Here is a 56738-nt window from a genome sequence, read left to right on the forward strand (position 1 = left end):
GCGATGGTGCTGTGATCGTGGGTGATGGAATCTTTGCGATTACTGAGGAAGGACTTACCCAAGGTGCAATGATTGCGATAAGGCTGCTCTCGCTCATATTAGTGACGTCTTTGCTCACATTAACGACAAAGCCGATTGTGTTAACGGATGGATTAGAGTACTTGTTACGCCCGTTTGAAAGGGTGAGGCTTCCATCTCATGAGCTAGCTCTCATGATTACGATTGCGATTCGATTTGTCCCGACACTGCTCCAAGAAACAGAGAGGCTACTGAAGGCGCAATTCGCCCGAGGGGTTAGCTATCGTTATGGCCCTTGGAAAAAAAGAATGACAGCTCTTGTAAGCTTACTAGTTCCTTTGTTCGTGCATTCCTTTAAGTGTGCTGAGGATTTAGCGACAGCGATGGAATCACGAGCATACCGTGGTGGAGAAGGACGAACGAAATACCGTGCGTTACAATGGTGTGTACGAGATACGGTAGCGTTAGTCGTTGTGATGATCATTTCAGGCGTTATTGTCTATTTACGATATGTATAAAGGGTGTGAAAGGATGCAGCGTGTAGCATGTCTTGTTTCATATGATGGTACGAACTTCTCCGGTTATCAAGTCCAGCCTCGAAAGCGAACAGTGCAGCTTGAGCTTGAACGTGCTCTGACGAAGCTACATAAAGGACAGGAAATAAAGGTTATATCCTCTGGACGAACAGATGCAGGTGTGCATGCGATTGGACAAGTGATTCATTTTGATACGTCCTTACATATTCCTCTGGAGCGTTGGCCAAACGCCTTCAATGCTTGTTTGCCTAATGATATTCACATTCATGAGGTAAGGTCAGTTGATCCGCAATTTCATGCGCGGTTCGATACAGAGGGAAAGGAATATCGCTATCGTTTGCTGCTTAAGAAACAAGGTGATGTATTCCGTCGTCATTACACACATACGATCGAGCGCGATATAAGTATGGAGAGGATGAAGTGTGCGGCTCAATATTTAGTGGGAAAGCATGATTTTTCTTCCTTTTGTGCAGCCAATACAGATGTCACAGATAAAGTGCGCGAAGTAACGGCAATCGAGCTTTGGAAGGACCGGGACGAGATTATTTTCAGCTTCAAAGGCAATGGCTTCTTGTATAATATGGTGAGAATTATGGTCGGAACGCTGTTAGAGGTTGGCTATGGTAAATTGGAATGTGATGATGTCGCTCAAATATTAGCAGCGCGAGATCGAATGAAAGCAAGCAAAACCGCGCCAGCACAAGGTTTATACCTTTGGAAAGTCGAATATCCGAATCCCGTCTTTCATATATGATAAAAACAACGAATCCTAGTGTAACATTGTATTGACATTGGATATTGAATATTATATGATGGTAGATGGTAATTCCAAAAACCCACTAGCCCCGGGTTCCGGAACGATACTATTGACATGGATATGTAAAGCTTTTTTTAGTTTGTACAGGAAATTGAAAGTGATTGTTTATTAGGAGGGTAAATTATGCGTACAACATATATGGCAAAGCCAAACGAAGTTGAGCGTAAATGGTATGTCGTCGACGCAGAAGGTCAAACACTTGGTCGTCTTGCTTCTGAAGTAGCATCCATTCTTCGCGGTAAGCACAAGCCAACATTCACACCACACGTTGATACAGGTGATCACGTGATCGTGATAAATGCAGAGAAGATTGAACTAACAGGAAATAAATTAAATGACAAGATTTATTACCGTCATTCTCTTCACCCAGGTGGCTTGAAGAAGACAACAGCTGGAGATATGCGAGCGAACAAGCCTGTGCGTATGCTAGAGCTAGCAATCAAAGGCATGCTTCCAAAGAATACACTTGGACGCGCTCAAGGAATGAAGCTACACGTATATGCAGGTAGCGAACACAAACATCAAGCTCAAAAACCAGAAGCATATGAACTTCGTGGTTAATCGATAGGAGGGTATTATTTTGGCACAAGTACAATATTATGGTACAGGTCGTCGTAAGAATTCAGTTGCTCGTGTACGCTTACTGCCAGGCGATGGACGTATCGTGATTAACGGTCGTGAACTAGATGAATACTTTGGTCTTGAAACACTTAAGCTTATTGTTAAGCAACCACTTGTAGAAATTGACGTAGAAGGTCAATATGACGTTCTTGTTAATGTTGACGGTGGAGGTTACACAGGTCAAGCTGGTGCAATCCGTCACGGAGTTGCACGTGCGCTACTTCAAGTAGACCCTGATAACCGTCCGGCTCTTAAATCAGCTGGATTCTTAACTCGTGATGCACGTATGAAAGAGCGTAAAAAATACGGTCTTAAAGCAGCACGTCGTGCACCTCAGTTCTCAAAACGTTAATATCCTTGTTATATCAACGTCAGCCCTCTTTGCTCGTATGGAGCAGGGAGGGCTTTTTCATGCCCGATGTGGAATTGAATACCCCTTGAATACCCCGAGCTAAAATGTCATGTACTTCTGAAACATCTCTGCTGTTTTTTCCTTTGCTTCTTCGGTCACATGAGTGTAGATATCCATCGTCGTTTGAATATCCTTATGACCTAGTCGTACTTGTACATCTTTGATGGAAGCACCAGCTGCAAACAGCAAACTGGCATGAGTATGCCTAAAAGCGTGAACATTTATTTGTGGTAGCTTTGGGTTCTTTTGATAGATCCGATCCAACTTTTCATTCAAGTAAGCCAGTCGACAATAATCTATTTCATTTTTTAACTGATTATAGACTGTAAAGATGGGTTGCTGATCATCAGATTGAAATGAAGAGGCAAGTTCTAACGTCAGATAGCGCTGTATTTGCTTATCACGCCATTTCTTTAAGATCGCTAGGTTTCATCGTCTACGCTAACCACACGTCGAGAGGACTTTGTTTTTGATGTCTGAAGTTGCTTTTTGCCACTAGTGTGAATCAACGTCTTTTTCAAGCTGATCGTCTTATGATGGAAGTCCACGTCCGACCAATGCAGGGCGTATAGTTCCCCCTTACGTGCTCCTGTGAAGGCAAGTAGACGAAACATGGTATAAGACATGTCGTCCTCTTGAATCGTCTCCAGGAAGTTCCTAAGCTCTTCTCGCGTGTAGTAATACTTTTTCTCTTCCAGTTCTGCATGATATTCCATCTCATGTTTAAGTTTCGGTAGCGTAACATAATCCATCGGATTACGCTTAATAATGTCCATTTTCATGGCATATCGGAAGACCTGGTTTGCTTGTACCTTATAATCCTTGAAGGTTTTAAGTTCTTGGGCCCAAACGTTGATAGCTTTTTGACAATGAGAACGTGTTATGCTTTTCATTTTGTAAGGACCGAAGAATGGGAGAATCCTACGGAATTTACTCTCCAGCGCATAAACCGTAGTTGGTTTTACTTCTCTACGATGCTGTTTAAACCATTCCTCAAAAACTTCCTGGAAGGTCATCTGTTCATTTTGGCGGAGACCGAGTTCGTCGACTTCCACTAATAGTTTAGATAGAGCAACCTTTGCTTCCTTTTTTGTTTTGAATCCTCGACGTGTGGTCCGCTTTTTCTTACCAGTAAGAGGGTCCTTGCCGAGATACGCATTAAACATATAAGCGGTGGTACCGTCCTTCTTTGTGTATTTTTTAATGTTTGCCATAATGGTTTCCTTTCCAATACGCTGGCAGGCTATATACAGGAAAAGGGAGTTATTCAAAGATTAATTCAAGTATCTTTCTAACTTTGTTTCGTTTTTCATCAGTTAAAAATTCATTCTTATAATACAAGTCAATCTCCATACTGAGAAGATCATGAAAGTCAAATAATCTTCTTCTTAATTCGTCATCTGTTAATTCTCTAATCGTTTGCTCTTCGGTTTCCATGTTGATTTTCTCGGTACATGGAAGCTCCACATCAATGGTTCTCTTTTTATTTTGGCGGTTGTCATTTTTTAGAGGGTCGTTACCTTCATATCTTAAAGAACCATTCTCAACATCTATATAAGAATCAGAGTAGCCGGCTAATCGCAATAAATAAATATGTGAAATGTCTAATCCAACAGCGAGAGTTCTTATTAATGCAGGTTTAGGCATATCTTTATGGCCGTTCTCGATTTGTGATAAATAAGAATCAGAGTAACCAGTTCGTGCTTTTAAGTCGAGTAAAGTTAATTTTTTCTCTTTCCGAATCTCTTTGAGTTTGGCCCCGAATTCTTTAGCATCCATTGGTAATTCCCCTTTTTAGTTTATGTAACAGTATTATTACATATCAAATTTACTAAGTAAAGTTTTTTCTAACTAAAAATATTGATCTTATTATGAAGTTGATTTATACTTAAGTAAGTAAAGTATTTACTCACTTGATGAAAGGGGGTAGGGAGAAGATTATGGAGGGTCTTATACCATTACAGGTCTCAGACGAGTTTAAAGGTAAATACTATGAATTATTTTATGAACTTAGTAAAGAAGCTTTTGAAGCTGCTAAGAGAGATACTGGAGAAGGAAGATTCATGAACAAAAAGCAATGTTGTGAGTTTATTGGTATTTCATTTGGCCATTTTCAAAAGTTAGAAAAAATGGGATTGCCAGTAATCGAATTAGCAGGTAAGGTACTTGTTGATCGTGAGGATGTAATTAAATTCATGAGTAAATATAAAAAGGAAAATCTTAAATAAGGAAATTTAATCGCTGGCAGGCGAAATAACAGGAGAAAAATTGGGTTTAAAGGGATGGTTTTTGTTTAACTATTGGGTACAGGGCCAACAGTCTTGATTACTCTGACTATGTTTCCTCCTAAAATTTAGTCATCATCGTAATTCTAGTTTATACTAGTTTTGTCACTAATGTAATATTTTTTTAGTGAAAACATCTGTCTTTAGGCTTATTTCACGTAACCCCCCCCCCGATGACTATCGGCTTATTTTGTTATAATTTAGAAAAGAAGAGTGGTATCATTGAATAAATTTGAAAGAGAATTTGAAACCGCATTTGAAAACGAAATGAACAACATTAATAGTCAACTCGAAAAAGAAATTAATTTTGCCCTGATTGTCGATGTTAATTCAGGTAACCTATAAATGTAAATAGATTTAAAATTAAACCGTTATAAGAGGGGAAAAAAGTGGTTAGGATTTGAAATGTTACGAATCAATCCTCTTATAAATTGTGAATGTTTTCACTTAAATTAAAGGGAGCTTTCGTTGAACAAGAGCTATCATTTATAAGTGACCTTTTGCTGCATAGTACAACGATACTGTTCATTAGGACTGGTGAATCTACCATAGGTGCGATTGTGGGAGGTCAAATCTAATTTTTCTTTTGAGATTAAGAAGGTTTGGTCTTTTTACTTGAAATTGTTCCCTTTTTTATTGGTAGCATGCTGATATCAAGTGGTGCAAATAATGTTAATAACATGGCAGGAGCGGTAAAATCAAATATTGAGATACAGCTATGCCAGCAGGTTATAAGCATACACGCTTTTTTTTACAAACCAGAAGAATAACAAGATTACATTATAGTATTACATCACACATAATAATCTTTTATGAATGTGTGGTCCTATTGTTACGTGACAAATGTACACGCAGTTAATTTAGTTATACTTTTTTGTGAAATACGACGTGTTGTTTGTTCGCGTGGTGGAAGATATTTGCTGATAAACCTCTCACACGTATTACGTTTGATGGTGCGCCAACGTTTATTCATCGGCATGCGTTTCATCTAGGAACAGAAGAGATGGAGCGAGTAACCGTTAAGGGAGCTCAGGCGAAAAATTTGCGAGCATTGCTTGATCACCATGCCAAACATATCGATGAATTTCGCTCGTTGTCTTCACGTCTTTAAATATCTTCGGTGTATGTATTTTTTTAGAAACTGTGTTATGATAGTAGTAATTAAACATATACTAAAAACGACCACAGTTGCACCTGTGGTCGCTAGATACCCATTCTCTTGATAGGGGATTGGTGCTATCTAATATCTAAAGAAGAAAAAATAGCCCTCACCCGCTGTGAACAGGGGGGCTATTTTTTTGTGTTCAAAATAGCAACAACAACAGCCATCAGCGCTATGATCATCGTAGAGAAAGAAATCATGAAAAGTTAATGATCAGTGTGTGACTGCATTAATTCCTTGAATTGCTTATTTCGTTGTAAAAGCAATGAAAATTATATTGAATGACTTTTTCACGCTTCCTGACTAGCAAATGGTCTAGGATGGAGCTGTTCCGCAAATGCTTATCCATGAGAGTTTCCGAAGACGTGCCATTTTTTGTACCCTTCTTGTCAATAATCGTTTCGGTTGATCGTTTGCATAGTCATACTGGTAATCAAGACTACGGTTGTTAAAAGCTATGATTTATATATTCCGTAGGGAGTAATAGGAACAAGTAAGAATATACATGTATAACAATATGCTTTATGTTACATGTTACGTAAACATAAGACGAAATCATTATAGTTGTGATGGTTTTGTTGACGGTTTATAAAACTAATTTTGACATTCGCCGGTTTGGAGGTGTCAATACATAGTAATTAATAGGTAATAATATACATTAAGAAGCAGAGGGGCTAGTTATGAAAGGAGTATTGCAAATGATAGTTATCTTAAAGCGTTACGGTGGAGAAATTTTTTGAAGACATGTTGAGTGTGTATGACGAATACAAAACAAAGGGTGATATGATATATTTACTCACTACAGAATGACATGGGATGGTGTAAACCTCATTTAATTCGAAGGGTTTAGTGAAGGTGTAAAAAGGTTCTTATTTCAAAAGGATGCATTTCACGGTTAACGAGACTATTTCTCTGGATCGAGCCTATAGAGATGTTCGTGCATATCTATTAATTCTAGATGTGGATTAAAATGAAAGATGATGGACATTATTGTTTAGATAAAAATCACATTTCCCAATCTTTTCCATAGATGGGTGAACAATTCAATTAGTGGAATTAAATGAAAAAAGCAATTTGTCCAAATCAAAATAAGATAATAATTAGTTGTTACGTATTATGTAATCATCCTATGTAATAATATTCGTATTTTGTTATACATGTTCAGAAATGGTCATAAGATTTCGATTATATATGAGTGTTATGAACAATTTATTTTGCTAAGAAATAGGTTGTGATGATGGCTATTCTAGATGAAATTGTGTTTGATCTTAAAAATGCAATTGAAAAATGAAAATGAGTATTTTCTAGAAATAGTATAGGTGTTAATCTTTTCTTAAGAAGCGATTAAGTTTTAGTAAATGTCATATTCTTAAGTGAGGAAGGAAATGAAAATAAAAATTGCATTTTGATAAAGTCAGAATTGACCAGATGATATACTAGGATTTTTCAATTTTTCTGTTCCTATTCTGTTCCTTTTAAGAGGTCAATTGGTTCCTTTTTTGAATGAATCTTGCATGCATGCACGTATTTTCGGAGATGAAAGCGCTTTTTTATTCACACGAATATACGGTCGATTTTGCATGTATGCACGTATTTTTTCTTCATTTGTTCCTTTTTCATGCGAGATGTTCCTGGTTTGTTCCTGGTTTTCACGGCTAAAAGGAACAGAAAAATGTTTATGGATCAAGGGGTCACAGTTCAATGTTCCTTTGTTCCTTCTTCTTATAATAAATAATAAGAAAAAAATAATATCTTTCCAAAATGCATTACGTATATAAAAGATTTTGCGAAAAAGAAGGAACGAAGGAACAAGCGTTAAAGTTAAACTTATTTTCGGTGTGATAAATGGGTGACAATTCCATTTTTAGACGATGGGTATCATCATAAGTGTGACTACTTTTTCTATCTCTTTTTGCTTTTTTATCTTTAATGTTCGAATGCGTGACGGAGTCGCAGGATTGCTTTCCGGGAATTTCTATATGATTAAATACGTTTAATTTGATTGAAAAGCGGGAATAGATAAGCAATGGGTCATACATCGTTGAAGAACGCCCATTATTTACAAATTGTTTTTTCCCCTTGACCGAATAAATAAAGCAACATATAATACACTAAAGATAAGGTAACGCGTAGTTACCGGTTAGGTGTTTCGCTACCAAAAGCGCGAGCTCTAAAAGTGGGTGTCTCACTACAAAAAACGTGAACTTTAAAAGCAGGTTTTGGCCACCATAACTGCCAAACGAGAAAGTAGTGGATGTTTCATCCGCTACTTTCTTTGTTGTTTATGAAACTATAAAATAGTCGACCTGTGGACAAGTATGCGATAAAATATCCTTAAAATAATTAGGGAGTTAGGATTTATATGAGAAAGAGAAAGTCAGGTGTTGTAAAAAAATTCTTAAAGTCCACTTCGATGGTTATTGGAAGTTGCACTATGATCGTTTCCCAAAGAAAATTCAGAAATGTAAAAGAGACTGTAGAAAAAGCAATGAAGTGCGGTAGTAAAGATATAGGCTTTGCTAAATATGAATGCTTAGGGTATGAAGGTGAACCTAGGCCTATTTTTGTTGGTTTCACTTGTAAAAGCCGCTTTTGTAATAAATGTGGAAAGAAGTACACAGATGATTGGTCAAATAAACAACTGATTTTTGATGTCCCCCACCGTCATATGGTATTTACAATTCCTTAGGAATTGCGAGAAGTCTTCTTCAAAGATCGCAATAGATTAACTGCCTTAAGTAAACAAGTGGCTCAAGTATTTCAATTTTATTTTAAGAGAAAAAGTAAGAAACGTGATTTAAAAGTAGGGGTAATTACTGTTATCCATACATTTGGGCGAGACTTGAAATTTAACCCTCATATTCATGCACTAGTTACAGAAGGAACTTTAGATAATAAAAATGAATGGGTACCAAGTCAAGAGGTGCGGCTAAGTATATTGGAGGATATTTAGCTAGACCGGCAGTTGCAGAGTGCAGAATTGAGTCATATGATGGGCCACGCATGCATTTTTGGTATGAAGATCATAAGAGCAGAAAACGTGTTGATGCCAAATGGCCAGTATATAGATTTATTTTTGGGTTACTTCAACATATACCACCAAAGCATTTTAGAATGGTTGGGCGTTATGGCTTGTATAGTAGAAAAGCATATAAGAAGGCCTCATGTCATATTGAATCTTTATGCTTTTGTGCGGACTCGTCGACTTTCTTTGTTAACAAAACAAGCTAAGAAGAAAAAAACATATCGTCAACGAATGATAGAAGCTTTTGATAAAAATCCATTTATTTGCCCACATTGCCACCGTGAGATGGAGTTGGTAGAAATATGGCATGCAGAATATGGCTTTCTCTATCATGACATGGAAGGTATGGAGTGTGTTAAATATAGGAGGAATGAATATGTCGTCAAACAAAAAACAGGTTGAACAACAGGATGAGTTTTTAAAATGGTTAGAAGAAAATGATCCTTTAGATGTAGAGGAAGAAGTCACTATCAGTTTTATATGTATCAAATGCAAGAAAGAAGATGAGTTACTTGATTTTGTAGTTGATGAATTTCATTATGATTTGGAAGAAGGCGAAGAAGTTGAAGTGGTCTGCCTTTTTTGTGGTGGCACTATGCGACAAGCGAGAAAAGACCCTTGTGAATAAATCTAAACTAGGGTCGGGGTTAATCACGTTAGCGATTTTGTTCTATGTATTTTGACGGTCTTCATGCGGAAAATTATTTTTACATAGATATTCTTTATGCTCTTTTGACCGAAAATGCGAAAGCATTTCGGTCTGGTCTTTCAGACAGGTGTGTGTACAAATGGATAGATGTGTGCGTACATTGATAGCGGAATATATTCGGCTATCAGTTCGGCGCTAGCCGACATACGCACATTGTTCATCTAACTATTTGTGTAACCGAAATGGCATCATGACCAATCATGGTCATGATGGAATGGAGGGTTGCTTTTCATTAAATAGAAAGTGACGAATAGGAGCTTTCGAATGAGCACCCGAAGCGTAGCGTAGGGCAAGACAGGTGATGCAACGCATCGACTGTCGCAGTAAGGGGGACGGTCAGCTATGCTGACTGACAAAGCGCAGCGTGTCATACGTCCCCCTTATGCTCTTTCCCCTACCCGTACCAATATCACGCCGTATCAGCATAAAGATATCGAAACATAGGCGCGTCAAGAGATACGCCACGTCATACCGAGAGTGGGCTAGAATCCGTGACGGATTCACCCTCCGATAAACCGCACCGTTATAGGATTCGCAAAATCCGTCAGGTACAATCAGCCCAAGTTGCTGTATGACGAATCCGTCAGCCAATTTCGGCGCATATACCGCCCAAAAACGCGCCGGTCATCAGGCATGTAACAGGCGTATGAGACGTGTAGACAGGTGGCGAGATGCGCAGGAATGTGGCTCGTCTAACAGACTGGGAGTTGTCAAAAAGATCGGTAGGGGAAGCTGTCAAAAAAGAAGATAGAGACGCGAACCGAACGGGGAGCGAATCGTCTAAAAAAGAATGGCAAGAGAGTCACACATCGTCAAACGGCGTGGGCTGGCCGAGGCGCTTGTATGTCAAAAACGTTTATTTGTACACACAAATGTGTGAGCTAAAAAAGCAAGAAAAAGCACCGTAGGACAGGCGGGACCCACGCGGTTTGTAAGAAGGGTGTTGGGTGTCGATCAAGGGGGAAGGAACGAACGGTTATGCGAGCGTAGCGAGAGAAGGCAAGAAAGACCACTGAGAGACGCGGGACCCGCTTGATCAACATCGGTTCGTTGACAGGGAAAGGCCTTCCAGGAAGCCTTCTAAGGGCGTTCAGGGTGGGCTGTAAGGAGCGGTTATACGAGCGCAAGCGAGAAAAGGCAGGAAACACCACCGACGCAGCAGTCGGGACCCACCCTGAACGGTCTGGCTGCACGTCAGTCTGATTGATTCTTACAAGAAAGAGACGTCTGTTATCAAAAAAAAGACCGTTACTCCGAGGAATAACGGTCAGCTGTGTGTAGAATGCTCTGGTCTTTCAGAGGGAATGACGGTCTGTTGTCTAAAAAAAATAAAGTGTGTATACAGTGTGTTCAAACTTTCACACATCGCACACATAAATATCATACTTTTAACACATAACCCTCACATAATACGCACACGATAAATGATTTGGTGGTGTTTGATAGCTGTGTGTCACAACATGCATATATCTCGCACACTTTTGACACATAATTCGCACATATCATGCACACGATGAATGATTCGATGGTGTTTAATAGCCGTGTGTTAGAACACGCATACATTTCTCATACTTTAACACATTTCTCTCACACGAAACGCATACGAAAGGTTATTGATCGTGTTCACTAACTACGTGCCAAAACACACACAACTCGCACAATTTTATCACATAATTCACACACACTACGCACACGATGAATGATTTGATGGTGTTTATTAGCTGTGTGTTAGAACGATGCATACATCTCGCACACTTTTGACACATTTCTTTCACGCTATTAACATACAATTCGCATACGACATACAGTGAGATCTATTATCGATATAGTATGTGTATCTGTTATCAAAAAAGAAAGAGGCTGGGACAAATCTAGCTAAAAAGTAATCTGAAAAAGGTTCCGATCATCAAAATAAGGTGTTCGGAACCTTTTTAGTTGTATTCTTGGTCATTTATTGTCCCTTTAACTGCTCATGGCGGTGTACTTTCTCAAGTTCACCGCCATGAATGCAAATCCTAATTCATTTTTTACCTTCTCTTTTCCTCTCACTGACATACGAGTGAAACCCAAATTAGCCTTCAAAAATCCGAAGACTGGTTCCACATCAACCTTACGTTTACCGTAGATCTCGCCAGTTTTCTCATTCGAAAGCTTTTGTCTGATGTATTCCTTTTGCTGTTCCCATTTCATTGTATTGTATTTTTCGGTTATGGCCTTCTTTAGCCTTGGTGCATTGGGAACGGAGTGGACAGCCTGAACAATCATCACACTCGTAGATCTTAAATGCTCGTGTAAAACCACTTTTATCTTTCCGAATTCGATAGGTAGCGGAACGTCCATTTTTTTCCGTTTGGGCATGTAAAAGAATCTGTTTCCTCATCATATTCCCAATTCGCGGAGTTAAAGTCATTATTTTTATACCTCTTTTTCTTCTCTTTACGGTACATATTATATGTGATAAGTGGGGTGCACTCCCGATTAATTACATCTTCATAATTCTGTTCACTGCCATATCCTGCATCTGCGACAATGTACTGGGGCAGCTTAAAGAAACTTTTCTCGATCTTATCCAGAAAAGGAATAAGGGTGCGTGTATCTGTTGGATTTGCGAAGACATCAAATGCAAGCGTATATTGTCCTTCTGTCGCAATTTGCACATTATATCCTGCTTTTAGCTGGCCGTTCTTCATGTAATCATCTTTCATTCGCATAAAAGTGGCATCCTGGTCCGTCTTGGAATAACTGTTACGCTCTCCGAATATGGATATGTCGTTTTGGTATTTTTGTTTGCGGGCCAAAAAATCTTTGAACTGTTTGAGGTGCTGTTTCGGTCCTTTGCGTTCCAAACGTAGTTGTTTACGTTCCTCTACTTCTGCACTTTCTTTAATTTTTTTATCAAATTCCTCCACTTTCTCGTCAAGCTTTTGCACAACCTCGTGGAGTTCTTTAGGAGATAGTTCTTCCTGATCTTCCCGTTCTATTACCGGAATAATTTCCTTTTCTAGCAATTCATCATACATTTGATTGGACTTCTCCACCAAAGCTGCACTGTATTTTTCCGTCGCTTTGCGCCAAACAAACGTAAATTTATTGGCGTTCGCTTCGATCTTCGTCCCGTCAATAAAGATAGCTTCTTCCTCTATCAATTTATCTTTTACAAGTTGACAGCGAAACTGGACGAAGCACTGCCGTAATAATTCCTTTACTTCTTCATGAACACGGAAACGATTGATAGTACGATAACTCGGTTTATATCCTTGAGCCAGCCACATCATACGAATACTATCTTTGAGTAATGCCTCAATTTTTCTTCCTGAGAAAACAGATTGTGTGTAAGCACATAAAATCACTTTCATCATCATTCTTGGATGGTAAGCTGGGTTGCCCGTTTCACGCAAAAAACTGGCAAAGGCTTCATCAGGAATCTGTTCCACAAGATCATTTACAGTGTAGGCAATATCATTTTCCTGAAGCTTTACTTCTAAATCTAAAGGCAAAATAACTTGATTCATGTTATAATATTTAAACATAAGGACACCCCCGGTAAGTTATTGTGTGGTTACTTTAATTTTATCAGAAGGTGTCCTTTGTGTATTAAAAAATAGTTGATTGTAGAAAAATAAACGGCAAAGTTTAGTGAGTATAAAAATAAAGAGAGGCACTCGAACCCAAACATTGGGATGAGCGCCTCTCTATTTTTTATTTACTGGGTTTTGTCCCAGCCTCTTGTCGTACATTAATGTTCTAGACTTTTGTCAAAGCATGATTTGCATTCTTCATGTTCTTCATGCTCTTGTTTGTCCATGGTGTTATATTCGTTCATTTTACCACATATATGGCATTCGTACGTATCAATCATGAGATCCACCCCTTTTGGTTTCGTACTATGTGAAACCTTTTCACGTCTTTTATCGGTTGCGCAGCAACTCGGGATGTCTGCGAACGCAACCTCAAATTGACACACCTTTTAGCAATAGCTGTTTCTGCGTACGAACAAGGACACTCGCTTCTAATCCGTCTGGATCTTGCATGATGCAATTGTTGCTAAACGCACGTACAGGGTGATGGCGTCGACAAGAGACAACCTCGACAGACAAAGGGTCCATCTTGCCGTCAGTCACAACCGCCTTGAGAAAGCGGTTTGAGTTGTTGCCAGCAGAAAACAGCGTATCGATGATGACCGTGCCGGAAAATACTTGATCGAAGAAGCTAAGCAGATCAGACAGTGAACTTTTGTAACTCTTGAAGATCACTAGCTTGTAGTACTCGCCACGAATGTCGTCCGCCAGATCATGAACCTCGTATCGCTCCGGTCGGACCGCTGTCGACTCTTGAATCGTCACGACACCATCTGTGACAACAAGTTCAACTTCTTTTGTTGCGTATTCAGTGTGACCACCGGCTACTATTAGTTAACAATCAGATCAGCATTGTTTAAAAATGAAACAAAATACTGAAAGTGGGTGCTGTGATCCTTTAATGTAAGGTCTTTTAACCTTTCAAGTTCTTTTCACTAATGCATCTAACTGTTGCTTCGTTTTTTCTTAAGTTAAAGGAACTCCGTCATAAACGTTCTTTGTGAAATGCTTTTCACTCGCTTACGTTTACTTTGGTACCCTAATTTAAAATCCGCAAATTCTAAATCATGAATTGAACTATAGGGATAAAACTAACTTAATGTATGAAAGACGTTACCTTGGATAGGTTATCCGTTCTTTTATAAAAAAGGCGTAACGATTGAATATTACTACTTGTTACGCCTTTTTCACTTAGTCTTGGTATTAAACAAATGCAACCACTTAATTAATAATTACATTATTTTAAAAAACTACATCTGTATCTAAACGAGCTTTTACGCTTTCTCTTTTTTAATACATGATTTTCTTTCAATGAGCTCCGTATCGATAAAAATCTTCATTTTATCATCTTCTTTATTATCGATTTCTCTAATAAGCTTTTCGACAGCAAGTGCTGCGATTTTGTCTTTTTTTACATGAATTGTAGTCAATTCAGGACTTACAATTTGAGACTCAACGATATTATCGAAACCAATTACAGATAGATCAGCTGGAACGTTTATGTTTAATTCGATAAGTGATTTTATAACACTAATAGCCATATAGTCAGACTCACAAAATATTGCAGTAGGTAAGTTACCTTTTAATTCTAAAATAGATTCTTTAAACTCTTCGTGTACAGAGATATCGGTAGGTGACATTTGGAATGTATGTTCAGGTTTGATAGTTAGGTTATTTTCTAGTATCGCTTTTTGAAAGCCTTTTTTCCTCATATCGAAATTGTACATACTGTAACTAGATTCAACGTAGCCAATTTCTTTATGTCCTAATTTTATTAGGTATTCTCCTGCCTGGTATGCCCCAAAGACATTATTCATAAGGATAAAGTTAATATCTAAAGTTTCGTAGCAAGTATCTAGAACAATTAGATTAGGTTGTGTATCTGCAACTGTCTTGATTTGTTCTTCCGTTAAGTTAGTTCCAAGAAGTATAATACCAGAAGAACGTTGCTGCTTCTCCAGATTTACGATTTCCTGTTCCAGTGAATCAACATTAATGGAGGAAATGATTAACGAATATCCTTTCGATTTCATTGACTGATCTATATTGTTAATTAATTCCATAAAAAAGGACTGGGAATGATATTGTTCTGTAATAATTCCAGTATGAGTGCATGCAACAAAACGGAAAATCTTTGACTTGTTATTGTTCTGTCCCTTTGAAAATGGCTTTAGAGTATACCCGTTCTCCTCTGCAATTCTTAAAATTCTTTCTCTTGTTTCTTGACTAACCCCAGACTTTCCATTTAATGCCAATGAAACTGCAGATTTGGAAACAGAGGCAATCTTCGCAATATCATCTATTTTCATTTATACCAACCGCCTTCATAAATGTTTATTTTAAAAAAGGATCTATGTAATATTAGTTTAGTTATTAAGTTTAGTTGTGTCAATCTAATTGAAAATTAAGATTCACAAAGAGTTTATTTAGAATTTTGTATGAATTAAATAATTTAGTTTAGTAAAATAAGATAAACAAAAACTAAAAGAAAGCACTTACATTTTTATTTTTTGATGTTTTTTTATATAAAAATGTTGACTTTTTTTTATTTAAGGTGTTAAAGTCTTCTTAAGAGGTACTTACTTTTGAAAAAAAGAAAATTAATTTCTGTTTGTTTAGTTTTGGTTTATAAGTTTGTTTAGTATAGGTTAGTAGGGGGAGTGAAATGGATAGGTTAAAATTAGGCTTTGCACCAACGAGGAGATTTGTATTTAGTAAAGAGGACGCGTATAAGCATAAAGAGTTAATCATAGAGAAAATAAAAAGCTTTGGGTTAAATATAGAAATTGTTGATTTAGAAGGAATTAATGAGGAAGGGCTCCTATATGACCGTTCTGATGAGGTGGCGATAGTAAATCGGTTTAGAGAGGGAGGGGTAGACGCTGTTTTTTTTCCGCATTGTAATTTTGGTACAGAAGATCTAGTTGCTAAGATAGCAAAAGCGATTGATAAACCTGTATTGATTTGGGGGCCGAGAGATGAAGCTCCTCTTGAAAATGGAATGCGACTAAGGGACACACAGTGTGGAATATTTGCTACTGGAAAGGTACTTCGTAGGTTTAATGTACCGTTTACTTACATCACGAACAGTGCAGTAGATTCTGAAGTTTTCCAAAGAGGATTTAAAAACTTTATTGGAGCAGCAAATGTTGTAAAGCAATTTAAGCAACTGAGAATTCTCCAAATTTCAACTAGGCCATCTGATTTTTGGTCTGTTATTTGTAACGAAGGGGAGTTGTTAGAGAAGTTTGGAATTCAAATTTATCCGATAACTCTAGACCAAATAAAACAGAAAACGTTGGAAGTTGAGAATGAGAGAAGTGCAGAATTTGAGAAAGCGGTGAATCATATTAAAGAAACACTAGACTGGAGCTCTGTTGATGAAGAGCATGTTTATCGTATTGCAGCACTAAAAGTGGCGATGAAGCAATATGCGAAAGAAACGGGCTGTTCGGCTATTGCGATCCAGTGCTGGTCAACATTACAAGATATTATTGGAATTATGCCGTGTCTGGCCAATGCGATCTTAACTGATGAACAAATCCCAGTAACCTGCGAAACGGATATCCATGGTGCGATAACATCGATTATGGTGCAAGCAGCGACCTTAAATACTGTACCGACGTTCTTCGCAGATATTACCATTCGACATCCGGAAAATCCGAATGGAGAGTTATTATTCCACTGTGGGAATTTTCCTGTTTCGTTGAGTGTAGAAGAAAAACCAAGACTAGAAAAGCATTTCTTGTTTGAAGATCACTCTCCAGGTACACATGAAGGGGAAGTGAAAGGTGGAGAAATGACCATTGCTCGCTTCGATGGGGATCATGGAGAGTACTCTATTTTTCTAGGAAAAGCTAAGGGAATTGAAGGTCCGTATTCTAGGGGATCTTATGTATGGGTTGAAGTAAATGATTGGCCGTTATGGGAAGAGAAATTGGTTAAAGGACCATATATTCATCATTCTACTGGAATTCATGCCAATGTCATTCCTGTGATATATGAGGCATGTCAATATATTCCTGGGTTAACTCCAGATCCTGTGGATCCTGCAGAAGAAGAAATTCGTGCATGGTTACGTGGTAGTGACATTAATTATTAATTCTATGGAGGGACTTATATGACAGAGTTAAACCGTTTAAACCGTAAAGCAGTTGAAATAAGAAAATCTTTGCTTGAAATGATTTATGAAGCAGGCACTGGTCACACGGGATCGTCATTATCGAATACTGATATTTTAGTAGCTTTATATTATGGGGTGATGAAAATAGACCCGAACAACCCGAATTGGGAAGAGCGCGATCGTTATATTCAAAGTAAAGGTCACGCAGTTGAATCCTATTGGGCAGTATTAGCAGATAAAGGGTTCTTTCCTAAGGAGGAGTTGAAAACGTTCTCCAAATATAATTCTAGATTAATAGGGCATCCAAATAATAAGGTTCCAGGTGTCGAAATGAACACAGGGGCATTAGGACATGGTTTATCTGTATCTGTAGGTATGGCATTATCTGCCAAGATGGATAAGAAAACTATTAGAGTTTTCACTTTAATGGGGGATGGAGAATTAGCTGAAGGTTCAGTATGGGAAGCAGCGATGTCAGCGGCGCAGTATAAGCTTGATAACCTAATAGGAATCATCGATAGAAATCGATTACAGATTTCAGGTACTACAGATGATGTAATGAGCAATGAACCACTTGATAAAAAATGGGAAAGTTTTGGATGGCATGTTATTCAGGTAGACGGTAATGATGTAGGAGAATTAGTGAGAGTCTTTAATGAAGCACTACAAATCACTGGCAAGCCTACAATCATTCTGGCTAATACGGTTAAAGGAAAGGGAATTTCAATAGCAGAAAATGTTGAAAGTTGGCACCATCATGTTCCAACGAAGGAAGAGTATAAAATAGCTATGCAAGAACTTTCTGAGCGATTGGAGGAATTAGCGTGAATAACGTAGCACTAAAGAAAAATGCTGAAAAGAATCAAATTGCAAATCGGAAAGTAATCAGTGATACATTATTAGATTTGGCGATGGAAAAGAAGGAAATACTTGTGTTAACTAGTGATTCCAGAGGGTCTGCTTCTATGGTTCCTTTCGGAGAAACACTACCTGAACAGTTAGTAGAAGTAGGGATTGCAGAACAAAACTTAGTCGGGGTATCTGCTGGGTTAGCTGCTTCTGGTAAGAAACCTTTTGTGGCTTCACCCGCTTGCTTTCTAAGCATGCGTAGTATTGAACAAATTAAAGTTGATATTGCTTATTCTGGAACGAATGTGAAATTGATTGGAATTAGTGGTGGTGTTAGTTACGGGGCGCTGGGTATGTCCCATCATTCCCTACAAGATTTAGCTGTTACGAGAGCGATACCTGGTTTACATGTAATGATGCCGGCTGATCGTCATGAAGCAAAGAAAATGATTGAAGCTTTAGTGGATTATCCTACTCCTGTTTATTTGAGGATTGGAAGAAACCCTGTGGAAGACTGTTATGTAAATGAGGATTATCGTTTTGTGATTGGGAAGGCGGTTACGATGCATGAGGGGGACGATCTAACCATTATTGCTATTGGTGAGACGGTGAGAGTTGCTCTTGATACGGCTGGTGTACTTAAAGCAGAGGGCTTTGAATGTAGAGTCCTTAATATGCATACGATTAAACCTTTAGATGAGGAAGCTATTATTAAAGCAGCTAGAGAAACAGGTCGTATCATCACGATTGAAGAACATAGTATTTATGGTGGGCTTGGTTCAGCTGTGGCAGAGGTCGTCTCACAAAACCATCCTGTTCCAGTCCAGGTTATAGGTATTCCTGATGAACCAGCAGTAACGGGGAATACAAAAGAAGTGTTTGAACATTATGGTCTGAGTGCAGAGAATGTTTCAAGCATTGCAAAAAAGATGATAAGTAACTAGGAGGTTGCTGTTATGAATGATAGTTATATTCTAGCTATAGACCAAAGCACCTCTGGGACAAAGGCTCTTCTTGTAAATCGACAGGGTTCAATAATTGCAAAAGAGACAGCAATGCACAAACAAATATATCCTCAATCGGGTTGGGTAGAACATGACCCGATTGAGATATATGAAAATGTAAAGAAAGTAATCAATAAAATAGCTCGGTCCAATCATGAAATTATAGACAAAATGAAGACCCTTACAATAACGAATCAACGGGAGACAGTAGTTGTTTGGGATAAACAAACCGGCAAACCAGTTTACAATGCTATCGTCTGGCAATGTCGTAGAACGACCGCGGTATGTGAACGCTTAAAACAAGAGGGACATGAAGAGACGGTTCGTACGAAAACAGGATTAACAATCGATCCTTATTTCTCTGCATCAAAAGTAAAGTGGATTTTAGATAATGTTTCAGGAATAAGATCGCGTGCACAGAAAGGTGAACTTTTACTTGGGACAATTGATAGTTGGTTAATTTGGAAACTTACACAAGGTAAGGTTCATGCCACAGATGTTACAAATGCGAGTAGAACACTGTTATTTAATATTAGGTCAATGAATTGGGATGAACAGTTACTTGAAATCTTTCAAATTCCGCAGTCAATGCTACCTGAAGTACAATCATCTGATACTTATTTTGGGTTAGTAGAAGATAGTGTTTTAAAAGTACCTCCAGTTTCCATATCAGGAGTAATAGGAGACTCGCAAGCGGCTTTATTTGCTCAGCGCTGTTTTGAAAAAGGGATGGCGAAAGCAACTTTTGGTACTGGAACTTCCGTAATGGTTTTTACAGATCAATTGGAAGATGTGAATGAAGGTTTAGTTACTTCTGTAGCTTGGGGATATTCCGGAAAGATTCATTATGCGTTAGAAGGAATCATCAATACAACAGGTGACATTATCCGTTGGATGAAAGATGATCTTACCTTATTTCATAGTTTTGAAGAAGCGGAGCGATTAGTGGGAAAGCTTGAGAATAATGGAGGAGTTTATTTAGTTCCTGCCTTTGTTGGATTAGGAGCACCTTACTGGAGTCCGAGTACACGAGCTGGAATTATAGGGATGAGTAGAAATACTAGTAAAGCTCACATTGTAAGAGCGGGACTTGAGAGCATTGTTTATCAGGTAAAAGATATTTTACAACTAATATATGAAGAAACAAATGTTGAGGTCAAAGAATTAAGAGTAGATGGTGGTGCAACAACAAATGTGTTTTTAATGCAATATCTTGCTGATGTACTTGGAATTAAAGTGATTGTTTCATCTGTTTCGGAGTTATCTGCTTTAGGGTCAGTCTATCTTGGGGGGTTAGGTACGGGTATATGGAATTCCGGGGGGGAAATCAGCAAACTCAATAGAGAAAAGCGGGTCTTTAAGCCGAAAATGAGTCAAAAAACTAGAGAAAAATACTATTCGGAATGGAAAAATGCTATTCAATCGTTATTAATATGAATCATTATTTTCTTGATTAAAATCTTATATTTAGATAATCTATCGGCTATAAATGATTTCGTATTAATTTTGTAAGCGCATTATTTCGATCTAGGTTTAAGTAAAAACCTACGTGTAATGATAGGGAATTTTTCTATTTGGCTAATAATGATTCTTTAAAATCTAATCCATTATCTAAAAATGCTTTCATTTATTTAAGGAATAATTGTTTGATATAAATTTAGAATATTCACAGAGATTATTCCGTTTTAGAACGAAGTATCACATTACTCTAGTATAAAAATAAGATTGGAGGACTGAAACATGAGTTACGAAAAACTTGCCAAGCAAATTGTTCAAGAGGTTGGAGGGAAAGGAAATATTCATAGTGTAATCCACTGTGTTACACGGTTAAGGTTCAAGCTTAAAGATGAATCTCTTGCGAATACAGAGGTTATAAAGGGCTTAGATGGGATCATGACTGTTATACAAAAAGGTGGGCAATACCAGGTAGTTATTGGTGATCATGTTCCGATTGTTTTTGCGGAAGTAACAAAATTAATTGGAAAAGATGTTTCTGAGGAAAGTGAATCTACTGATACATCTTCTGAAGAGAGAGGTAGTTTATTTAGTAAGTTTGTCTCACTCTTGTCAGGTATATTTATGCCTATAATGGGAGTATTGGCTGCCGCAGGTATCTTAAAAGGGTTTTTAGTTGCTTTAACTGTCCTTGGGTGGATGTCTGAAGATATGGGTGTTTATACAATTCTATTTACTGCTTCAGATGCTCTCTTTTACTTTTTACCGATTTTACTAGGTTTTACGGTAGGTAAGACATTTAACACAAATCCATTTATCACAGCTACTGTTGGGGCTTCCCTTGTTTATCCTACGATGATAGATATATATAATGCAGGTGAATCTTTAACTTTTCTTCAAATACCGGTTGTGCTAATGAATTATACGCAGTCTGTTATTCCAATTATTCTTGCTGGATTTTTAGTAGCAAAATTTGAGAAAGTACTTCTTAAGGTTATTCCGAAAGCGTTGCAATTAATTTTTGTACCTTTATTTATTATAGTGACGATTGTTCCTATATCATTTATTGTAATTGGACCACTGTCTGTAAATGCAAGTCAATTATTAGCTGATGGGGCTATGGCTTTGTATAGTTTAAGTCCGGTAATTACAGGTCTGTTGCTTGCTGGAATTTGGCAAGTTGCAGTTATGTTTGGTCTTCACTGGGCGTTTATTCCGATTATGATCAATAATGTCTTTACTATCGGTTTCGACCCAATTAATGGCTTATTATACTGTACAGTTTTTGCACAAACAGGCGCAGCTTTAGCCATTGTTTTCAGAGCAAAAGAAGCCAAACTAAAGTCCTTGTCAACAACAGCGACAATTTCAGGATTTCTAGGGATTACTGAGCCGGCTATCTATGGTGTAAACTTGCCACTTAAACGTCCATTTCTTTTCGGGTGTATAGGTGGAGGATTGGGTGGCGCAACGGCAGGTTTTTTCAGTGCAAGTATGTTTGGAGGCTTTGCATCTGGAGGTATCTTTGGTATACCGATGTTTATTAACCCTGAAGGTCTTTCATTACAATTTTATGGATTTACCTTATCGTTACTTGTGGCTTTAGTTACTGCATTTGTTTTAACATATTTGTTTGGTTATAGTAGAGAGCTTGCGGTAAAGCAAATCGAAAAAAAGAGCACATAAAATCCTTTTTAATAAGCAGAATTTCATAGAACTTTAACTATAAAGTGTAAATAGAAAGAGGGGATAGTTTAAAAAACTATCTTCTCTTGCTATTAAATAGGAGGGAGATTTCATTTTGATAAAATTAAGAATTTCAGATAATAAAAAGCATTTCGAAACAGACAAAGGGAAAAAATTCTTTTATTTAGCTGATACAGTATGGAGTACTTTTACCAACGCTACGTTAGAAGAATGGAATGATTATCTTGACTATAGAAAAGAGCAAGGCTTTAATGTTTTACAAATAAATATACTTCAACAATGGGACGCTAGTGAGACGGATTTGAATTTCAAGCCGTTTGAATATAAGGAAGATGGTAGTTTCAACTTCTATAATCGAAATAATGCTTACTTTGAACGAGCGGAAGAAATGGTTTCTATGGCAGTTGAAAAGGGGTTTGTACCTGCGCTAGTCCTATTATGGTGTAATTATGTCCCAGATACTTGGGGCTCAGAAATTAATAATATAAATAATATGCCAATAGAGTTAGTGGAGAATTACGTAAAATATGTGGACGATAAATTTTCGAAATATAATCCGATTTATTTAGTTAGTGGGGATACGGATTTCCCGACACAAAGAGCAATAAAGTATTACTCCTTAGCTATGCGGACGATCAAACAATTAAGTCCTCACTGCTTAACTACCTTACATATTAGAGGTAGACTAATGGAATTACCTGATGAGTTAATGAATAGCAATGATTTGGATTTTTATATGTTTCAATCAGGGCATAATATACAATTTCAGAGTATGTCGTATGAGCTTGCAGAAGAATTTAGTAATAAACCAATAAGAAGACCTGCGCTGAATTCAGAGCCGTGTTACGAACAAATGGGTTATAGTAGGAATCGATACGGTCGCTTTAGTCGATTTGATGTTAGAAAATCAGCTTGGCAAAGTTTATTATCAGGTGCTGAAGCAGGCATTACCTATGGAGCACACGGTATATGGAGTTGGCATAAGAAGGGAAAAGGGTTTGGATTAGTAGGAGAGGCATTTGATAGACCTTATGAATGGAGAGATGCAGTTAAGTTTGAAGGTGCTTGGGATTATGCATTTATGAGAAAAGTATTTCAATTATTTAAGATCAATAACTTGCAGCCTTTAGATATCTTGTTAAAAAATACGGAAGAAATTAGAGTTGCTAGTAGCGATGATGAAATGAAAATCTTGATATATGTGCCAGTTAACACAACTGTTAAACTAAATATGCTTCTTGAAGACTATGATTTTACAATTATAGATTTAGAACAAAGACGCTTTGGTGAAACGAGCGTAACCTTTGAAGATAATAAAACGGTGTTTGATATGCACAGTTTTAAATCTGACGTATTAATTATTGGTGAAAAAGCACTCTAGGATACTTGGAGTTGCCTAATTGAGAGAGTAATGATTGTTTCTTGATTTTGAAGCTATTGTTCATTAAAGAACAAAAGGGAGGTACGAAAAATGCTAGATAAATTATTTAAAAAGAAACAAAAAATAGAGCAGGAAGAATTTTTTTCTCCTCTTGCTGGAGAATTAATATCACTCGATCAGGTTTCAGATACTGTCTTCTCAGAAAAAATGATGGGGGATGGTGTTGCTATTATACCTGCAGAAGGTGTGCTTGTATCTCCTGTTGAAGGAGAAGTGATTCAAGTTTTTCATACAAAGCACGCTATTGGAATTAGATCTCTTACCGGTTTAGAAATCCTTTTCCACGTCGGGTTAGAAACAGTAGAACTCAATGGGGAGGGGTTTAATATTTTAGTTGAAGAAGGACAAATTGTTAATGTTGGAGATTCTTTATTACATTTTGATATTCCGTTTTTAAAAAGTAAAAACAAGGAAATTGTTACACCAATAATCATTACTAATTCTTCTCAAAAGGTAGAGGAGATTGTACAGGTTGAAAAACAAAAAGTTTCAAGATGCGATAGACTATTTGTTTGTAAGTTGAAATAATTCAGGAGGTAATATTAAATGAATCAAACAAATAATAGATTTCCAGAAATGTTTATGTGGGGCGGTGCCACTGCTGCTAATCAATTAGAAGGTGCTTATCTAGAAGGTGGAAAAGGTCTCAATTTAGCAGATGTTCTACCTGGTGGAAGTAGCCGTATAAAATTGTTAAATAAACCAGGGTTTAACTTTGAAATTGACCAATTAAAATATGTCTATCCTAACCATGATGGCATTGATTTTTATCATAGATATAAAGAAGATATTGCCTTATTATCAGAAATGGGATTTAAAGTCTTCCGTTTAAGCATAGCATGGTCACGAATTTTTCCGAATGGTGATGAGTTGGAACCCAACGAAGAAGGATTAGCATTTTATGAACGAGTTTTTGATGAACTTTTAAAATATGATATTGAACCAATAGTAACAATTGCTCACTATGAAACACCACTTCATCTTATCAAAGAGTATGGTGGATGGAGAAATAGAAAATTGGTTTATTTTTTTGAAAGGTATGCAACTGTACTTTTCAATCGTTACAAAGATAAAGTAAAATATTGGTTAACATTTAATGAAATCAATAGTGCAACTCACATGCCTCTTTTAGGACTGGGATTTTCACCGGATAGTGAAGAAACTCGGTTACAAGATAGCTTCCAAGGACTCCACCATCAATTTGTAGCTAGTGCTAAAGCAGTAAAATTAGGGCATGAAATTATCCCAAATGCTCAAATTGGTTGTATGCTTCTTTATGCAACTACTTATTCGTATGATTCAAATCCGGAAAATGTAATGCACGCACTAGAAGAAGCTCGTATTTTTAATAATTTCTGTGGCGATGTTCAAGTTAGAGGTAAATATCCTTCATTTATTAAACGCTACTTTAAGGAAAATAATATTAGCATCGAAATGGAAGATGGGGATTTAGAGTTAATAAAGGAAGGAACAGTAGACTTTATTTCATTAAGTTATTACATGTCTAGAACGGAAAAAAAATCTAAGACACTTGAAGAAGCTGGGGAAGGTAATCTCATTGGAGGAGTTAAAAACCCGTTTTTAAAATCAAGTGACTGGGGTTGGGAGATCGACCCGATTGGACTTAGGATTGCTCTAAATGAACTTTATGATCGCTATCAAGTACCACTATTCGTTGTTGAAAATGGTTTAGGTGCATATGACAAGGTAGAAGATGACGGGACCATTAATGATGATTATCGCATTGACTATTTACGCGAGCATATTAAAGCGATGGGGGAAGCTATTAAAGATGGGGTAGATCTTATAGGATATACTTCTTGGGGGTGTATTGATTTAGTAAGTGCATCAACCGGTCAAATGTCTAAGCGTTATGGATTTATTTATGTCGACAAGAATGATGACGGTAGTGGAACGTTGGAGCGTAGTAAGAAAAAATCATTCAATTGGTACAAAGATGTTATTGAAAGTAATGGAAATGTAATTTAAATATATTTGAGGGTTGATAAATTATTGCTCCATCGAGTATCAGTTTAGGATGGGGCATACGGGAATGGGCGATACCCTTGATTTTTACAAAGAAATTAAGATTACGCCAATGCCGTACGGTCAATCATTATCGGTGCTTGCACTTGCGGAGTATTTGAGAGAGTTTATATAGGACGAAACACCATCCATTTCATTACTAATGTAGCTTTGATTGGATGGTGTTTTGTTTTAAACATTTATTTATCAATTAAATGGTGATTTTCACGATAAAACTTTGGAGTAACTCCGATAAACTTCTTAAAAACTTTTGTGAAATAACTTTGATCTGTATAATTTAGTAAAGAGCATATGTCTGAAATAGGGGTATTGCTATAAGCGAGTAGTTTTTTAGCTTCTTCTATTTTTATTTGCTGTATATACTCACTAATAGTGATGCCCACTTCCTTTTTAAATAAAACAGATAAGTATTTAGGGCTTAATTCAACTCTCTTAGCGATTTGCTCATGTGTCAAGTCTTCATAAATATATTTAAAAATATAATCTTTACAGATCGTTATTGTTCTCGAATGACGGTCATTCTTTACTTGTTTCACTTTCCTTGCAAACGTATAAAGTACATCTCTCGCAAGCATTCTGATATCATCTAAACGATTTAATTCCTCTAACTGTTGGATGAAGCTGTCGTGTAACGAAAAAGCAACCTCTTCATGTAAACCTCCATCAATTGACGCTCTAGAAACTAACGTAATCATTGTAATAATATGATTCTTGTTAGAACGGAGATAGCTTGATTTAGAAAGAACACTAGCTTCTTCTTCCTCTTTTGTATATGGGAACTCTTTTAAGTCTTCCACTCTTCCTTCTCTAATAATGGATAGAATATTTTTCTCGAATAGTCGATCATGATGAAAATTGTTTGCTTGTAGATTATGTGAAACAGTTAAATTGACGCTTTGGATAGATTTACTGTCTTGTGGGAGGCTAGAGTCTTCAAACGAAACCGATGAAGAAGAAACGAGTATATTATTAAACAATTTAAAGGCTATTATGCTTATATTGACGAGCTTATCTGGTTTAATAATCGGTAATGATTGATAATACTGCAAAACACTTCCTCGATAGAAGAACGCTCGAAAGTCATTAATTATACCAGATATTCGGTCTTCTGAGAATGGATAGGATAAGCTTGGACCAATAATGACGGTTCCATAAAATGTTGTCTTTTTTACAATACTTAGTAATATAAATTTTTCTGAAAACGCAGATTTTCTAATAACAGGAGTGTTGAATTGAACTTCAGGTTTGAAGTTCAATGGATTAAATAGTTTTTCTTTTTGATTTTCATATAAGGGATTTAAAATTTGACCGCTATAGTTTTCATAAGTAACTTCGCCATTTGTATTTATGAAAAGAACTGGCATTTCAAATGCCTCTGCTATGATCGTACATTTCTCTTTAATTTGATCGATGGAATTCTTCATTTTAGGTACTCCCTTGTAAAAGTAATAATGGAATTTTTAATCGTAGATGTTTATTTTATTTACTATTAATATTCAGAAAATGATAAAAAGTCGACTTACTTCAGTATAATAATCTTTAAAATTTAACCTTATAGTACCAGAAAAAGAACTCAATTACCATAAGAGAAAAAAGGATGGTGTTACTTTAAAATTAATGGACATGTGCGCTAGCTTTTTTGCTTGTTCTTATTTTTTGAAGATAATTTACGTGGAGGTGTTGATTACAAATGAAACATAAAAATCTAGTTATTAGTGGGTTTCATCCAGATCCTAGTGTATGCAAAGTTGGAGAAGAGTATTATTTGGTGACTAGTTCTTTTGAGTATTTTCCAGGTGTACCAATCTATCATAGCGTCAACTTAGTGAATTGGAAGCAAATAGGTTATGTATTAACACAGGAAAGTCAATTACCTCTAACTAGAATACATTCATACACAACTTCACAAGGCATTTATGCACCTACCATTCGTTATCATAACGCTAGATTTTATGTAATTACAACGAACGTAACTGTAGGCAAAACATTTTATGTATGGGCTGAGGATCCTAATGGGCCTTGGTCGGAGCCAGTAGTTATTGAGAATTTGAGAGGGTTTGATCCATCTTTATTTTTTGATGATGATGGGAAGGTGTATTTAACGTATGCTCATTTTCCTGGCTTCGGTAATGATGGAATCTTCCAAGCAGAATTGGACATAGATACAGGGAGGTTATTAAATGAGCCAGTTTTGATTTGGCATGGTACTGGAGGTCATTCTCCTGAAGGTCCTCATTTATATAAAATAAATGGCTGGTATTACTTACTCATTGCAGAAGGAGGTACAGAATATGGTCATATGGTTACGGTTGCTAGAAGTAGAAAACCTTTCGGAGAATATGAGAGTTGCCCTAATAATCCAATAGTTTCTAATAGAAGTAGCGATAAACCGATACAAGGCACTGGTCATGCTGATTTAGTACAAGATCATAATGGGGAATGGTGGTCGGTTATGCTGGGATTTAGACCTGTAAAGACTTCCAAACTTCATCATCTAGGCCGTGAGACGAACCTTGCACCGGTTGCATGGGATGAGGATGGTTGGCCTAGTATAGGTTTAAATGGGCAAGTAGACGTTGAATATGATGCAAGGTCTCTTAAAGTAGTAAACAAAGAGAAAGGTGAGGACAGAGAAGACTTTAGTAATCATAACCTTTCTCTAGAATGGAATTTTTATCGAAATCCACTAGCTGAGTCATGGTCGTTAACAGAGAAGCCAGACAGACCATTCTGCTTCTCCATGATGCAGTACCGCCGCCGAGGCAACATGTCTACCGCTAGACAGTAAGTGACTCACACGGTTCGTGTACTCATTTAAATATCGATAATAGCGAAACTGCGGATTTTTTCCTCTAGCATACATATGAGGAGTGTATGTTCTTCCAAAAACCAGTGAAGGAATTAATGAGGAATCAGATCGACTGCGATATTCTTCCTTGTGATGCAATCATAGCAGGTGTTGAGGTTGAACACGGAAAACTTATGTCTCATAATGAGACATTTGATTGCTTAATCATTCCTTATAGTGAAGCGCTACCTATGGATGCCTTAAAAAGCTTTGTGGATCTTGCAAAACAAGATTTACTGATTTACTTTATCGATGGTCTTCCAAAATGTTCGAGCGAGGGCGAGCGAATTGATGATATTGTTATGTTTTTAGACGATAGAGAAAATGTTAAAGTCATTGGACTCGATGTTCTTGCTCAAACAATGAAAGCAGCTGGTTACTATGACATAAGAGTAAGAGGTGAGGCCCCTCATTTGCGTTGCTATCATTCGAAGCAAAAAGAAGTAGACGTGTATATGTTTTTTAATGAACATCCCATTGAAAGTATTGATACAGAAGTAGAGTTACCAGTTCATGGAACTATTTTATTCTATGATGCCTATGAGAATATTGTGTGGGATGCACAACAAATAGAGAAGGAATCCATTTCATTAGTATCTCTAAAGTTAGTACCATTTGAAACAATCTTTATAGTGGTGGATAACAGTTCAGAGTTACAAGAGTTAGAGTTGAGCTCTACTGTGAAACAATTACAAACGTCGTTAACGATAGAAGGGTCTTGGTCGCTTTCAACAGCAACTTCGATGCAATACCCTACTTTTACAACTAGGGGTGAATTAAAGTCTTTACTAGATTTAAGTCGTGTAGAAGGATTACAATCGTTCTCTGGAACAATGCGTTATAAAAAAGAAATTAATTGGGTACATGAAGATGCACGTATTTGGATAGATCTAGGAGATGTTTTTGAAATAGCGGAAGTCTTTGTTAATGGGGAATCTGTAGGTGTACGTCTTCAAGCTCCATACCAATTTGAAATGAGCAATTATCTCAGAGAAGGTATCAATACTATCCAGGTAGAAGTGACAAACACTCTAGTGAAAGAAAACAATGATATGCTTTCTCGTATTGGTCATCATGAGCCAAGCGGATTAATTGGACCAGTTCGTATATTGAAGGAAAAATAATAAAGTAGATAAAACAGGGATTACATTTGTAATTCTTGTTTTATTTTGCTTTTAAAGAGTTATTTATTTCTCTGTTAAAAAGGAGTCGTATTATTATAAGAAAAATACTTAAATACCATAACGGTAAATATTAAGGTGGTATCATCTTTTGTGTAAGCGCTTTGAATATTGTTGGGGATTTTTAGTTGTAATAAAAACAATAGGAGGTTAAAAATGAGAAAACTGATAAATATAAATGAATCCTGGCAGTTTTCTAAGGAAGAAATGGCCGAAAGGAAGGACATTTCTTATCACGATCAAGACTGGGTTACATTGTCTTTGCCACACACGTGGAATGCGATTGATGGAGCAAATGGTAATGATTTCTATAGAGGGGCATGTTGGTATCGAAAAGTGCTTTCATTACCTATTGAAGAACAAAATAACCGTATTTATATTGAATTTCAAGGAGCGAATAGTGTTACAGACGTATATTTGAATGGTCAACATCTCGGTCAACATCGTGGCGGTTATTCTACATTTCGATTTGATTTAACAGAGCATTTTGCTTTTGGTAAAGCAAATGTATTAGCTGTTAAAGTAGATAATTCACACTTTGATAATGTGTATCCATTAAGAGCTGATTTTACCTTCTTTGGAGGAATATATCGAGATGTCAATTTACTTGTTGTGAATCCCATTCATGTAGATCTGTTAGATTATGGTTCGCAAGGTGTGTATATAGTACAAGAAAAAGTAAATAAGGAGCAAGCTGATTTACATTTACATGTACGAATTACTAATGAATTACAAGTAGAAAGTAAAGTTAGGTTATGTGTAGATCTATTTGATCAAAATGGCGACCATGTTTGCTATCGTGCAGCGGATGTAAAGGTTGATAGTAGAGAAATGAAACGAGTAGATGTAGGCCTGACGATTTATAATCCGAAGTTATGGAATGGACTGAAAGGAGCACACATGTATGAAGCGCGTGTGTCTTTACAGCAATACAACGATACATTAGACGAGGTCATTGTACCATTTGGTGTTCGTTATTTTAAAGTAGACCCAAATGAAGGCTTATTCTTAAACGGAAAAAAAGTTCGGTTAAATGGTGTTGCACGTCATCAAGATCGTAAAGATATGGGTTGGGCCATCACGCACGAAGAACATGATGAAGATATGGAATTGATAAAGGAAGTAGGTGCAACATCTATACGTTTAGCTCATTATCAACATGATCAATATTTCTATGATTTGTGCGATCGTGAAGGGATGGTTGTATGGGCAGAAATACCATTTATTACTGAGATGTCTGAAACAGAATTAACAGGAGAAAACGCTAAATTACAACTGGTGGAATTAATTCGTCAGAACTTCAATCACCCTTCAATCTTGTTTTGGGGCCTGCAAAATGAAATTCAAATAGGCAGTAAACATGAACAAGAGGTTCGAAAAGTAGTTCGTGAATTAAATGAAATAGCGAAGAAAGAAGATCCAACGCGTTTAACTACGATGGCTAATGTCTTTATGATCGATGATGAGGACGAATATAACTACATGACAGATATTATAGGTTATAACAAGTACTATGGTTGGTACAATGGAAAGGTTGAGGATTTTGCACCTTGGTTGGATAACTTTCATGAAACGAATCCTCATATAAGTCTTTGCGTTTCTGAATATGGTGCTGAAGGAATTATTGAATACCATAGTGAAGAACCAAAGGTTAAAGATTATACAGAAGAATATCATGCACTTTATCATGAAAAAGTCTGGAGGATCTTTGAAGAGAGACCTTACTTATGGGCGACATATGTATGGAATATGTTTGATTTTGGTGCGAATATTCGTGATGAAGGTGGTGTAAAGGGTAGAAATAACAAGGGGCTTGTTACGTATGATCGAAAAGTGAAAAAGGATGCCTTTTATATGTATAAAGCTCATTGGTCTGATGAAGCTTCTTTACACATTGCAGGAAAGCGATACATTGAAAGGATAAATGACGTAATAGATATTAAAATATACACGAACTGTGAGAAAGTCACTTTGTACGTGAATAGTCAAAAAGTTGAAACTGTAGTAGGTGATAAAAAAATTGTAGTATTTCAAGATATAAAATTGGAGGAAGGCACTAATCACATCGTGGTTAAGGGAGTTTCAGAAGGTGAAAAGTTTGAAGATCAAGCATGGTTTGAAAAAGTGTTAGAGCCAAATCGAAGCTATGAAGCCCCAGTCGATGATACAAATGAAAGGGTTGCTAATTGGTTCGACATACCGGAATATGATGACGATGAATTAATTGAAGAAGTTGAGATACCAGAAGGGGTTTATTCCACAGGAGATACATTACAAGAACTGATGGAAAATGAAGAAACAAAGGCAATTGTTGTTAAGACATTAGGAGATATTACGAAAGTTCCAATGTACGGTATGATGAAAGGATTTAAAGTAGATATACTCGCATCAATGGCAGATGAAAATGAAGAGCAAGATAGTCAGTCATTATTTAGTGAACAGAGATTAAAGCGATTAAATCGGGATTTAATTAAGATTAAAAAGTAAATTAGCTTTGTATAAAGTAAGGCAACCATTGCTTTTAAATAAGGATTTCTTCTATCGCGGATAGAAGAAATCACTTTACTAATAGTGTATTCATTCATATAAATATTTCATGTTAAAGATCAATTATTTGCAACATTTCAATAGATGAAAAAATAATCATTCATGTTAATATTGTAAGCGTTTTCTTCCTTGTAACATCATTTAGTAGGTTATAAAAATTAATCAAGGGGTGATAGGAATGAATAAGAAAGAAGCAAGAAGGATAGCGAAAGAGGGAATAGCATTAGAATTAGCAGAAAGAGAAAAGAAATATAACCGAGCTAAACTATGGCAACTAATCTGCTTTCCTGCAGGTGGCTTCTCACAGGGCGTCTTTATGGGGTTGATGATGCTCGTTTCCTACTATGCAGCTGGTATTGTAGGTTTAGGGACAGTAGTTGCTTCATTCGTTATAACAGGAACGCGGGTATTTGATAGCATTACTGATCCACTGGTAGGATTGGTTCTTGATAAGACAAAAGGGAAGTATGGTAAAGTAAGGCCGTTTTTACTTGCTGGATTTGTACTTATGTCTATATCAACGTTACTAATGTTTTTTACAGCTCATCTTGCTCCTGAAGGGATAAAACTTGTTTACTTTATTGTTTTGTACTTAATCTATATTGTTGGCTATACATGTACAGGAGTTGCCAATCTTTCAGGGCAAGCAGTTCTTACAAATGATCCTCAACAGCGTCCCATTTTAGGTGGCTTTCAAACGACTTATACAACTATTTATTTTGCTTTCTTTGGGTGTATCTATCGCTTTATTTAGTACCAAAACATCAAGGCTTTAACAATGCTTCTTTGTTCCATGAATTTGTTATTACAACAGTTTTACTTGCAGGTATACTTGTTACACTTGGTATTATCGCTGTTTGATCGAAGGACCGTGCTGAGAATTTTGGTACTGGTGAAGGAAACCGAACGAAGTTTAAGGATATGTGGAAGGTTTTGAAAGGTAATCGTCCGTTACAATTATTTGTTTTAGCAGCAGCATCAGATAAACTTGCTTTGCAAACGCAATCTAATCAGATTATTCCCGTATTGTTATATGCGATTATTATTGGTAATTATGCTATGCATGGTCAAATGGCAATGCCTAGTCTAGTAATTAATTTGATTATAATATTTTTTGGTATTAGATATGCAATGAAGTTTGGTACGAGAAAAGGATATATATCTGCAGTGTGGGGATGTATTATTACGTATTCGTTATTGTTTTTCCTACTATGGTTAGGAGATCCATCACAGATCGGTTTTGATAATTTAGGGTTTATGACCATTGCTTTTGTTATCTTAATATTAGCAGGGCCAGCCTTTATATTACTTTCTTCTGGATTAACATTCCCAATGATCCCATATATTGTAGATTATGAAACAAATAGAACAGGGCGTTTTGTGCCAGGAGTGATATCAGCTACCTATACATTTATTGATAAGTTGGTTTCTTCATTGTCACAAACAATTGTTGGTTTAGTTTTAGCTGCTATTGGGTTCAGGGTAGCATTCCCTGATGTGGATACACCTTATTCAGACAGTCTATTTTGGGCGGCGATGTTCTTAAATATTGGGATTGTAATTATTGGTTGGGTTATTTCATTACTTGTCATGAAGTTCTATCCATTAACGAAAGACAAGATGGTAGAGATTCAAGCAGAATTAACAAAAAAACGTGAGGGTAATAAAGTAAGTTAATGATGATTTCGGTGGAAATGGCTTACTACTTTTCTATGAAGCCCATTATTATTTTGAAGGCGTATGGAAATAACGATTTATAAACCATTAAGGGAGTTACTAAGGGAAATGAATATTACGGGAAAGTTGTTTATAGGATTTATTTCTATACTTATCTCATTATCCATCGTTACAGGCGTAACATTTTCAGCTTTTTCATATTTTAATCAATTTATATCGACTAACGATGATACAATCGAAAAAGTAGAGCTGCTAAACAGCATGGAAAAAGAGATGTATAGAGGATATTTGAGATTTACACATTATTTAAATGATCGTGCAATCGGATCGATAGAATATACACAAAATCAAAATGATTTATTTTTTGATCACACAGAAGCATTGTTATCTATTGATGGTAATAGTAAGGGGATAGAAAAATTAATTGGGTTAACCGAACAATTGCAAAACCAAGTTCAAGAAATCATAAATAGTAAAGAATTAGAAGGTATGGATTCCTATACTACTTTGTTGAATCAAAATGAGATTGTATTGAGTCAAATCTCGGAAGTGTATGATGAAGTACGTATGAATTATCAAAATGAAATAAAAGATGCTAACGGTGCATTATTATACATGAGTCAATTTAGTAATAAAGTTATCTTAACCATCAGTATAGTAGCTATTATTTTAGGTTTAACAATAGCAATATATCTTAGCAAAATGATTTCTAGACCGTTAAAGATCATGGCAACTTTCTCTAATCAAATTAGTCAAGGAAACCTGTCAGTAGATAAAGTAAAAGTGAAAAGTCAAGACGAAGTAGGACAATTAGCTCATGCTTTTAATAAAATGGTAGAAAATACGAGGAATTTAATAACTAATGTTCGAAGTAATTCTGAACAAGTTGCTGCTTCTTCAGAAGAATTAATGGTAAGTTCAACTGAAACTAGTACATCTGCTAATCAAATAGTAAATGCAATTCAAGAAGTTGCTAGTGGTTCAGAAAATCAGGTGAAAGCAATTGAAGAAAGCACAGATGCAATAAATGATTTAGAAAAAGGGGTAAAAAAAGTTACTAATACTATTTATTGTATAAAAGATTCTACTTCTCATACAACTAAGCAAGCGAATGATGGACATCGATTATTATCTAAAGTTATTTTACAAATGGACTCAATTTATCACTCAACTAATAATACGATCGAACTGGTCAATGTATTAGATGATAATTCTAAAAGAATCAGTTATATTATGGATTCTATAGCTGATATTTCTGATAAAACAAGTCTATTGGCTTTAAATGCTACCATTGAATCCTCTAGGGCTGGGGAGCACGGTAAGGGGTTTGCTGTTGTGGCAAATGAAATTAGGAAATTAGCAGAGCAATCTAGAAGTTCTGCAAATGATATTTCAAAATTAGTGACAAGTATTCAGAAAGATATCGCAATGGTAGTAGAAATAACTAATAATAGTTCAGAACAAGTTAAAGAAGGGTATCATTTAGTTGAGCATACAGAGAGAAGTTTTACAAATATTTTGAATGCTGTGACTCAAGTTGCTCAGGAAACGGAAGTTCTTTTTTTACTGTCTGATACGATGTCTACAAATATGGAAGTCGTTAATTTATCAATGAAGGAGGTAGCGTCGATTTCTAATAAAACAATGACGAGTACAGAAGAAATAGCAGCTTCATCTGAGGAACAATTAGCTATTACGAATGAAGTCGATTCTTTAGCGACAGATTTAGCAAGTATTGCTAATGAATTGAAAGAACAAATAAATAGGTTTAGAACTTAAAGTTTAAATGAACGTTTGTTAAGTGAATCTTCTCACTAGGTTTGTAAATTAGATCAATGAAGAAGGCGCTGTTCAAAAGGTATCAGTCGGAAAGGGAATGGGCGATACCCTTGATTTTTACAAAGAAATTAAGATTACGCCAATGCAGTACGGTCAATCGTTACCGGTGCTTGCGCTTGAGGAGTATTTGTGAGAGTTTGAATAGAGTGATTTAAAGGCTCATAGAGAGTGAGCCTTTTTCTATACTTGATTTTCCACTGATTCTAGAAGGCTTATTTCAATAAATTTCAGTTCAAGTGGGTCAAATATAGTATAGTAAAGTATGCTTATAATGAAAGAATAGTCGATATGAGGTTGTGAAAACGTACAATTCAACGATTTCTGGAAAACGCTTGTGTTTCAAGAAATAGACGTCTGAACTCCTATTGCAGATAGAGGATCTTATCATTTAAAAGATGTATCACAAACCGTACTGTAATGGATATGTATTAAAAAACCATTCTCTCGCGGACATACATTTAATAAAATGACTCACTTATTGATGAAATAGAAACCTTGATACACTAGGTTATATGCCTTTATGTAAGCCAATCCACTGATACTGACATGCTGGAAAAAAATCGTTCTCTCACGGACACGAATCTCACTCAAATCATCCATATCTCTAATAACGAAAATTATAAATGTCCTGAACCGACATTACTAATAATCGGTAGGGAATTATAGTATCTATGTGTTTCCGAATGGGGAAACGTTCGTTCATTTGAAAATGAATAATTTTACAGAATTAATTTGAAGGAGTGTCTACAAAGGTGATAAAAACAAATAAATGGTTACAACAATTCTTATAAAAAATTGAGCAGAAATCTGAACAACAAAAAAACAAAAAGGTTTCCTGTATGTAGCCTGCCAGCGTATTTACTTTGATTATTTGTTTGAATACCCCTTGAATACCCTTTACGATAAATCTCTTAAAATCCCACGAAACACTAAAAGGGAAAAACGTTGATTTAAAGAGGTTTATATAATTTCACATAATGGTATTTCCGCCCGTCTCTGAAAGAGCGTAAGAAATACGGTCTTAAAGCAGCACGTCGTGCACCTCAGTTCTCAAAACGTTAATATCCTTGTTATATCAACGTTCAGCCCTCTTTGCTCTTATGGAGCAGGGAGGGTTTTTTCGTTGTTTAGGGAAAAACGACCCACTTTTGCCTCACTTTTAGGACCATTGAGTTTTTTCCATCATAAAGGTAAGGAAGTTTTGAGATGTTCGTTCTAGTAACGGTAGGATCATAGGTATTTATTGATATTCAAGATATATACCTTTTTATGGAATAAAGAAAAAAGTAGTTTATGCGCTGGCGGGCGTATAAGGAGGAAGTTTAAGGGATTATATAATTAAATCAAGATTTTAAAGGATAAGATAAGCTACGTAAAGAGTTGTTACTTAATGAACAGTTCTCTATATCTCCTACTTTATAATTCGCGAACTTGATACAGCATTCAGGAATCTTGTTTTAAGTAAGTATGACACAGAATGCATTGAAAGAATTGAGTGAAGTATACGGAATTGAATATCTCCGGCTGGTGGAACTATTTTCTATTTTGTGGTACCATTAGCGATAAATTTGTTATTAAACTACTTTTGAGGAAGTGGGAAACACAATGGGAAAGTTTGTTGTTTTATTTGGTGCGATCATTATGCTTATATCGGTGATAATAGGTCTTTTTTGGGATATAGGTTACAGTGAAGGAAGTTACCTATATTTATTTCATCTGACTTTTTCATTAGTCTATTTAATCTATGCCATTTATTGCATTGTGAAAGATAAGAAGGCCAATAAGAATTCAGGTGGTGATTTCGAATAGTAAATCTGCTATTTTGGTAGTGTATTTGATAACTTAATATTGAGCCACTTTTAAGGGGGCGATCACATAAAAAATGAGCCACACCATTTCCAATTTTACTAACCTCTCTTATGATTGAAAGTGACCAAACGATCAATTAGAAGAGAGGGAAAAAGGATGATTGAAGGCTCAATTCTATCGTATCAAATTTTTATATGAGAAAGAAGGAATGTCTCAAAGGCAAATCGCAAAAAAACTTGGTAATACAAGGAATACAGTCAGTAAGTATTTTAAAACAGATGAAGCACCGACCATGATAAAACGGCAGAATACCTCCATCGTGCTTCTTATTTGAATCGATGTTTCGGTTTCTGAGTGTTGTTAATTTTGCTTAGGTCGTGTACTTTTGGAGAAATTGTGGTAAGATGGTACTAACAAAGCATATACTAAAAAGTGACCACAGTTCCCGCTGTGGCCACTAGATATCCATTCTCTTAATAGGGGATTCGTGTTATCTGTTCTATGAAGAAAAAATAGCCCTCGCCCATGCGAACAGGGGGGCTATTTTTTTACGTTCAAAATAGCAATAACAACGGCAATCAGCGCTATCATCATAGTCGAGAAAGAAATCATGAGTGTTAGAGCCTGAAATGTCGTCATGGCCTCACCCCCTTTCGGGGACAACACCAACCACCCTATCCGTTTTTTAAAAACGCTAAATCGAATGAATATCTATCATCTATTATACCATAAATATCCACAGTACACCTTTGTTTTCATAAAGAAAACCCTGTAATATCAAGGTGTTTTACGGTTTTTATATCGATGTTCTGGGCGGTTAATGTGTGGGAACCAAGTATTTGGATAACTACCTTTATTGGTGCAATTTCCTTCAACAAAGAAAAAAGTGCACCGTGAAGCGTTACACTAAGAGGGCACCAAAAAAGTTAAAAATCAAACCTTTTCAGTGGCCAAGTAAACCAAATGCTTTTAAGTGCTTGCTAAAAATCCAATTTAATTACGGTCCAATACTTACATAAAGTGAATTAACAGCTACTCCTAGAAAGAAGCGTTTGTACTCGTATTGATCTCCTTTAAACTCCTCTCTTTTCATAGAATGATTACCCTTTTTTCTGATTCTCAAGCCCTGATCAAAATGACCTGTTTCACACGAATATAAGAAAGAGTGTTAAATAGTTCCTTCTCCTACGTTACACTAGAATTTGTCAAAAGAAACGTAAAGAATAGAGTTTGATAACCTCGTAAGGAGGATGGAGCACGATGAGACGTCTTTGTTTAGCTATGTGTATGGTAGTGAGTGTGATGAGTTTAGGAGGTTGTTTATCGATGTTTGGTGAAATTTCAGAAGAAGAACATGCAGAACGTACGTTGATGAGCGTCAATGAATATACAGGAGAAGAATACAGACTTCGCGGTGGTCAAGCAACGAATGACTTAGCACAGGAATTGTTCCCCGACATCGAGGAAGCGGTACAAGCCTTTTTTCGAGAGGAATACAAAACCGATGTGATCGTTCACAACGCAGTAGGCGCATCAGGAGGGGCGACGGTGTTTGTTGAATCGGTTGGCGAACCCCATTTTCATACGTTTGCGATTATCCCGATTGATACAGAAAACAAACGAGTTCGTGCAGAGGACGTTTGGACAGAGGAAGGGCAAGTCGAGCAAAGCCTTTTCGGTGGGCTGTTGGCGATGATCATGGAGGATGAATTTAAAGCATTAGAAGAATATTTAGTCGGATTAACGAAGGAATATCCGGTAGTAGGATTTCGACAAGAGGCGGTAAATAATGTCATAGCATCGGGTTATACGACCCCATACTTTTTTATTCAACCTTTGTCGATGGATGAATTAGAAGGAATCAACCAGTTGTATCTCGATAATCCAGATATCAGGAAAGAAGAATTGAGAGAGCATTTTGATGTGGAGAGTTATGAAGCGAATGATTTATCGATTACCGTTGAATTGTTTATGAGTGAACCAAAGATGGACCCGGATGAGGAGATTTTTAATATGGTTGTCCACGATTTAGAAACAATGGAAGGAATCCCACGTGGGGCCTATGCTTTTCTATTGCGAGATAATAATGTAATTAAACGAACTGGTACGGGGAATGATCGGAATTATCTTAGACGCAATACTCCAAATAAAATTATTCGAGATTAAAGTTTAGAGGTGAAGAAGTTGACCAAAGTGACAAAGGATCGAACAACAGATGCTGAACTAGTTCAAATGGGTGGATTGCATGCCTATTTGGAATATAGGGAGAACTCACGTTTTACAATTGAAGAAAAAGAATTCGAAGTCATCCACACCGAATACGACCACCCCACCGGCCTCGATGCCCTAACCGTTCAAAACCTCGAAACCGGCGAATACACCGTCGTATTCGTCGGCACGGACGTCGAAAGCAAGTACGGCATGCAGGATGTGAAGACGAATGTGCAGCTTTTGACGGGGCCAACGCCTGCACAGCTTGAGGCGGGAGTGGCGTATGTGGAGTCGGTTCAGGAAGAGCTAGGGATTGAAGTCGAATCGCTTGCGGGGAATTCGCTTGGTGGCGGTTTGGCGAATGCGGCGGCTGTTGCCTTTCCTCATATGCGGGCTGTGACGTTGAATCCGGCGCCTCTTCCGGCAGGGTTGCTTGATCCTGATACAGAGTATGAGAATATGACCAATTATTTGACGGAGAATGATATTCTGACGACGGCGCTTCGAGCGGGGAGGATTGCTCATCAAGTTCCTGGAAAGCATGTTGAGATTTATCAAGGGGTTCCGGGCTTAGCACAGCTTGTCCCGAATCATACAGGGTATATAAAGGACGGCAATCGCCATGTGCCAACGTTAACGATTGGCGAGTACGGACAGCCAGGGTACGGTCATATTTATATGGATGCTGATCGACACATTGTGACGAGCATCTGGACGGGGCAGCCATTATATGGGCAACGCTCGGAGCGAATTCAGATTGATTACGAACAGTTGTCTCTATTAGGTGAAGGACTAGAGCCTGCTGTGATTGACCGGTTGACGTTAGCTCAAACGTATCTGACTCATGCAATGGATATTGTTGAGCATCAGAGAACGCAAAAGCATAGGCGGGTGAATGAATTGCGTGAGGCCTTTCTCGACATGTTTGAGCAGCTTGCGGATCGTCAATTGCTTTTCAATATCCATTTACCTCACAATGAATTAAAAAAGATCATTCAGCGTTTACATACCTTACTTGATCAAGCAGAAGCACAATGTGCGTCCCTTGATATCCTTTTAAATTCCCCACCGATGGAGTTAGTCGAATCCCTTTTTAACACGAGCGTTGATGTGGCTAGTTTGTTCGCTCCTGTTCGAAATTACTTATATGAATTAGAAGAGAAAGTCGACGAATTGTCTTCTTATGTCAATGAACTGATCATGGACAAAGTAGAGGACTTATTAAAAGGAGGCCAGAAGGTCTTTTTGGATGTGGTTGTCGATGAGTTAGCGGCTCACCACGAATTGGTCGGTCGGAATCAGGAGCAAGTCTTAACGCAAGTGAAGGAGTTTCGAAGTCAAGTATCGCAAACGGCTTCAGAATTTGAATATGTCGACCATCAAATAACAGACGCGGTTCGCCAGGGGGGACAGTAGGGCTATCGGGTCCTGTTCAGAGCACGAACATCGTGACATTGGAGGAGTCGCCTTACATGCTTTATTTTATGAAGTTCAAAGAATTGCATCGTAATATGGCAATTGAAGGGTTTAGGTTGAGTACATATCCAATTGTTGTCACGCTAGTTGGGGCGATTGACGTCGTTTTAGGAAGCATCAAGTTAGGAGCAGAGGCGATTCAGCTTGCGATTAGAGAAGATTCTCGGTTAGGGAGAAAAGTTCAATTAGCTGATACCGCTTTACGAACCTTTTTCAATTATAGGAGCCAGGTTATTGCTGCAGTGAACCGGGCGAGAGAGCAGCTAGATGATTTCATCGATACGGTGCAAGGGCTTCGAAATGGGCTATCTATGTTACAGGACAATTACCCAACACTCGTCAATAAGCTACGTCCCTATGTGGATTCGGCGTTATTCCGTCAAGAAGATTACCAGAATGTCTATTTCTATAACCATGCCGCACGGTCGCTCATACGAGAGTCAGAGATGGTCTTTGACGATGTGTACTATCATTTCCAAACGAATCGAGCGAAGTCGATTAGGATGCTGAGAGAGGTATCAAATAATGTCGTTGGAAATCTACAAGTGCTGGATGAACAAGTGAAACGTTGTTCAACAGGCTAAAACTAACAATCTAACAATGATGAAGGTGAATGTGAGATGGGTCAACGTTCATCTTTTTTTGTCGTTGGTGTGCTACTGATCTATAAGGAATGCGACAAAATCGGGTCATTAGAGATCGACGAGCGCTTATTTCCCTTTCCACGTTACCTCTTTGCTAGGAGCTAGTAACTAACGGTTTGGTTTTGATAACAGTTAATCCTTATCAAAGGATAATTCCTGGCCATTGATGTAAAAGGGCTTGTTCGTATCAATGCCAGCTAACTCTAATCTGTATTTTATGCAGTGCGACAGGAATATATGGGGCTTGCTCGTTTGCGTAACGGATGAGACTGCCGAATGCATTCACTGCTTGATCTAAAGTCTGATATGAATCAGTGCCACCTAAGTTATTTATCGCACTTTGAAACGAATGCTCTATTTCTCTTAGACCGCTAAATCTTCTTACGACAATTTAGAAAGTTCAGGGACTACATCGGGGTTTTGTACATGAAGCATCTTTCGAATTATTCTATTCTTTTCTTCGATATAAGTATGTCCAAGGGAGGTCTTAGAAGTTGATAGAATAGTCTTTATCCCAACGGTTAAGAATTTATCAATACCCGTATCGGTCTTTAAAGTAATTTTTGATCCAGGCGTTAGAATTAAGGCATTATCCGTCTGAGGGTTGTTTGTTATTTGCTTTTGTAATTCAACTTCGGTTAAAAAAGGTAGATTTTATAAGCGTTGTTATTGTTATGACTTCCTTAATTAATTCTTCCTGAGAAATTTCAAAACCCGTGTTGATCCAATTGGTTAACAGACCATAAAAGCCATATGCGGTGTAGCGTTTAAATGCAGCAAAAGCTGGTGTCGTGAACGTGACTCGTTCCCTTGCTTTAGAATTTGCAGAACGTAATATTCGTATCAATGCATGATGTCCAGGATTTATTGAAACACCCATTTTAGGTGATACAGATAGAGAATTCCTAACAAATGCAACACCAATGAAACGTCTAGGTAAACCAGAAGAAATGGCAAAAGCGGTATTATTCATGGCCAGCGATGACACTACTTTCATGACTGATCATTCCCTAGTCGTTGATGGTGGATACACGGCACAATAATAGTAGAATGTGAATGTAACCAAATGGGTAGCTTTCTCCTAAGTTGTGATGAAATCGATAAAGTTGGGCAGTTTAATGTTAACGAGGTGTCCTGCAATGTTGTTCACTTAATAAGAAGAAGAGAAGGTGACTGTCATGGAAAGGTTTGAAGGAAAAGTTGTACTAATTACTGGAGCAGGATCTGGCCTAGGTCGTGCTGTTGCATTACAGGTAGCAAAAGAAGGAGCGAAGCTATCTTTAGTTGATTTAAATGAAAAAGGATTAGAAGAAACAAAAAGCGAGGTTCAAAAAGTAGCTCCAAATGCCGACGTGTTTTTAGTAACGGCTAATGTCGCTAACGAAGATGACGTTAGAAATTATGTGGATAAAACAGTAGAAGCATTTGGAACAATTGATGGTTTCTTTAATAATGCTGGAATTGAAGGGAAACAAAACGTGACTGAAGATTTCGGTTCTGAGGAGTTTCGTAAAGTTGTGGATGTCAACCTAAATGGTGTATTTTATGGTATGACATATGTTCTTAAAGTGATGAAAGAAAAAGGTAGCGGCCATATCGTAAATACGGCTTCTGTTGGTGGTATTCGTGGAGTTGGTAACCAATCAGGCTATGCGGCTAGTAAGCATGGAGTCGTTGGTTTAACACGTAATTCAGCAATTGAGTACGGTCAATTTGGTATTACGATTAATGCGATTGCACCAGGAGCCATTATGACACCAATGGTTGAAGGATCATTAAAACAAATTGGTGGTGAAGATGGATGGGAAGAAGTAGGGAAAGCGTTTGTTGAGCCTAACCCAATGAAACGTTTTGGCAAACCAGAGGAAGTAGGCTACCTTACTGCCTTCCTTCTATCTGATCAAGCAGGATTTGTCAATGCAGCGGTTGTGCCAATTGATGGTGGACAATCTTATAAGTATTAAGATATGGCTGCCCCTTTTATTTGCAATTCGGTTATCCAAAAAGGTATATCAAAACAATATCGATTACTAAAAGAAGCAAGGGGAGGGTCTCTTGCTTCTTTTACTGCATAATCAGACTTATAAAATTCGAGGAAGGAAATGTGGGGAAAGAATAGAGGGTATTGGCAAACTCAAAGAAGAGCCACGGCTTCGCGCGTTACACGTTTTTCTGAAAGAACTCCAATTTCAGAAAAACTGAAAGCCTCTGTAACGGCTTCACACGTTGCTTACAGAAAAGATGCTGTCGTGTTTTTCTTACATAATCAGAATTTATAAGCGTTTAGAGTTGCAGAAGCGGGGGGCGTAGGTCGCGTGCTCTTCGGTTCCTCATCCCGCTATTTCGGTTTTTTGGTCTCATTTAGCTTTAATAGCGGAATGAGGATTCCCTTTGTTCTTTGTGAGATCCTTTTTTCTCTCTGATGGAATGCGATAAACAGCTATTGACTTTTTATATAATAAACAGAAGTTACTGGGGATTAGACTCTCTAATCAGTAGAGTTCAATAAGTTGTATGTGTTACGAGAACCTGATGAGGGTTAATCAATTTCAGGACATTCCTGCTGTTGAATTCGACGTATTATTTTAAGTGGAATAATGGTATAATAATTTCAGCGAAAGGAGTTAATATGATGCCAAATATTAAACCTGTTTCAGATTTAAGAAATTATAATGAAGTTTTAAAGGACATCGCGGTAGGTGAGCCGGTTTTTTTAACGAAAAATGGACGAGGTAAATATGCGATTATTGATATTGAAGAATATGAGAAGAACCTAGCTACGATTAAACTGCTTTCAAAGCTTATGGAAGCTGAAAAAGCAATAAAAACTGGAGATGAATGGCTAACTGAAGAACAAGTTAAGAATGATCTTGGAGTTTAATCTTTATGTATAAGTTGAGAATAAACCCTGTTGCTAAACAAGACTTGTATGATATTAAGGAATATATGATTAAAGAATTTGATAATCCGACGGCTGCTGTAAATATAGTTTCAACTATCATTGAGAGTTACAAAAAACTAAAAGTTTATCCAATGTTAGGTCTAGAGTTATCATCAAAAATTCATATTGAAACAGATTACCGGTTTTTAGTCAGTGGTAACTACATTGTTTTTTATAAATTTGATGATGTTTATGTTTCGATCTATCGAATTTTAGATTCGAGAAGAGATTATGTAAAGTTATTATTTAACGAAGAAATGAATTCAAATAAGGAATAGTGAAACCTTTAAAATCGTTGAGAAATATGTGGATGAACGAACGTTATTCGTAAAACAAAGCAAGATACAGTAGAAGGCATTGGAAAAGGCTATATCACCTTTCCAATGCCTTCAATGTAAGAATGACACATATGTCTACATCCCTCGATACTCAAACCAATCAAAATCAGCGACATTTTCACTTGCTGCTCCTTGGCTGCTCGCATACATACCGATATACGCTCCGACAAATCCTCCTGCAACATCAGTACTGAGGATGCGGCCATCGACATATTCCTTCAGTGTCTGCCATTGCTCGAACTTTGTAGCATAATAAAAATGATAATCCTGTTCGATAGCCTCTACTTTTAAATAGAGCTTTTCGCTTTCTGGTAGCTTCGCTTGTGCGACAACCTCCTCAGCTCCTGCCTCGCGTTTGATGAGCTGAAGCCTTCTATCTCCGTTGATGGAAGAGAGCTCGACTCGATATTGATAGTTGTGATTTTGCAAGAGGACGATTCCTGCTACCTCCTGTTCGTGGTGCGGCTCAAACTCTAACGCACAGCGAGCGGCGAAGGATAGGTGCTCTTGGCGTCTCCCGATAAAGCTTGGGTTGACCTCTTCATTAATCATTTCAGGCTTTAGCTTTAAGCGTAGGTAGCCGGGTCGCTCAGCTAATGACCAGAAGTCACCGCGAGGCGTACGGATGAAGTTCCAGCGTTGATCTAATTCGGCTGCTTCAAAATGGTCACAAGCAGGTGCTGTTGGCCAGCGGTGTTCACGGAGTGAGGGGCGTTTTGTCTCGATTTCGATGATTCCTTTTCCTGGATTGACGAGTGGCCAATCCTCCTCCCATGTGAACGGAACGAGAAACGTTTCTCGTCCGAGGTTGCGGTAATAGCCCCCATAAGGCCTTGAAGCGAGGGCAACCATCCATCCTTCACCGTCCTGAGTTTCGACGATATCGGCATGACCGACATTGACGATAGGATAGTCTCTTCCTAAATGACGATGTGTCAATATTGGATTGAGCTTGCAGTTTTCATAAGGACCGGTAAGAGACTTGCTTCGGGCGACCGTGACGGAGTGAGTGTGGCCAGTGCCACCCTCTGCGATCAGTAAGTAATAATAGCCATTTCGCTTATAAAGGTGGGGTGATTCTTGCGCGTGGATTTGCTTAAGAGCGCCATCCCATAAGCTATAGCGTTCCCCCACTAAAGTCCCTTTCTCTAAGTCAACCTCCTGTAGCCAAATTTCCATATGCTTTGGATAGTGTTGACCAGAAGGTGGCTTGCGGTTTGCTGTACAGTAGCATGTGCCATCCTCATCAAAGAAAAACGATGAATCAATTCCTGGTGCGCCTTCTAGCCAAATCGGATCGGACCAGTCTCCTTCTGCGTCTTCGGTTGTCACGTAGAAGTTGCGACGAGCCCCTGTTTGACTTTCAACGAACGTTGTAATCATATAGAACGTTCCTTCGTGATAACGAATCGTTGGTGCATAGATTCCTTTTGAATAAGGTGTGCCATCAAGGTTTAATTGTGAAGGCCGATCGAGCACGTGGCCGATTTGTCGCCAATTCACGAGATCCTTACTATGAAAGATCGGTACACCGGGGAAGTATTCAAAGGTAGAGGTGACAAGGTAATAATCATCATTGACACGACAAATCGATGGGTCTGGGTAGAAGCCAGGGATAATTGGATTTTGAAACGTTTTCATGATTTTCCTCCCTTTCATTCCTTTGTTTCTATTAGTTTAGTATAATAAAAGCAAAAAATGTTTGTGTTTCTTGCTTAATTATGGCTCATTTTTAGTGATGTTTGCTCAATTTTGAGAGGGTGGCGAAAATGAAAGATGAACAAAAATATTATATTGAAGGCTCTCATTTTTCGATTCAATATATGTACCAAACGGGGTATTCCAGAATGACACGTCCTCATTCTCATTCCTCATATGAGCTATTTTATATTTATCATGGGAGCAAATACTTTTTTATTAACGATACGGTATACTTAGGGCAAAAAGGAGATTTAATCTTCATTCAGCCGAATGATATTCATCGGACAAGCAGTTCAAATGATCTGGAATGTGAGCGGATGCTAATGAACGTTTCAGATGAATTTATAGAGCTGGAATTAAGCCGATTCCAAGCTTCGTTTGCCCAGTTTTCTCGTTCCTTGTTTCGGTTTCAAGTAGACGAGCAACCGCTGATTGAAGAGGTGATCGAGAAGATGTACCGAGAAAGCCGCGAGCGACGAATCGGTTATGAGGCATGTGTTCGTTCCGCATTGACCGAGCTATTTGTTCAAATGAAACGAGTAGAAGTCGAAGAAATCAACCGACACATCCATTCTGATCACCCTTTACAACAAAAGGTAACTGAGGTTGCTAGCTATATAAGGAAGCATTATGATCAGGCACTTACGTTAGATGAAGTAGCTAAAGCCGTTTATATTAGTCCGGCCTATTTAAGTCGTAGCTTTAAACGGTTAACCGGCTTTACGTTCAAGGACTATGTACAAGCTGTGCGTATACGCGAGGCGAAGCGTCTATTGCGAGAAACGTCAACGCCAATAGGGCGAATTGCTGAGCTTGTTGGCTTTTCTTATACGGCTAATTTTAATGTGACGTTTAAGAAAGTAACGGGAGTCAGACCGTTATCCTATCGCAAGCAAAAGCGAAAATAAGTGAGGAGGGGAATACGTGTATAAGGTGTTTATCGTTGAAGATGATCAATCATTACAGTCTCTTATGAAGGAAGCGCTTGAACAGCATGGATATGAGGCTTTTTTGCAAACAGATTTTAAAACCGTTACGGAGGACTTTATTCAAATACAACCAGACCTCGTTTTGTTAGATATTCATTTGCCTTATTATGATGGCTATTTTTTATGTCATAGTCTTCGAAAGCATTCGAATGTGCCAATTATCATGATTTCAGCCAAAAGTGCTGAGGTTGATCAGGTTATGGCGATTGAATATGGAGCTGACGATTATATCACAAAGCCTTTTACGTTTGACATATTGTTATCAAAGGTGAAAGCAACGATTCGGCGAGTATACGGTGAGTATGCAAAACGGGATACAAGTGTGTTCTCGATCGTTGACTTGTCTATCGATAGTCAAAAGCTGACGATGAGCTTTAAGCAGCAAGGAGTAGAGCTAAGTAAAAATGAGTATAAGCTTATGAAGAAATTCATGGAGAACAACGGAACGTTCTTACCAAGAGAGCAATTAATTGAAGAAGTTTGGGATAACGTATTTCATTCCGTAGAAAACACCCTTAAGATTAATATCGACCACTTTTTCAAATAGGTCATCAGGGTATTCAGCTAACTTCGTAACAGACCCTTCTATTCCAGCGTTATTGAAAAACATATCAATCGTTCCGAAGGCTTTTACTGTTTCATCGACATATTGTTTTACTTCATCCCGTGAGCCTACATCTGCTTGAACGAAGATGGCTTCTGCTCCGAGCTCTTGAATAAGAGATACGGTTTCTTCTCCGCCTTCTTTTGAAATATCAACAACTGTTAGGGGTGCCGTTTAATAGTATTTCCTTTCCAATTAAAGATGAGAACGGCAAGGTGATTGCAGCAGTTAATGCTGCTGTAAGCACGAAAAACCAAGATGTATTTAATGAAATTATTTTAAGTATGGATAAGGTGGCTGATTCGTTACTAGGAAAAGTACAACACATTGCTGCACATTCTGAAGAGCTATCAGCAACGACTGAACAAATTAATGAAAATACAAAGAGTACAGTAGAGCATTCATCGAAAATTACGGAAGTGGCTGGTACGATTAAAGGGATTAGTGATCAAACCAATTTACTCGGTTTAAATGCAGCAATCGAGGCTGCTCGGGTAGGTAAAGAAGGTGCTGGTTTTGGCGTAGTTGCAAATGAAGTGAGAAAATTAGCGATTGACTCAAAGAACGCAACTTTAAGCATAGAGGATACATTAACAGCTATTAAGTCTTCGATTGAACAGATGCAGGAGGATTTTCATGAAATTGCGACAAGCTCTCAAGAAGAAGCGAAGCTCGTAACCGAATTTATGGCGGAAATTGAGAACTTAACGGAGACATCAAAGAAACTAAAGACATATATGGAGTTAAACGTCCTATAACAAGGATGAAAATGTATCTAAAGTAAGAGAAAACCTTTGATTTTTATACTTATAATTGGTACAATTGAAACATAAAATAAATAATTGTTCACGATAATAGCAAACTTATTGAAAAATAAGGACGCAAAGCCGCGGGCCTAAAGTAGGATTATACTAAGGTAGCCGGGTTGCCGAAGGGACTGATATGAGAGTGGATATCTATGTTCTTGGGTATCCGCTTTTTTTATGTGAATAATACATGTCCTAATGATAAATGTTTGTTGTATCTAAGATAGAACGGCATTAGGTAGTCCGACCGTGGTAAAAAACAGAAGGCCAAAATAGGAAGGGGAACGAACATGTATAAAGTTGAACCGAATTTGAAGAGGTTATTGAATTTAACTGATTGGTCTATTGAACAGCTCATTACCCGTTATAACGACTTATTGGCAGACTTGAAATTTGCTCGAAATGCGTTTGAATTTGAGAAAACATCTGATATTAAGACAGAGATGGTATACATAAAAGAAGAAATGAATAATCGGAAAAAGGCTCAAATGGAGGAAGAAGCAAAGAAGCATCGAGAAGAGCTGGAGCTACTGATTTATAATAAGAAGTGAATAACAATGATGAAGAAAATGTTCCTAAAAGGTGAAACGACTTTTGGGAGCTTATTTTTTTTGGATAGACCTAGAGCTTTTATTATGTAATTAAACCCAAAACCGACAACGATTGCTCAGCATGTGTCATGGATCAACTCCTCATACTAAGGAAAACAAAACAAGAGGAGAGGATTTTGTGACAACGGTTGTAACAACATTAGCGGATAAACGAAGGGAAAAACAGTGGAAATTCGAGCGGAGTGTATTAAAGAGCTTATCATTAAAGGAGCTGAAAAAGGATGTACAGCTTCATTTTGAGTCTGTTTTTCCTGCTTATGTGCTTTCCCATCCATTTTTAGTTGATCCTTGTATGGATATGGCGATTGATGCTTACTTGTTAGGAGCGGACTACGCGAAATTTGGTTATTATGGCGAGAGTGAAATGGATGTCAAAAAGCGTTGTGATGAGGAGTTAACGGAGATTACCCATATGGTGTTCTATATGATGCAAGGTTGGCTGACTGATACAGAATATGTGTTGGATTCGCTAAAGGTAGCCACCGATGCCTTTGTTCATAATTGGTGGATCAAAGGCTTTCGTGAAGGAGAGAAGCGCTATCGGATGAGGTTGCATTAGATAAGAGGGTAGAAGTATGTAATGAAGGAGGGAGTGAGTAAGTGCTGTATATGGTTCCTCATTCCTTTTATTTTTCCTTTACTTCACTTATTTATGTCGTTACGGTTCCTGATTCCTCTATTTCAGCTTTTATTGCTCTTTTGGCCTTATATAGCTCAAATAGAGGAATGGGGATTCCTTTTTTCTTCTCAGGGAGCGGGGTTTGCCCGATTTAGAGGAATGAGGATTCCCTTTGTTCTTTGCGCGCTCTCCTATTGTCTCTCAATGGAAAGTGGAGACGATAGGAGGAGGCGGGGCCGTGCGTATACGGTTCGTTGCTGTTGTCTTCGCACGACGGAATTAAGATAAGACTGCTGAGCAGCTTTTCTTAAAAATCACTTCATATTCTTTTACTTGTCCTAATATACATAAGTAGACGGGGACGAGGGGGGAATACGGTGACGATAAGAAAATGGTTAAAAGGTGTCATGTTTGCCATCGGTGTTGTGTGTTTATTAAGTGTGATTCAATATCAATTTGTTAGTAACGATTCATGGGGAACGTGGAACCTCCCTTTGTCTGGGAAGGTTATTATTATAGATCCAGGACATGGAGGGATTGATGGTGGAGCGGTTTCGAAGGCCGGAGTGTTAGAGAAGGATGTGACATTGGCCATTAGTGAGCAATTACGTGACTACTTACAAGAAGCTGGAGCCCTTGTTTTGATGACGCGTGAAGAAGATCGAGATCTTGCTGATGCTGATACGCAGAAGATCCGCCATCGCAAAATACAAGATTTAAAAAGACGTGTAGAAGTGATTAATGAATCAGATGCAGATTTATTCGTTAGTATTCATTTAAATGCGATCCCTTCACCTAAATGGAGCGGAGCACAAGTCTTTTATAATCGCGCGATTCCTGAAAATGAACCTATGGCTAAGTTTGTCCAAGATGAGCTTCGGGTTAATTTGGAAAATACGACTCGACAAGCTAAGCCAATCCATAACGTATATGTTATTAAAGAAGCAACCATTCCAGGTGTATTAATTGAAGCGGGTTTTCTTTCTAACCCATTTGAATCGGAACAGCTGAATACGGAGGAATACCAACAGAAAATTGCAGCGTCTATCTATCAAGGGTTATTACGTATGTATACGAATGAGAAGCCCCCGTTGTGATTTTATGGTCACTTCAATATTGCGAACCGTAAAGAATGAAGCCCTTTTCCTGCTTGTGCTATACTGTATATATTATTAAAAAAGGGATGGTGTCATACTTGGCTTTTACGGAATTAGAGATTAAAGGTTGGCTTAAAGGAGTAATAGATCGTGATTTAAATAAAAGTATTGTCGACACGAATGGGATTCGTGAAATTAAAATAAACGGTGACCACGTTAGCTTAAAGGTAGCTCTTGCTAAAACAGGGACAGCTGAACAAATGGACATTCAACAAGAAATTGTCCAATTGTTAAAAGGTGAGGGCGTGGATTCAGTAGGTCTTCGATTTGAGGAATTGAAGGAAGAAGAAATTCAAGCGCTTGGGGGACTTCCACAACCCGGTGAAGCAAAGAGCTTATTAGATGAAGGCAACAACACAACATTTATTGCTGTGACGAGTGGTAAAGGTGGTGTTGGTAAATCAACGGTATCGGTGAACCTAGCTGTATCGCTTGCCCGTCTCGGAAAAAAAGTAGGGATTATTGATGCTGATATTTATGGCTTTAGCGTTCCTGATATGATGGGGATTGAAGAGCGTCCACAGGTGATCAATGAGCGAATTCATCCTGTTGATCGATTTGGTGTTAAGGTGATTTCAATGGGCTTTTTTGTAGAAGGGAATGCTCCTGTCATTTGGCGTGGGCCTATGCTTGGCAAAATGCTTAATCAGTTTTTCTCCGAGGTCGAATGGGGGGAGCTCGATTATCTAATCCTTGATTTACCTCCTGGTACAGGTGATGTGGCACTTGATATTCATACGATGCTCCCGCATTCAAAAGAGATCATTGTTTCAACACCGCACGCAACAGCAGCGTTTGTTGCTGCAAGGGCAGGTGCTATGGCTATCAAAACCCACCATGAAATCCTCGGGGTCGTAGAAAATATGGCCTATTTTGAAAGTAAGTTAACAGGGGAGAAGGAATATGTATTTGGACAAGGTGGCGGCGATCGACTAGTCGAGGAGTTGAAAACCGACATGCTAGGGCGTATTCCGTTAGGGCAGCCGGACCTAAGAGAGGATGTCTTTGCTCCTTCGGTGTATGAGGAGACTCATCCAATCGGAGAGATTTATATGGATATTTCGAAAAAAGTGATCGAGAAAACGTTATAGAGGGTGTTTAAAAAAAGGTGGATTGTCCTCTTGTTGAATGAAGCAATTGTAGTCGCTATATCTTATAAAAGTCTTGTGGTGAGTGCTTTTCTCGCAACAAGACGCGTAGCGAACAGAGTCATTTCCCCTCGGAACGCCAATAAAAAGACTAAAGGGAATCCTCTTGCCGCTAAATGATTGAAACAGTGGTGAGAAGAAAGTAAGGTAACCCTCATTCCACTATTCGACTAAAACGAGTCCAAAATGAGTCTAAATAGTCGAAATAGCGGAATGAGGAACCGCCTGTAGCAAGTGATCTTATCCAAAAGACCTTGTAACGTATGAAGCCATTAAGCAAAGACCGCAGCAGAGGCCAATGAAAAAGGGCAAATCGACTTTTCAGTACCTTTGTTTAGGCAAACGGCTCACTCGTTGCTCGCATGATAGGAGAAACCCATTCAACAGACAACGGTTTCGCACATTGCTTAGAGGACACTAAAAAAGTTAAAAATCAAACTTTTTCAGTGCTCTCCCATTGCGTGGTTTTCCTTAAAGCATTAACTAGATTGTTCTTGTTGTCCCTCTTGTCCCTGCTCGTCCTGCTTTTCAACAAGCTTATCGAGCTGTTCCTCTGCTATTCCCATTAATATTTCATTAATCCTTGCTACGAAATAGGGACTTTCAAAAGCATCTGAAATAATGGTCATCACTTGTTGTCTATATTCTTTTGATTTCATTAATTCGAGTAATGCTTGCTCCATTTCAGGGTCTTGAAGGACATCAATTAGCATGGATTGATACTCGGGGTCCTTCATTAATACCTTAATCATTTCTTCATTTTCTGTTTGCATCGTTTCTGAATAGATTTTGGCAAATTCAGGGTCTTTCACTGCCTCAGTCCAAAATGTTCTTCCTTCTTCAGACGTCAGTGTTTGTTGGATCGTGTCTCGAACAAATGTATCTTCTAACACAAGCTCTTTTCGAACTTCCTCATCGGCTAGAAGCTCTTGGATGGCCTGTTTCCCTTCATCAGTTTTAAGCATATCGACCATCATTTTTTTCATGCTTTCGTAATCAGGAGGTTGGTTGCCGTTCTCAGCTGCTGCACAGCTAGTAAGAAACGTGAAAAGGAGACATATTAATAAGATGAAGGTACGAAACGTCATAGCTGTCTAGCTCCTTTCTGTCATTTTGTCATTAATTTGAGATATTTTCACTGAAATTATTCATGAACGCGTGAGAACAGCTAGCATTTTATGAATGAGGTTTGATACAATCATGACAGCATAACTGAATTTGGAGGATTAGCTAGTGAATAGTCGTAAAGTCGTCTTTCTTTTTTTTACTACATTGCTTATTGGAAGTGTTAGTGGTGCCATTGTTGGTTTAATTTTAGATTATGACATGTATGTAGAAGGCTCTTTCTTGAATCTAGTCTTTGGGGTTGTTTGGCTTTTAGGAATAAGTGCAGCCTTTACGTTGATTAGCCAGATGGGTTTTTTCGCTTACTTGACGGTCCACCGTTTCGGACTTGGTTTGTTTAAGTCACATAAACTATGGAATGCCGTTCAGCTTATTTTAGTTGCGTTTGTTATTTTTGACCTTATTTACTTTAGGTATATTGCATTTGTTGAAGAGGGACAAACGATATTTGGGTACATGGTGATGCCGATTTTATTATTAGCATATGGGTTAGTAGTCGCTTACTTAAAGGCGAGGGATACGCATGAAGGAGCATTTGTGCCTGCGTTGTTCTTTATGGTAGTCGTGACAACGATTGAATGGGTGCCTGCACTCACTGTAAATGATCCTAAGTGGCTCTGGTTATACTTAACTCCTCTTCTTTTTGCTAATACGTATCAATTGTTGATTTTACACAGGCTTACGAAACAGCCAGTTAAATAACAGGATAAGGGGTGCTTCTAGGGCTAATAATAACCATTGGAAGCACCCTTTTGTAACGTCTTTAGCACGATGGAATTTATAAGTGGTCCCCCTATTCTAGACTTTCCGATGGACTGCAGACGGTTGGACTGAGACGGGGTGCATTAGTCCACGTGCTGTATACAGTTCTTTATTTCTCTGATTTGGCTTTCTCTTTCTTTTCGAACTCCTTCTGAAAATGGCTCCGTTCGTTACGCGCCTTTGTGCTCAGAAAACCACTGATCATAAGATTTTTAAAAGATGTAGCGGCTATGTTCATTGCTTCATTCAACAAGGGAAAGCCAGTCCTTCTTGAACAACCTTCCTTAATGTATTTCTTCTGTTTGAGTTTCTGTGTTAGCCATTAATTCCTCTACAGTTTTAAAAGAAAATCCTGCATCTTGCAATTGATCAATAATGATTGGTAATGCCTGATGGGTTTGTTTAACAGAATCAGAAGCATGAAATAAAATCACATCTCCAGGCTCCGTGTTTGGCACTACAGATTGGATAATAGCTTCTACCCCAGGATTTTGATAGTCATTTGAATTGACGCTCCAATGAATGGTGCTATAACCAGCTCGATCTGATATGGATAGTACCTCTTTATTGAAGCTCCCATTTGGTGGTCGTAGCAACGTAGGCCTCTCGCCCGTTAATTCTTCTAGTACTTGTGTGCTTTTATTTAAATCATTCCTTACTTTGTCCTGCTCCCATGTAACATAGTCTTTGTAACGATAGCCGTGACTTCCGATGCTGTGTCCACGCTTGTGGATCTCTTCAATTAACTCAGGGTATCGTTCAGCCCAAGATGCAGAGACGAAGAAGTTGGCCTGTTCAATCCCCTTTTCATCTAAAATTTCAAGAATAGGGAGTAACTGCTCCTCTCCCCAGCTAATGTTAAACGTAAGGGCGATTTGCTTCTTATCAATCTCGGCTTTGTAAAAAGCTTGTGGCCCATCCGTTGTTGAAAAAACACTGATTTGATTTCGTTCGACAAACACTAAACTCGCGGTGAAAAAGGCTACAAGTATGATTAGCATTAGTTGCTTTATTTTTTTTGCGCTTACGATCCAATAGAAATTCAATGGTTTAGTCCTCCTCGTCGTTGTTCGTTACCATCAATCTATTTCAAAACTGGACAAGATATGAATAAAAATCATCAGAAACGAAAAGAATTTAAGGAGGTTATTTTTTAAATGGATAAGGAAGCATGAAATTTGCAGAAATAGTTTTTGGAAAAAATAACGAGAGAAGGGAAAGTATCTATGCCGTCGGTACACGTTTCGTTCCAGGCAAGTTTAAATGATTGTATCGACTGCGCATGATGTTTCCAAGATAGATGCTCATAGAGTTGTATTCAAAAATAATAAAGTGATGATTTATTTCCAATAGTCGAGGTGGTCGCGTGTTAGGGTTCATGTTTAATGAGCAGGAAGTACAAGAAGTGGAGTATATGTTAAGAAGGGAAATGGAGGAAATCTTATTAGATTTATCTGATCCTCGTATTGATGACGTCGTGAAGGTAGCGATGGAAGAGAAATATCAGGTTATATTCAATATGTATAAACGTTTTGTTCCTGCAAATGAAACGTTAAAGTATCTATTGAAAAGAAACCGAAGAAATATGCAATAATTTTTGAAAAATATATTGACTCGATGATGCAAACATGTTAAATTATTAATCCACCCGGTAGCAGTCATATTGTTTATGAAATTTAATTTGACAACGATGATTCACCGTGGTATATTATTTTAGTCGCTTAAGAGCGATGTCAAGCAAGCTCTTTGAAAACTGAACAAAAGCCAAGCGAAAAAGAGACAATTGTTGCGTGAGCAACAAGGAATCTCGTCAATGTTTTATGAAATATATGAGCTAATTCAACTCAACTTTTATGGAGAGTTTGATCCTGGCTCAGGACGAACGCTGGCGGCGTGCCTAATACATGCAAGTCGAGC

General features: G+C 37.7%; 57 protein-coding genes, 1 rRNA gene, 5 pseudogenes and 1 riboswitch (1 of these 64 running past the window's edge). Of the genes and pseudogenes, 48 read left to right on the plus strand and 15 right to left on the minus strand.

Features of this window, described 5'->3' with window-relative positions; all coding sequences use genetic code 11:
- From MW695_RS18590 to rpsI (MW695_RS18605), 4 genes are all read left to right on the plus strand, one after another.
- Window positions 1-536, plus strand: partial view of an energy-coupling factor transporter transmembrane component T family protein gene (locus tag MW695_RS18590; RefSeq protein WP_306421237.1) — the 3' portion only. It extends 268 nt beyond the left edge of the window; only the last 536 of its 804 coding nucleotides appear in the window; its start codon lies beyond the left edge, outside the window; its stop codon occupies window positions 534-536.
- Window positions 537-549: 13 nt separating this feature from the next.
- Complete coding sequence (truA, locus tag MW695_RS18595) at window positions 550-1308, plus strand: tRNA pseudouridine(38-40) synthase TruA (protein WP_247106996.1); 759 nt, start codon at window positions 550-552, stop codon at window positions 1306-1308.
- Between the two features lie 186 nt (window positions 1309-1494).
- Window positions 1495-1932 carry a 50S ribosomal protein L13 gene (gene rplM / locus MW695_RS18600; protein WP_035345293.1) on the plus strand — a complete coding sequence of 146 codons (438 nt, stop codon included), beginning with the start codon at window positions 1495-1497 and terminating at the stop codon, window positions 1930-1932.
- A 19-nt stretch (window positions 1933-1951) separates the two neighbouring features.
- Window positions 1952-2344, plus strand: a complete 393-nt coding sequence (gene rpsI / locus MW695_RS18605) for a 30S ribosomal protein S9 (RefSeq protein WP_247106998.1) — start codon at window positions 1952-1954, stop codon at window positions 2342-2344.
- A 99-nt stretch (window positions 2345-2443) separates the two neighbouring features.
- Here the strand turns inward: rpsI (MW695_RS18605) and MW695_RS18610 are convergent, their stop codons facing one another.
- From MW695_RS18610 to MW695_RS18620, 3 genes are all read right to left on the minus strand, one after another.
- Window positions 2444-2680 carry a tyrosine-type recombinase/integrase gene (locus tag MW695_RS18610; protein WP_247107000.1) on the minus strand — a complete coding sequence of 79 codons (237 nt, stop codon included), beginning with the start codon at window positions 2678-2680 and terminating at the stop codon, window positions 2444-2446.
- Between the two features lie 146 nt (window positions 2681-2826).
- Entirely contained in the window at window positions 2827-3618 is a 792-nt protein-coding gene (locus MW695_RS18615; RefSeq protein WP_247107002.1) for a tyrosine-type recombinase/integrase, read from the minus strand.
- 49 nt (window positions 3619-3667) lie between these two features.
- The gene (locus MW695_RS18620) at window positions 3668-4183 is read right to left on the minus strand and encodes a helix-turn-helix domain-containing protein (protein WP_247107004.1); all 516 of its coding nucleotides are present in this window, start codon (window positions 4181-4183) and stop codon (window positions 3668-3670) included.
- A gap of 161 nt (window positions 4184-4344) precedes the next feature.
- Here MW695_RS18620 and MW695_RS18625 point away from each other — a divergent pair, with 161 nt between their 5' ends.
- The 3 genes from MW695_RS18625 (at window position 4345) to MW695_RS18630 (ending at window position 5800) form a co-directional block, all read left to right on the plus strand.
- A complete protein-coding gene (locus MW695_RS18625; RefSeq protein ID WP_247107006.1) occupies window positions 4345-4632 on the plus strand; it encodes a hypothetical protein in 288 nt (95 codons plus the stop codon).
- 279 nt (window positions 4633-4911) lie between these two features.
- Window positions 4912-5034 carry a hypothetical protein gene (locus MW695_RS22760; RefSeq protein WP_260505928.1) on the plus strand — a complete coding sequence of 41 codons (123 nt, stop codon included), beginning with the start codon at window positions 4912-4914 and terminating at the stop codon, window positions 5032-5034.
- A gap of 550 nt (window positions 5035-5584) precedes the next feature.
- Entirely contained in the window at window positions 5585-5800 is a 216-nt protein-coding gene (locus MW695_RS18630; RefSeq protein ID WP_247107007.1) for a hypothetical protein, read from the plus strand.
- A gap of 179 nt (window positions 5801-5979) precedes the next feature.
- On the opposite strand, the gene MW695_RS23240 is transcribed toward MW695_RS18630, so the two are convergent.
- Window positions 5980-6051, minus strand: coding sequence for a putative holin-like toxin (locus MW695_RS23240; RefSeq protein ID WP_483299873.1), 72 nt, complete (start codon window positions 6049-6051; stop codon window positions 5980-5982).
- Between the two features lie 2162 nt (window positions 6052-8213).
- Between MW695_RS23240 and MW695_RS18635 the strand changes: the two genes are divergently transcribed.
- The 6 genes from MW695_RS18635 (at window position 8214) to MW695_RS18655 (ending at window position 10493) form a co-directional block, all read left to right on the plus strand.
- A complete protein-coding gene (locus MW695_RS18635; protein ID WP_247107008.1) occupies window positions 8214-8540 on the plus strand; it encodes a transposase zinc-binding domain-containing protein in 327 nt (108 codons plus the stop codon).
- A 3-nt stretch (window positions 8541-8543) separates the two neighbouring features.
- Entirely contained in the window at window positions 8544-8804 is a 261-nt protein-coding gene (locus tag MW695_RS18640; RefSeq protein ID WP_247107009.1) for a transposase, read from the plus strand.
- Complete coding sequence (locus MW695_RS23100; RefSeq protein WP_368859684.1) at window positions 8756-9082, plus strand: transposase; 327 nt, start codon at window positions 8756-8758, stop codon at window positions 9080-9082. The genes MW695_RS18640 and MW695_RS23100 overlap by 49 nt, the downstream gene beginning before the upstream one ends.
- On the plus strand, window positions 9063-9278 hold the full coding sequence (locus MW695_RS23105) for a hypothetical protein (protein WP_368859685.1): 216 nt from the start codon (window positions 9063-9065) through the stop codon (window positions 9276-9278). Before MW695_RS23100 ends, MW695_RS23105 begins: the two co-directional genes overlap by 20 nt.
- Complete coding sequence (locus MW695_RS18650) at window positions 9253-9504, plus strand: hypothetical protein (protein WP_247107011.1); 252 nt, start codon at window positions 9253-9255, stop codon at window positions 9502-9504. The genes MW695_RS23105 and MW695_RS18650 overlap by 26 nt, the downstream gene beginning before the upstream one ends.
- Window positions 9505-10256: 752 nt before the next feature.
- Window positions 10257-10493, plus strand: a complete 237-nt coding sequence (locus tag MW695_RS18655) for a hypothetical protein (protein WP_247107012.1) — start codon at window positions 10257-10259, stop codon at window positions 10491-10493.
- A gap of 1054 nt (window positions 10494-11547) precedes the next feature.
- Here MW695_RS18655 and MW695_RS18660 read toward each other — a convergent pair.
- The 3 genes and pseudogenes from MW695_RS18660 to MW695_RS18670 form a co-directional block, all read right to left on the minus strand.
- Window positions 11548-13115, minus strand: a pseudogene (locus MW695_RS18660) (IS1182 family transposase).
- 420 nt (window positions 13116-13535) lie between these two features.
- On the minus strand, window positions 13536-13928 hold the full coding sequence (locus tag MW695_RS18665; protein WP_247107013.1) for a type II toxin-antitoxin system RnlB family antitoxin: 393 nt from the start codon (window positions 13926-13928) through the stop codon (window positions 13536-13538).
- Window positions 13929-14437: 509 nt separating this feature from the next.
- The gene (locus MW695_RS18670) at window positions 14438-15472 is read right to left on the minus strand and encodes a LacI family DNA-binding transcriptional regulator (protein ID WP_247107014.1); all 1035 of its coding nucleotides are present in this window, start codon (window positions 15470-15472) and stop codon (window positions 14438-14440) included.
- A 356-nt stretch (window positions 15473-15828) separates the two neighbouring features.
- Here MW695_RS18670 and MW695_RS18675 point away from each other — a divergent pair, with 356 nt between their 5' ends.
- From MW695_RS18675 to MW695_RS18710, 8 genes are all read left to right on the plus strand, one after another.
- Entirely contained in the window at window positions 15829-17265 is a 1437-nt protein-coding gene (locus MW695_RS18675) for an L-fucose/L-arabinose isomerase family protein (RefSeq protein ID WP_247107016.1), read from the plus strand.
- 18 nt (window positions 17266-17283) lie between these two features.
- Window positions 17284-18114, plus strand: a complete 831-nt coding sequence (locus MW695_RS18680; RefSeq protein ID WP_247107017.1) for a transketolase — start codon at window positions 17284-17286, stop codon at window positions 18112-18114.
- Complete coding sequence (locus MW695_RS18685; protein ID WP_308446104.1) at window positions 18111-19079, plus strand: transketolase family protein; 969 nt, start codon at window positions 18111-18113, stop codon at window positions 19077-19079. The genes MW695_RS18680 and MW695_RS18685 overlap by 4 nt, the downstream gene beginning before the upstream one ends.
- 12 nt (window positions 19080-19091) lie before the next feature.
- Complete coding sequence (glpK, locus tag MW695_RS18690; protein WP_247107018.1) at window positions 19092-20576, plus strand: glycerol kinase GlpK; 1485 nt, start codon at window positions 19092-19094, stop codon at window positions 20574-20576.
- A 303-nt stretch (window positions 20577-20879) separates the two neighbouring features.
- Entirely contained in the window at window positions 20880-22280 is a 1401-nt protein-coding gene (locus tag MW695_RS18695) for a PTS transporter subunit EIIC (protein ID WP_247107019.1), read from the plus strand.
- Between the two features lie 115 nt (window positions 22281-22395).
- Window positions 22396-23682 carry a glycoside hydrolase family 140 protein gene (locus tag MW695_RS18700; protein ID WP_247107020.1) on the plus strand — a complete coding sequence of 429 codons (1287 nt, stop codon included), beginning with the start codon at window positions 22396-22398 and terminating at the stop codon, window positions 23680-23682.
- A 90-nt stretch (window positions 23683-23772) separates the two neighbouring features.
- Window positions 23773-24270 carry a PTS sugar transporter subunit IIA gene (locus MW695_RS18705; RefSeq protein ID WP_247107021.1) on the plus strand — a complete coding sequence of 166 codons (498 nt, stop codon included), beginning with the start codon at window positions 23773-23775 and terminating at the stop codon, window positions 24268-24270.
- 18 nt (window positions 24271-24288) lie between these two features.
- Entirely contained in the window at window positions 24289-25731 is a 1443-nt protein-coding gene (locus MW695_RS18710; RefSeq protein ID WP_247107022.1) for a glycoside hydrolase family 1 protein, read from the plus strand.
- Between the two features lie 236 nt (window positions 25732-25967).
- Here MW695_RS18710 and MW695_RS18715 read toward each other — a convergent pair whose 3' ends face one another.
- Window positions 25968-27212, minus strand: coding sequence for a helix-turn-helix domain-containing protein (locus MW695_RS18715; RefSeq protein WP_247107023.1), 1245 nt, complete (start codon window positions 27210-27212; stop codon window positions 25968-25970).
- A gap of 266 nt (window positions 27213-27478) precedes the next feature.
- On the opposite strand from MW695_RS18715, the gene MW695_RS18720 reads away from it, so the two are divergent.
- The 9 genes and pseudogenes from MW695_RS18720 (at window position 27479) to MW695_RS18760 (ending at window position 38023) form a co-directional block, all read left to right on the plus strand.
- Window positions 27479-28576, plus strand: coding sequence for a glycoside hydrolase family 43 protein (locus MW695_RS18720; protein WP_247107024.1), 1098 nt, complete (start codon window positions 27479-27481; stop codon window positions 28574-28576).
- 86 nt (window positions 28577-28662) lie between these two features.
- The gene (locus MW695_RS18725; protein WP_247107056.1) at window positions 28663-29760 is read left to right on the plus strand and encodes a glycosylhydrolase-like jelly roll fold domain-containing protein; all 1098 of its coding nucleotides are present in this window, start codon (window positions 28663-28665) and stop codon (window positions 29758-29760) included.
- A 213-nt stretch (window positions 29761-29973) separates the two neighbouring features.
- The gene (locus tag MW695_RS18730) at window positions 29974-32304 is read left to right on the plus strand and encodes a glycoside hydrolase family 2 protein (RefSeq protein ID WP_247107025.1); all 2331 of its coding nucleotides are present in this window, start codon (window positions 29974-29976) and stop codon (window positions 32302-32304) included.
- 238 nt (window positions 32305-32542) lie between these two features.
- On the plus strand, window positions 32543-33118 hold the full coding sequence (locus tag MW695_RS18735) for an MFS transporter (RefSeq protein WP_247107026.1): 576 nt from the start codon (window positions 32543-32545) through the stop codon (window positions 33116-33118).
- A 146-nt stretch (window positions 33119-33264) separates the two neighbouring features.
- Window positions 33265-34041 (plus strand): annotated as a pseudogene (locus tag MW695_RS18740) (MFS transporter); the annotation flags it as partial.
- A gap of 63 nt (window positions 34042-34104) precedes the next feature.
- Complete coding sequence (locus MW695_RS18745) at window positions 34105-35820, plus strand: methyl-accepting chemotaxis protein (RefSeq protein ID WP_247107028.1); 1716 nt, start codon at window positions 34105-34107, stop codon at window positions 35818-35820.
- A 1050-nt stretch (window positions 35821-36870) separates the two neighbouring features.
- Window positions 36871-36942: pseudogene (gene rpsI / locus MW695_RS18750) on the plus strand (30S ribosomal protein S9); the annotation flags it as partial.
- A gap of 543 nt (window positions 36943-37485) precedes the next feature.
- Complete coding sequence (locus MW695_RS18755; RefSeq protein WP_247107029.1) at window positions 37486-37689, plus strand: hypothetical protein; 204 nt, start codon at window positions 37486-37488, stop codon at window positions 37687-37689.
- Between the two features lie 160 nt (window positions 37690-37849).
- A complete protein-coding gene (locus MW695_RS18760) occupies window positions 37850-38023 on the plus strand; it encodes a helix-turn-helix domain-containing protein (protein ID WP_260505930.1) in 174 nt (57 codons plus the stop codon).
- A gap of 206 nt (window positions 38024-38229) precedes the next feature.
- On the opposite strand, the gene MW695_RS18765 is transcribed toward MW695_RS18760, so the two are convergent.
- Window positions 38230-38328, minus strand: coding sequence for a putative holin-like toxin (locus MW695_RS18765; RefSeq protein ID WP_247107031.1), 99 nt, complete (start codon window positions 38326-38328; stop codon window positions 38230-38232).
- 358 nt (window positions 38329-38686) lie between these two features.
- Window positions 38687-38812 carry a hypothetical protein gene (locus MW695_RS22765; RefSeq protein ID WP_260505931.1) on the minus strand — a complete coding sequence of 42 codons (126 nt, stop codon included), beginning with the start codon at window positions 38810-38812 and terminating at the stop codon, window positions 38687-38689.
- Window positions 38813-38949: 137 nt separating this feature from the next.
- Between MW695_RS22765 and MW695_RS18770 the strand changes: the two genes are divergently transcribed.
- From MW695_RS18770 to MW695_RS18780, 3 genes are read left to right on the plus strand one after another with little or no spacing between them, the layout of a single operon-like run.
- Window positions 38950-39855, plus strand: a complete 906-nt coding sequence (locus tag MW695_RS18770) for a DUF1672 family protein (protein ID WP_247107032.1) — start codon at window positions 38950-38952, stop codon at window positions 39853-39855.
- A gap of 27 nt (window positions 39856-39882) precedes the next feature.
- Window positions 39883-41316 (plus strand): SA1320 family protein, encoded by a 1434-nt coding sequence (locus MW695_RS18775; RefSeq protein ID WP_483299874.1) that lies wholly within the window; start codon window positions 39883-39885, stop codon window positions 41314-41316.
- 56 nt (window positions 41317-41372) lie between these two features.
- A complete protein-coding gene (locus MW695_RS18780) occupies window positions 41373-41960 on the plus strand; it encodes a hypothetical protein (protein WP_247107034.1) in 588 nt (195 codons plus the stop codon).
- A 688-nt stretch (window positions 41961-42648) separates the two neighbouring features.
- On the opposite strand, the pseudogene MW695_RS18785 reads toward MW695_RS18780, so the two are convergent.
- Window positions 42649-42792 (minus strand): annotated as a pseudogene (locus tag MW695_RS18785) (TetR-like C-terminal domain-containing protein); the annotation flags it as partial.
- Here MW695_RS18785 and MW695_RS18790 point away from each other — a divergent pair.
- The 4 genes and pseudogenes from MW695_RS18790 to MW695_RS18805 form a co-directional block, all read left to right on the plus strand.
- Window positions 42791-43063, plus strand: a pseudogene (locus tag MW695_RS18790) (SDR family NAD(P)-dependent oxidoreductase); the annotation flags it as partial. The pseudogenes MW695_RS18785 and MW695_RS18790 sit on opposite strands and share 2 nt — an antisense overlap.
- A 135-nt stretch (window positions 43064-43198) precedes the next feature.
- Window positions 43199-43984: an SDR family oxidoreductase gene (locus MW695_RS18795; protein WP_247107035.1), complete on the plus strand. Its 786-nt coding sequence runs from the start codon at window positions 43199-43201 to the stop codon at window positions 43982-43984.
- A gap of 668 nt (window positions 43985-44652) precedes the next feature.
- Window positions 44653-44901, plus strand: coding sequence for a type II toxin-antitoxin system prevent-host-death family antitoxin (locus MW695_RS18800; RefSeq protein ID WP_035347531.1), 249 nt, complete (start codon window positions 44653-44655; stop codon window positions 44899-44901).
- 5 nt (window positions 44902-44906) lie between these two features.
- Window positions 44907-45239, plus strand: coding sequence for a type II toxin-antitoxin system RelE/ParE family toxin (locus MW695_RS18805; RefSeq protein ID WP_035347529.1), 333 nt, complete (start codon window positions 44907-44909; stop codon window positions 45237-45239).
- 135 nt (window positions 45240-45374) lie between these two features.
- On the opposite strand, the gene MW695_RS18810 is transcribed toward MW695_RS18805, so the two are convergent.
- The gene (locus MW695_RS18810) at window positions 45375-46940 is read right to left on the minus strand and encodes a glycoside hydrolase family 43 protein (RefSeq protein ID WP_247107052.1); all 1566 of its coding nucleotides are present in this window, start codon (window positions 46938-46940) and stop codon (window positions 45375-45377) included.
- A 128-nt stretch (window positions 46941-47068) separates the two neighbouring features.
- Between MW695_RS18810 and MW695_RS18815 the strand changes: the two genes are divergently transcribed.
- On the plus strand, window positions 47069-47908 hold the full coding sequence (locus tag MW695_RS18815; RefSeq protein WP_247107036.1) for an AraC family transcriptional regulator: 840 nt from the start codon (window positions 47069-47071) through the stop codon (window positions 47906-47908).
- Between the two features lie 16 nt (window positions 47909-47924).
- The gene (locus MW695_RS22985; protein ID WP_247107037.1) at window positions 47925-48536 is read left to right on the plus strand and encodes a response regulator transcription factor; all 612 of its coding nucleotides are present in this window, start codon (window positions 47925-47927) and stop codon (window positions 48534-48536) included.
- Here the strand turns inward: MW695_RS22985 and MW695_RS18825 are convergent.
- A complete protein-coding gene (locus MW695_RS18825) occupies window positions 48456-48743 on the minus strand; it encodes an SDR family NAD(P)-dependent oxidoreductase (protein ID WP_308446105.1) in 288 nt (95 codons plus the stop codon). The two genes, MW695_RS22985 and MW695_RS18825, sit on opposite strands and share 81 nt — an antisense overlap.
- On the opposite strand from MW695_RS18825, the gene MW695_RS18830 reads away from it, so the two are divergent.
- From MW695_RS18830 to MW695_RS18855, 6 genes are all read left to right on the plus strand, one after another.
- Window positions 48737-49351, plus strand: a complete 615-nt coding sequence (locus MW695_RS18830; protein WP_274169714.1) for a methyl-accepting chemotaxis protein — start codon at window positions 48737-48739, stop codon at window positions 49349-49351. The genes MW695_RS18825 and MW695_RS18830 overlap by 7 nt on opposite strands.
- A gap of 88 nt (window positions 49352-49439) precedes the next feature.
- Window positions 49440-49526, plus strand: a riboswitch (cyclic di-GMP riboswitch).
- Window positions 49527-49689: 163 nt separating this feature from the next.
- On the plus strand, window positions 49690-49950 hold the full coding sequence (locus MW695_RS18835) for a hypothetical protein (protein WP_247107038.1): 261 nt from the start codon (window positions 49690-49692) through the stop codon (window positions 49948-49950).
- 178 nt (window positions 49951-50128) lie between these two features.
- Window positions 50129-50569 (plus strand): YbaK family protein, encoded by a 441-nt coding sequence (locus MW695_RS18840; protein WP_247107039.1) that lies wholly within the window; start codon window positions 50129-50131, stop codon window positions 50567-50569.
- Between the two features lie 41 nt (window positions 50570-50610).
- Window positions 50611-50784: a hypothetical protein gene (locus MW695_RS18845; RefSeq protein WP_247107040.1), complete on the plus strand. Its 174-nt coding sequence runs from the start codon at window positions 50611-50613 to the stop codon at window positions 50782-50784.
- Between the two features lie 228 nt (window positions 50785-51012).
- Entirely contained in the window at window positions 51013-51726 is a 714-nt protein-coding gene (gene cwlD, locus MW695_RS18850; protein ID WP_247107054.1) for an N-acetylmuramoyl-L-alanine amidase CwlD, read from the plus strand.
- A 98-nt stretch (window positions 51727-51824) separates the two neighbouring features.
- Complete coding sequence (locus MW695_RS18855; protein WP_252120818.1) at window positions 51825-52877, plus strand: Mrp/NBP35 family ATP-binding protein; 1053 nt, start codon at window positions 51825-51827, stop codon at window positions 52875-52877.
- A 536-nt stretch (window positions 52878-53413) separates the two neighbouring features.
- On the opposite strand, the gene gerD is transcribed toward MW695_RS18855, so the two are convergent.
- Window positions 53414-54022 carry a spore germination lipoprotein GerD gene (gerD, locus tag MW695_RS18860; protein WP_247107041.1) on the minus strand — a complete coding sequence of 203 codons (609 nt, stop codon included), beginning with the start codon at window positions 54020-54022 and terminating at the stop codon, window positions 53414-53416.
- A gap of 145 nt (window positions 54023-54167) precedes the next feature.
- Here gerD and MW695_RS18865 point away from each other — a divergent pair, with 145 nt between their 5' ends.
- Window positions 54168-54761, plus strand: a complete 594-nt coding sequence (locus MW695_RS18865; protein WP_247107042.1) for a KinB-signaling pathway activation protein — start codon at window positions 54168-54170, stop codon at window positions 54759-54761.
- A 344-nt stretch (window positions 54762-55105) separates the two neighbouring features.
- Here MW695_RS18865 and pdaB read toward each other — a convergent pair whose 3' ends face one another.
- Window positions 55106-55867: a polysaccharide deacetylase family sporulation protein PdaB gene (gene pdaB, locus MW695_RS18870; protein WP_247107043.1), complete on the minus strand. Its 762-nt coding sequence runs from the start codon at window positions 55865-55867 to the stop codon at window positions 55106-55108.
- Window positions 55868-56187: 320 nt separating this feature from the next.
- Between pdaB and MW695_RS18875 the strand changes: the two genes are divergently transcribed.
- Entirely contained in the window at window positions 56188-56415 is a 228-nt protein-coding gene (locus MW695_RS18875; RefSeq protein ID WP_247107044.1) for a hypothetical protein, read from the plus strand.
- Window positions 56416-56671: 256 nt separating this feature from the next.
- Window positions 56672-56738: ribosomal RNA gene (locus MW695_RS18880) — 16S ribosomal RNA — on the plus strand; the annotation flags it as partial.

It is taken from the genome of Halalkalibacter sp. APA_J-10(15) (assembly GCF_023017105.1).
Taxonomy (GTDB): Bacteria; Bacillota; Bacilli; order Bacillales; family Bacillaceae_D; genus Halalkalibacter.

Excerpts from the sequence above, each read along its gene's own strand:
- gerD (WP_247107041.1), bottom strand. The coding sequence starts at position 54,022 with ATGACGTTTCGTACCTTCATCTTATTAATATGTCTCCTTTTCACGTTT.
- MW695_RS18805 (WP_035347529.1), top strand. The coding sequence starts at position 44,907 with ATGTATAAGTTGAGAATAAACCCTGTTGCTAAACAAGACTTGTATGAT.
- MW695_RS18745 (WP_247107028.1), top strand. The coding sequence starts at position 34,105 with ATGGAAATAACGATTTATAAACCATTAAGGGAGTTACTAAGGGAAATG.
- MW695_RS18780 (WP_247107034.1), top strand. The coding sequence starts at position 41,373 with ATGCTTTATTTTATGAAGTTCAAAGAATTGCATCGTAATATGGCAATT.
- rplM (WP_035345293.1), top strand. The coding sequence starts at position 1,495 with ATGCGTACAACATATATGGCAAAGCCAAACGAAGTTGAGCGTAAATGG.
- MW695_RS18705 (WP_247107021.1), top strand. The coding sequence starts at position 23,773 with ATGCTAGATAAATTATTTAAAAAGAAACAAAAAATAGAGCAGGAAGAA.
- MW695_RS18655 (WP_247107012.1), top strand. The coding sequence starts at position 10,257 with ATGCGCAGGAATGTGGCTCGTCTAACAGACTGGGAGTTGTCAAAAAGA.
- MW695_RS18765 (WP_247107031.1), bottom strand. The coding sequence starts at position 38,328 with ATGACGACATTTCAGGCTCTAACACTCATGATTTCTTTCTCGACTATG.
- MW695_RS18675 (WP_247107016.1), top strand. The coding sequence starts at position 15,829 with ATGGATAGGTTAAAATTAGGCTTTGCACCAACGAGGAGATTTGTATTT.
- MW695_RS18620 (WP_247107004.1), bottom strand. The coding sequence starts at position 4,183 with ATGGATGCTAAAGAATTCGGGGCCAAACTCAAAGAGATTCGGAAAGAG.
- MW695_RS18715 (WP_247107023.1), bottom strand. The coding sequence starts at position 27,212 with ATGAAGAATTCCATCGATCAAATTAAAGAGAAATGTACGATCATAGCA.
- truA (WP_247106996.1), top strand. The coding sequence starts at position 550 with ATGCAGCGTGTAGCATGTCTTGTTTCATATGATGGTACGAACTTCTCC.
- MW695_RS18720 (WP_247107024.1), top strand. The coding sequence starts at position 27,479 with ATGAAACATAAAAATCTAGTTATTAGTGGGTTTCATCCAGATCCTAGT.
- MW695_RS18815 (WP_247107036.1), top strand. The coding sequence starts at position 47,069 with ATGAAAGATGAACAAAAATATTATATTGAAGGCTCTCATTTTTCGATT.
- MW695_RS18755 (WP_247107029.1), top strand. The coding sequence starts at position 37,486 with ATGGGAAAGTTTGTTGTTTTATTTGGTGCGATCATTATGCTTATATCG.
- MW695_RS18680 (WP_247107017.1), top strand. The coding sequence starts at position 17,284 with ATGACAGAGTTAAACCGTTTAAACCGTAAAGCAGTTGAAATAAGAAAA.
- MW695_RS18835 (WP_247107038.1), top strand. The coding sequence starts at position 49,690 with ATGTATAAAGTTGAACCGAATTTGAAGAGGTTATTGAATTTAACTGAT.
- MW695_RS18650 (WP_247107011.1), top strand. The coding sequence starts at position 9,253 with ATGTCGTCAAACAAAAAACAGGTTGAACAACAGGATGAGTTTTTAAAA.
- MW695_RS23100 (WP_368859684.1), top strand. The coding sequence starts at position 8,756 with ATGGGTACCAAGTCAAGAGGTGCGGCTAAGTATATTGGAGGATATTTA.
- MW695_RS18670 (WP_247107014.1), bottom strand. The coding sequence starts at position 15,472 with ATGAAAATAGATGATATTGCGAAGATTGCCTCTGTTTCCAAATCTGCA.
- MW695_RS18800 (WP_035347531.1), top strand. The coding sequence starts at position 44,653 with ATGCCAAATATTAAACCTGTTTCAGATTTAAGAAATTATAATGAAGTT.
- MW695_RS18710 (WP_247107022.1), top strand. The coding sequence starts at position 24,289 with ATGAATCAAACAAATAATAGATTTCCAGAAATGTTTATGTGGGGCGGT.
- glpK (WP_247107018.1), top strand. The coding sequence starts at position 19,092 with ATGAATGATAGTTATATTCTAGCTATAGACCAAAGCACCTCTGGGACA.
- MW695_RS18615 (WP_247107002.1), bottom strand. The coding sequence starts at position 3,618 with ATGGCAAACATTAAAAAATACACAAAGAAGGACGGTACCACCGCTTAT.
- MW695_RS18695 (WP_247107019.1), top strand. The coding sequence starts at position 20,880 with ATGAGTTACGAAAAACTTGCCAAGCAAATTGTTCAAGAGGTTGGAGGG.
- MW695_RS18635 (WP_247107008.1), top strand. The coding sequence starts at position 8,214 with ATGAGAAAGAGAAAGTCAGGTGTTGTAAAAAAATTCTTAAAGTCCACT.
- MW695_RS18770 (WP_247107032.1), top strand. The coding sequence starts at position 38,950 with ATGAGACGTCTTTGTTTAGCTATGTGTATGGTAGTGAGTGTGATGAGT.
- MW695_RS18810 (WP_247107052.1), bottom strand. The coding sequence starts at position 46,940 with ATGAAAACGTTTCAAAATCCAATTATCCCTGGCTTCTACCCAGACCCA.
- MW695_RS18730 (WP_247107025.1), top strand. The coding sequence starts at position 29,974 with ATGAGAAAACTGATAAATATAAATGAATCCTGGCAGTTTTCTAAGGAA.
- MW695_RS18625 (WP_247107006.1), top strand. The coding sequence starts at position 4,345 with ATGGAGGGTCTTATACCATTACAGGTCTCAGACGAGTTTAAAGGTAAA.
- MW695_RS18795 (WP_247107035.1), top strand. The coding sequence starts at position 43,199 with ATGGAAAGGTTTGAAGGAAAAGTTGTACTAATTACTGGAGCAGGATCT.
- MW695_RS18725 (WP_247107056.1), top strand. The coding sequence starts at position 28,663 with ATGTTCTTCCAAAAACCAGTGAAGGAATTAATGAGGAATCAGATCGAC.
- MW695_RS18735 (WP_247107026.1), top strand. The coding sequence starts at position 32,543 with ATGAATAAGAAAGAAGCAAGAAGGATAGCGAAAGAGGGAATAGCATTA.